The following is a 42,618-nucleotide window of genomic DNA, read 5'->3' as shown; positions in this document are numbered from 1 at the left end:
CCACCCCCCACCCCCTGACCTCCGGCCCCCGGCCCCGGCTGCGGTGATCAATAGGTTTTGGTGGTCCGAGAGGGCCGCGGGGGAGCTAAACAGATGTTTATAACCGGGGGGGGGGGGGGGGGGGTTCCCCCCCCCCCCCCCCCAGCGCCCCCCGCACCCCCCCCCCGCCCCCCGCGCCGCGGGGGGGCGCCGGCCCCGCTTTTCGGTGGACAGCGCCGGGCCGGCGCACGGACGGCGGCGACCCGGGGCAAGCTGGGTCGATGGAGCGTGCGTTGGTGACCGTCGGGCACGGGACCGCCGGCCGGGACCAGTTCGGGGCACTGCTGGCCGGCGCGGAGATCGCCCTGATCGTGGACGTGCGCCGCTACCCGGCCAGCCGGACCAACCCGGACGTCCGCCGGGAGGCCATGGAACGCTGGCTGCCCGAACAGGGCATCGGCTACCGCTGGGAGCCGCGCCTCGGCGGCCGCCGGCACGTCCGCGCCGGCGAGCCGGAACCGGACACCTGGTGGACTGTCGCGGCCTTTCGGGCGTACGCCGCGTACACGCGCACGCCCGACTTCGACGCGGCCCTGGACGAGGTGCTGGCCGACGCCGCACTGCGAACCACAGCGGTGATGTGCAGTGAGAGCGTCTGGTGGCGCTGCCACCGGCGGCTGATCGCCGACGTCGCAGTGCTCGGCCGCGGGGTGCCGGTGTCGCACCTCATGCCGGACGGCCGGCTCAGCCCGCACCGGCCGGCCGAGGGCGCCCGCCGCCTGTCCGACGGGCGTCTGCTCTGGGCGGGCTGACTCAGTCGGCCAGGTCCTCCGCGAGCAGGTCCATCAGCAGCGCATCATGCCAGCGCCCGTCCGCCCCGCGCTCGTAGCGGCGCATGATGCCCACCGGCCGGAAGCCCACCTTCGCGTACGCCCGGATGGCCGCGCTGTTCGCCGCCGCCGGGTCGATGGTGAACCGGTGGTGGCCGTACTCGTCGATCAGGTGCCGGGTCAGGGTGCGGATGGCGTCCCCGCCCAGGCCCTCGCCGCGCGTCGCCGGGTCGAGGAAGATGTCCAGGCTGGCGTGCCGATAGTCCGGATCGGACTCGGCGTACCACTGGATCGCGCCGATCACCCGGCCGTCGTGCTCGATGGCGTACAGGGCGAGGTCGTCGTCGTTCAGGTCGGCCTGGACGGACGCGGCCAGGTCGTCGCCGCCGCGCCACCACCGGCGGACCTCCGGGTCGGCCCGGATGGCCGCGAGGGCCGGCACGTCCGCGACCGTCGCCGGTCGGAGGGTCACCGCACGCCCGCGCAGCACCGGCTCAGCCTCGGCTCTCGCCGTGCTCGACGCAGACCGCCGACCAGCCGACCGGCAGCACCTGCACCTTCATGCGGCGTCGGCACTGCGGGCAGTAGCGCGGCGGCTCCAGCGCGCGGGCCGCCGCGCACGACTCGTGCCCGGCTGTCGACGCGTCCTCGCCGCAGCGGTCACACCAGCGCTGCGCTGCCACAAGCTCGGTCACGTCGTCCTCACCGGTCAGCTCAGAGGGTCGCGGACAGGGCCTTGACCGGCATCTTCAGCTCGTCGAGCAGGTCGAGGTCGGCGGTCGCCGGCCGGCCCAGGGTCGTCAGGTAGTTGCCGACGATCACCGCGTTGATGCCGCCGAGCAGACCGTCGCGGGTGCCCAGGTCACCGAGCGTGATTTCCCGGCCGCCCGCGTACCGCAGGATCGTGCGCGGCATGGCCAGCCGGAACGCGGCGATGGCCCGCAGCGCGTCCTTGCCCTCGACCACCGGGCGGTCGCCGAGCGGGGTGCCGGGGCGCGGGTTGAGGAAGTTCAGCGGCACCTCGTGCGGGTCGAGTTCGGCGAGCTGCGCGGCGAACTCCGCCCGCTGCTCGACGGTCTCGCCGAGGCCGAGGATGCCGCCGCAGCACACCTCCATGCCGGAGTCGCGGACCATGCGCAGCGTCTCCCACCGCTCCTCCCACGAGTGGGTGGTGACCACGTTCGGGAAGTACGACCGGCAGGTCTCCAGGTTGTGGTTGTAGCGGTGCACACCCATGTCGACCAGGTCGTCGACCTGCTCCTGCGAGAGCATCCCCAGCGACGCGGCGACCTGGATGTCGACCTCGGCCTTGATGGCGGCGACGCCCTCGCGCATCTGCTTCATGAGCCGGTCGTCCGGGCCGCGCACGGCCGCCACGATGCAGAACTCGGTCGCCCCGGTCTTCGCGGTCTGCTTCGCGGCCTCGACAAGCGACGGGATGTCCAGCCAGACCGAGCGCACCGGGGAGGTGAACAGGCCCGACTGCGAGCAGAAGTGGCAGTCCTCCGGGCAGCCGCCGGTCTTCAGCGAGACGATGCCCTCGACCTCGACCTCCGGGCCGCACCACCGCATCCGCACCTCGTGGGCGAGCTGGAGGGCGGCGGGCAGGTGCTCGTCGGGCAGGTTCAGCACGGCGAGGACGCCGGCCTGGTCGAGGCCGACGCCGTCACCCAGGACCTGGGTGCGGGCCTGGTCGAGGATCTCTGGCATGGCTCGTACCCTACAAGGCCCCCGGTCGGGCGGGTACGACCTGCCGTCCGGTCGATCTGTGCCGGCCGGGCCAGCGCCGCAGCGGTGGTCACCTTCGGTAACTGACAATTGACGGTGCGTGGTGACGGTCGTCCCGGACTCCGATCGGCATCGACGTCCCGCCTCCGGTCGGCCCCCGGGTGCCGAGTGGATTCGCCGGGTCGGTGGCGGCGGGTGGTAATTTCGCCCGGCGGGTGTCGGCGTGACCGGCGCGGACGGCGGTGAAGGGGTGACGGTGGCGGACTGGCTGGCGGCGCTCGATCGCCGCGCGCAGTTGCGGGCGAAGGCCGGCCTGACCCGTCGGCTGCACCCGCGTCCCGCCGACGACCGGATGACCGACCTGGCCGGCAACGACTACCTCGGCCTGGCCACCCACCCGGAGGTCACCGCCGCGGCCACGGCGGCACTGTCGGCGTACGGGCTGGGAGCGACCGGCTCGCGGCTGGTGCGCGGCTCGACCGACGCGCACGAGGCCCTGGAGGTCGAGCTGGCGCAGTGGCTGGGCACCGACCGGGCTCTCGTCTTCTCCTCCGGATACCTGGCCAACCTCGGCGCGCTGCGGGCCCTCGTCCAGCCCCGGACCCTGCTCGTCTCGGACGCGCACAACCACGCGTCGCTGATCGACGGCTGCCGGATCTCCGGCGCGGAGACGGTGGTCAGCGCCCACGCCGACGTGACGGCGGTGGCCGCCGCGCTGGCGGTCGCGCCGGGACGCCCGGCGGTGGTGGTCACCGAGTCGGTCTTCTCGGTCGACGGCGACCTCGCTCCGCTGGCCGAGTTGCACGCGGTGGCCCGCCGCTACGGCGCGCTGCTGCTGGTCGACGACGCCCACGCGCTCGGCGTGACCGGTCCGTCCGGTGCCGGCGCGGTGGCGGCCGCCGGGCTGGCCGGCGAGCCGGACGTGGTGGTCACGGCCACCCTCTCCAAGGCGCTCGGCGGCGCGGGTGGGGTGGTCGCCGGCCCGGCCGAGTTCGTCCGGCACCTGGTCGAGACCGGCCGTACGTTCATCTTCGACACCGCGTTGCCGCCGGCCGTCGCGGCCGGTGTGCACGCCGCGCTGCGGCTGGCCCGGGCCGGCGACGATCTGCGCGCCGAGCTGGCCGACCGGGTGGCGCTGGCGGTCGGTCGACTGGGCGCCGCCGGCCTGGCCGTTTCCGCGCCGGACGCCGCGGTGATCTCGGTGACGGCGCCCGGCCCGGAGGCGGCGACCGCCTGGGCCGCCGACTGCCGGGACCGGAGAGTCGCGGTGGGCTGCTTCCGGCCGCCCTCCACCCCGGACAGCCGCTCCCGGTTGCGCCTGACCGTCAGCGCCGGGGTGCCCCGGGCGGATTTCGAGCGGGCGCTTGACGTCATCGTGGAGTGTGCGCCGTGAGCGCGAGGAGTGAGCCGGGTTTGCGAGCCCCGCAGTCGCGAACCACATGCGGTCCGGTGAGCGCGAGGAGTGAGCCGGGTTTGCGAGCCCCGCAGTCGCGAACCGAGTGTGCGCCGTGAGCGCGTGGGAGGGGCCGGTGCTGGTCACCGGCACCGACACCGAGGTGGGCAAGACTGTGGTCACCGCGGCGATCGCGGCGGCCGCGCAGGGGGCCGGCCTGCGGGTGGCGGTGGTCAAGCCGGGTCAGACGGGTACGGCCGGTGGGGAGCCGGGCGACGTGGACGTGGTCAACCGGCTGGCGGCCCCGGTGACCGGCCGTACGCTGGCCAGCTTCCCGGATCCGCTCGCCCCGCTGGCCGCTGCCCGGGTCGCGGACCTGCCGCCGCTGGAGCTGTACGCGGCGGTGGACGCCGTCCGCGAGGAGGCGGACAAGCACGACCTGGTCCTGGTCGAGGGGGCGGGTGGTCTGCTGGTGCCGATGGGGCTGCGGCCGTCCGGTGAGCCGTGGACGATGGCCGACCTGGCGGTGTCGCTCGGCGCCCCGGCGGTGGTGGTCACCCGCGCCGGTCTGGGCACGCTCAACCACACCGCGCTGACCCTGGAGGCGCTGGACCGCCGTGCGGTGCCGGCCGGCGTGGTGATCGGCGCGTGGCCGGGGTCGCCGGAGCTGGTGCACTGGACGAACCTCACCGACCTGGTGCCGAACCTGCTGGGCGCGGTGCCGGCCGGCGCCGGTGCGATGGACCCGGGGGTGTTCCGGCGGTCGGCGCCGGGTTGGCTCACTCCGGCGTTGCACGGTGTGCTCGACGACTGGCGCGTCTGGGCCGAGGAGAGCAGCTGAACACCTGACTTTCGTCGGTGTTCGGGCAGGTCGGGCGTGGGTAGCCTGGCCGCCGTGAGGATCCTGGACCGGTCGGTGCCCGGGCGGTGGCGGCGTCCGCTGCGGGACGTGCTGCTCTGGGCCGTGGTGGCCGCCCCGATCGCGGCGGCCCGGTTGAGCCCGCCGTACCCGCGTTTCGACGTGGCGCTGCTGCTCGGTTCGCTGGCGCTGCTGGCGGTCGCGGTGGCGTCGGCGCGGCGCTGGCCGTTGGTGGGGTTGCTGCTGGTGGTGCTCGGTTCGCTGGCGGACGGCAACTTCGTCTTCGCCATCCCGGTGTTCAGCTATCTGAGCGGGCGGCGCAGTGCGGGCGCCGCGCCGGCGGCCGTGCTGTTCGGCGTGATCGCCGTCGGCGGCACGGTGCTGAACCTGGGGTTGCTCGGCACCGGGGCGGCGACCTGGTTCCTGCTCGCTTCGGTGCTGCTGTTCGCTGGGGTGTTCCCGTGGCTGGTGGGCCGCTACCGGCGGCAGCAGCAGGCTCTGACCGACGCCGGCCGCCGGCACGTCGAGGCGCTGACGCGCGAGCGGCGGGGCGCCGCGGAGCGGATCCGGCTGCGGGAGCGGGCCCGCATCGCCGAGGAGATGCACGACTCGCTCGGGCACGACCTCAGCCTGATCGCGTTGCGGGCCGCCGCGTTGGAACTTGCCGACGACCTCGCCCCGGAGCACCGGACGGCGGTGGGGGAGCTGCGGGCCAGTGTCGCGGTGGCGACCGAGCGGCTGCACGGCATCATCGGGGTGCTGCGGGAGGAGGGCGGTCCGGCCGGCGTCCGCCCGGTGGGGGAGACCGTCGTCGACCTGGTGGTCGGGGCCCGCGAGGCCGGGATGGCGGTCCGGCTGGACGGCCCGACCGACACCGTCGAGCTGCCCGGGTTGACCGGGTCCGCCGCCCATCAGGTGGTGCGGGAGGCCCTCACCAACGCGGCCCGGTACGCCCCGGGCGCGGCGGTGACCGTCACCCTCGCCCCGGACCCGAACGGGGTCGAGGTGCGGGTGCGTAACGCGCCGGCGCCGGCCGGCCCGCTGCCCCGACCGGCGTCCTCGGGGAGCGGTCTGCTCGCTCTCGCCGAGCGGGTACGGCTGGCCGGCGGCGTGCTGGACGCAGGCCCGTGCCCCGACGGTGGCTTCGCGGTGCGCGCCCGGCTGCCGCTGCCCTCCGAAGCGCACTCCGGCGTGGGATGGTCGGGTTTGCCCGTCGTGGTGGGCGCCGTGACCGATGGCACGTTCGACGGTGACGTCCCGGTCCTCGGTGGCCCGGAGCAGCCGGCCGACGCCGAGCGCCGCCTGCGCGAGGCTCGTCGCCGGGCGCGGCGCAGCCTGCTGACGGCGCTCGCCGCCCCGGCCGGTCTCGCGCTCGTCCTGTCCTTGGTCTACTACTCGGTCGTCACGACGGGCACGGTGCTGGACGAGTCGACGTACGACCGGATGCGGCCCGGCACCGCGCGCGCCGACCTGCCCGGCCTGCCCCGCCGGCAGCTCGCCCCGCCCGTCGGAGGGTCGGCGCGGGGGTGCGAGTACTACACCGACGGCAACTTCCCCCTGGCCGAGCCGACGTGGCGGCTCTGCTTCACCGACGGTCGACTGACCAGCAAGGAGCGGATCGAGTAGTGGACACCGACACGGCCGAGCCGACCCCGGTCCGGGTGGTCCTCGCCGACGACGAGGCGATGATCCGGGCCGGCGTCCGGGCCATCCTCGCCTCCGATCCGGGGATCGAGGTGGTCGCCGAGGCCGGTGACGGGCGGGCCGCGGTGGAGCTGGTTCGCGCGCACCGACCCCAGGTGGCGGTGCTGGACATCCGGATGCCCCGCTTGGACGGGCTGGCCGCGGCGGCCGAGATCCGCCGGGTAGCGCCGGCCACCGCGACGCTCATGTTGACCACCTTCGGCGAGGACGACCACGTGGCCCGGGCGCTCGGGCACGGTGCGAGCGGGTTCCTGCTCAAGGCCGGCGACCCGCGCGAGCTGATCGCCGGGGTGCACGCGGTCGCCGACGGCGGGGCGTACCTGTCGCCGCGGGTGGCCCGACGGGTGATCGAGCTGGGGGCCGGGCGGCTGGCCCGTCAGCCCGCCGCGCGGGACCGGACGGCCGGGCTGACCGAGCGGGAACGTGAGGTGCTGGCCCTGGTCGGGGCGGGGCTGTCCAACGCCGAGATCGCCCGCCGCCTGCACCTGGTGGAGGGCACCGTGAAGAGCTATCTGACCAGCATCTTCACCCGGCTGGACGTGCGCAACCGGGTGCAGGCGGCGATCCTCGCGTACGAGGCGGGGCTGGTCGAGCGCTGAGCGGGGGCCGCTGGCGGCCCCCGCTCACTGCCCCGCTGGCGTGCCTCAGGCGTCGCGACGGCGCAGCGCGGTCCGACCGAGCAGCAGGGCGGCGCCCGCCCAACCGGCGAGCACCAGCAGCCCGACCGCGCCCGGGTACGGCTCGGTGTCGCCCGCCATGAAGTGCCCACCGGCCACGCCGGGGAACGCGTCGGCGATCCGGTTCAGGACTGTGATGTCCGGCTCCTGCAGGGACAGCGGGACGATCATCAGGGTGGCGAAGAGCACGACGATCGTGAGCACCGCGCTGCGCAGTGCCGCGCCGAGGCCGAGCGCCAGGACGCTGACCAGGGCCAGATAGGTCGCCACCGCCACGATGTCGCCGATCGTGCCGGCGGTCGGCGCGCTGCCCCAGTCACCGAGCACCGGCCGGGCGACCAGGGCGCCGACACCGCCGAGCAGCAGTCCGAGGACGAAGGTGACGGCGCCGGCCACCACGGCCTTGGCCAGGAGCACCCGGCCGCGTGCCGGGGTGCACTGCAGGGTGGTCCGGATGGTGCCGCTGGTGAACTCCGTGGTGACGGCGAGCAGTCCCAGCGCCAGCACGGCGTACTGGGTCAATTCGACCGCGTCGATCAGCACGCTGCCGACGGCGACGATGCCGGGGTCGTCGGCCGGGTCGTCGTTGGTGTTGGCGTTGGCCGCGTAGATGGCGAGCTGGCCGGCGCTCGCGGCCATCAGGAGCAGCCCGGCCAGCATCGTCCACCAGGTGCTGCGTACCGAGACCAGCTTGGTCCACTCGGCGGCCACGGCGGCCCGGAAGGCGGCCGGCGCGCTGACTGCCGGGGCGGCGGTGGGGCTGCTGCCCACCATGGTCTGCGTGCTCATCGTGCGTCACCTCCGGTCGGGCCGCCGGCGTACTCGACGCTGTCGGCGGTCAGCTCCATGAACGCCTGCTCCAGCGACGCGCCGTGCGGGCTCAGCTCGTGCAACCGCACCCCCAGCTCGTACGCCAGATCGCCGATCCGGTCGACCGTGGTCCCGGTGACGGTCAGCTCGTCCGGGCCGGCCGGCTCGACTGTGGCGCCGTGGGCCGCCAGACGTGCGGCGAGGGTGGCGAGCCCGTCGGGGTGCGGGCTGCGGACCCGTACGGCGAGTCCACTGCCCGCGATGACGTCGCCGACCGGGGCGTCGGCGAGCAGTCGTCCCCGGCCGATCACCACGAGTTGGTCGGCGGTGAGCTGCATCTCGCTCATCAGGTGGCTGGAGACGAAGACCGTGCGGCCCTGCCCGGCCAGGGAGCGCAACAGCTGCCGGACCCAGCGCACCCCGTCCGGGTCGAGGCCGTTCACCGGCTCGTCGAACATCAGCACCGGCGGATCGCCGAGCAGCGCGCCCGCGATGCCGAGCCGCTGGCCCATGCCCAGGGAAAGGGTACGGCCCGGTTTCCCGGCCGCCCGCCCGTCCAGCCCGACGGTGTCGAGCACCTCGTCGACCCGCCGGGCGGGAATGCCGTTGCTGCGGGCCATGGCCAGCAGGTGCGCGCGCCCGGACCGGGTGGGGTGGATGGCCCGGGCGTCGAGCAGGGCGCCCACCTCGTGCAGCGGTCGCCGCAGCTCCCGGTACGACCGGCCGTGCACGAGCGCCGTTCCGGCGGTGGGCCGGTCCAGGCCGAGGATCATCCGCATGGTGGTGGACTTGCCGGCGCCGTTGGGGCCGAGGAAACCGGTGACCCGGCCGGGTGCGATGTCGACGGTCAACGCGTCGACGGCGACTGTCGCCCCGAACCGTTTCGTCAACCCACGTAATGTGATCATGCGCTGACGCTAGGCGTCCGCCACGTCGGTCCGCCGCGCCCGAACGGCACCACCCCACACTGACTTTCGTCAGGTCGCCCGGGTCAGCGGATGTAGTCCTCCAGCAGCGCCGGGGTGAGCCCGGCCCGGTGGATCGCCTTCAACGCCGCGAGGAGGTCGTCCATCAGCGCCGGCCGGAAGTGCATCAGCAGCACGTCGCCCGGTTGGACGACCTTCTCCGGGGTCTGGTAGCGCACCTTGCCCTCGTGGACGGTCTCGGACCAGTGCAGGACGGCCTTCGCGCCGCAGTCCCGCGCGGCGGTCAGCGTGGTGCTGTCGTACTCGCCGAACGGCGGGCGGAACAGGGTCGCCCGCTTGCCGAACAGCGCCTGCAGCTTGTCCGCCGCCCCGCAGATCTCCTGCTTCTGGTAGTCGTACGACCGGCCGGCCAGCGAGTTGTGCCGGATCGTGTGGTTCTCGACGACCCCGCCGGCCACCTGGATCTGCCGGAAGTAGACGTCGTGCTCCTCGGCCGCCGGCGAGTTCAGGAACATGGTGACCGGGATGTGCGCCCGCCAGATGAAGTCGGCCACCGCGGGCGGGCGAGCCAGCCCACCGTCGTCGATGGTGATGAAGGCGACCTTCTGGTCGGTCGGAACGCGGTGCCAGAACGGGATCGCGCCGGTCGCGGTCAGCGCCACCGGCTGCGGCGGCGGCGCCTCGGGAAAGGTCGGCGCCTGGGACACGTACCAGTCCAGGCTTCCCGGGGCGGGCGGGGCCGACGGGGACGGCGAGGCCGACAGCGACGGCGAGGCCGACAGGCTGGGTGCCGGGACCGACGGGCTCGGCGGGGCCGCAGTGATCTGCCGGGCGTGGAACACCGGCCGGGCTGTGCAGGCACTCAGCGTCAACAGGGCGGCAAGCGTTGCGGCGGCGAGAATCCGACGAGCGGGGGTGACGGACACGCCCGGAAACATACCGAGTCAAGGTCAGGTGTCGCGTGCCCGCTCCCGTGCTGCCTTGCCCGGGCTGCGTAGCCTCGGATCGAGTCGATTCGATCAGCGAGGGCAGCCGATGACACGGTGGATCCTGCAGGTACTCGCCACCCTTGGCTTCGGCCTGCTGCTGGTCTTCATCGGGCTGACGATGACCCTCGACCTGTTCGGGTTTGTCGACGCGGAAACCCGCCGGTTGTCGAGGAACCCGTGGAACCGCCTGTGGGGCGTTCCGGAGCGGGATCCGGCCGAGGTGCGCGGGGCCGTCGGCTTCCGCTTCGGGCGGTTCCTCGTCGGCGGCGTCACGCTCCTCCTCGGAGCCGTGGCCGTCATCGGGGGCATCGTGCTACTGGCCGGCGGACCGCTCGACTGACCGCACCACGAAGGCGTCCGGCATCCGGAAGGTGAGGTTGTCCGGGCACCACGGCGGCCGGACCACGCTCACCCCGTCGAGCAGGGGCGTCGCCTCGGCCACCACCACTGCCGCCTCCATCCGGGCCAGCACGTCGCCGACGCAGCGGTGCGCACCCGCCCCGAACGCCAGGTGCCGGCGCGACCCGCGCTGCCCCGGGCGGAACTCGTCGGGGGCCTCGACGATCGCCGGGTCCCGGCCGGCGCGCGCCAGCCACAGCACGATGCTGGTGCCCGCCGGCACGGCGGTCCCACCCAGCGTGCCGTCCACCGCCGCGACGCGTCGCCACGTGACGATGGGCGGTTCGAGGCGCAGGCCCTCCTCGACGACGTCGGCCACCGCGACGTCGCCGGTGCGCAGGCCGGCGCGTACCGCCGGTTCGACTGCCAGCCGGTGCAGCAGCAGGGTGAGGAACTGCGAGGTGGTCTCCTGGCCGGCGACCAGCAGGAAGAAGAGCGCGCCGACCACCACGTCCGGCGGGTGGCCGCCCGCGCGCAGCTCGGCGGCCAGGCCGCCGCCGGTGGCCGCGAACTCCCGCAGTACGCCGTGGAAACGGCCCACCTCGCTGGCGAGCGCCAGCTGCCGGTCGCCGTCCAGGGGCGCCCAGAACAGCTCCAGCGCCGCCCGGGCGAACTCCTTGACCGCGCCGACCGGCGCGTCCGGCAACTCGACAAGCCGGGCCAGCACCAGCAGGGGCAGGTCGGCGGCGAGGTCCGCGTACAGGTCGACCGGTGCACCGGCGTCGAGCGCGGCGCGCAGCCGGGCCACCCGCTCCCGGACCAGAGCGGTGAGCCAGGGGCGCTGCGCCGCGACCCGGGTGGGGTGCAGTGCGTCCGCGACGATCGCCCGGATCTGCGGATGGCTGGCGGCGGAGTTGTTGGCGAGGGTCGGCGGCAACCGGAACCGGTGCCCGGCGAGCACCCGCAGCGCGCTCACCGGCATCGGGGTCACCGCGTCCAGGGCGTTGTCCGGCCGGTAGCGGACCGGGTCGGCGAGGACCTGCCGGACCAGGGCGTGCCGGGTGACGACGAGGTGACGGACGCCTGCATGGTCGGTCACCTCGGCGACGTCCGGCCAGGGTGCCTCGACCTCGGACGCCCAGCCGGAGAACAGCACGTCGACACGCTAGCCGGCAGCCTTCGGCAGGCCGGCGCGCAACTGCCAGACGGTGGTGCGCTTCACCCGGACGCTCTCCAGGGCCTCCGGCACCGGCACGTCGTAGGTCGCCAGCTCGTCGAAGCGGTCCCGGGGCAAAAACGCCCGGCCGGGATCACCGACCAGCGCCGGCGCCCCGGCCCGGGTGGCGCGCAGCAGGAACCGCAGCACCCGGCGGGCCATCGCCTCGCTGTAGAACACGTCCCCGGCGAGCACCACCTCGGCGTCGCCCGCGTCGCCGTCGAGGATGTCGCCGAACTCGGCGTCGACGCGTACCCCGTTGGCCTCGGCGTTGAGCGCGACGGCCGCGACGGCCAGCTCGTCCACCTCGACGGCCCGCACGGACGCCGCGCCGGCCCGGGCGGCGGCGATGGCCACCAGGCCGGAGCCGGAGGCGAGGTCGAGCACCCGGCGGCCGGCGACCAGCTCCGGGTGGTCGGTGACGTAGCGGGCGAGCGCCTGCCCGCCGGCCCACGCGAAGGCCCAGAACGGCGGCGGCCGGTCGCTGGAGAACTCGCCCTCGGTCAGCTCCCAGAGCCCGATCGGCTCGTCCGCCTGGTGCAGGCGCACCTCGGGAACGAAGGAGACCGGGGCGAGCCGGGCGTGCAGCCGGACGAAGGTGCTGGAGAGCTCGGACACCCGGCAATTCTCGCGCACCGGTCAGCCCGCCGACGCACGGAGGCGGTCGGGGGAGTGGAGGTACGGGTGAAGGGTTCACCACTGTCGGTGAAATGGCCCCCCGTGCTTGGCGTCCGGTGCGAAGACACCCCTCTGTCCGGCCCGCCCGATTCCTCCTAGCGTTTCCCTCCAGGGACGAGAAGGAGCGAGGTGGTGGTGATCGTGTGGCGGTACGCGCTGCGGCTCGGAGCGTTGGTTGCCGGCGTTGCAGGGGCGGTGCTGACCCTGGCCGCGCCGGCCCAGGCGGCCTTCGCCACCGAGATGAGCGGCCTGCCGGCCCGGTTCACCGCGGGAGGCCAGGTGCGCACGATCTCCGCCGTGGTCTCGCAGACGGACCGGCGCGGCGGATGCGCGAAGGTGCGCTGGTCGATGGTGCTGCGCGTACAGGGCATCCGGCTCGACCAGGTGAAGATGGACCGGGTGGAGGAGAGCGGCGACTTCCCGCTGGAGATCCGCACCGACGGTGACGTGGCACGGCTGACCGATCGGCAACTCGACCCGGGCACGCTCTGCCCGGGCCGCACGGTCACCGCCCGCTACCGGGTGGCCTTCGCCGAGGACGTCACCCAGGGGCGGGTCACTCTCGCCGCCGAGGCGTACGACGCCAACCTGCGCCTGTTGGCCCGCCAGAGCGCAACCCGGTCGGTGGTGGGGGCGGGGGCCGGGCCGATCCGTACGCCGACGCCGACGCCGAGCGCGACGGCTGCCGAGCCCAGCGATCCGCCGAGCGAGCCGGCGCCGGAGAGCGCCCCGGCCGAGGAACCGGTCGCCGACCAGAGCGTCGACGCCGCGCCGCCGGCCGCTGGCCGACCGGTCTCGCAGGCCGGTGGGTTCGGCATCGTGCAGGCCGCGTTCCTGCTCGGCGGGCTGCTGCTCTCGCTCGGGGTGGGGTTGCTGCTGCGGCTGCGTCACCTGACCCGGGCCACCGCCGAGGCCGAGGACCCGCCGGTGGACCGGCTCTGGGAGCGGCAGGCGCCGGCGGACCGCTGGCGACCGGCCCGTCGCTGACCGGGGGTCGTCGGGGCCGGCGGAGGACCGCCGGCCCCGACGGTGTCACTTCGTGAACGCCTGGAACTCGGCGATCCTGACCTGGGCCCGGGCCGGGCTGGCGGTCGCGCAGTCAGTCGTCGTGGCCGGGTCGTCGTCCTGCTCACCGGCGTACTGCGGGCCGCCGGTGCACTGGCTGGCCAGCACCTCCAGGCGCAGGTGGGTGGCGGGGGTGGCGGGCACCGCGAACGTCCGCAGGTTGATGTCGCGGCTGTACGCCCGGTACGCCCCGCCGGGGAACGCGTCGCCCGCGCTGGTGTAGATCCGCTGCCAGTGCGCCGGATCCGCGCAGTCGGTGGTCGTCGCGTCGCACGCGGACACCGCGAACGAGCGCAACGCGCTGAGCGCGTTCTGACTGCCGGTGTCGGCGTCCCCGACGATGGCGGGTCGCAGCATCGCGCTGACGTTCACCCGCTTGACCGTCTGCGGGCCGTCGCCCGGGAGGTCCACGGTGAGCTGCCGGCCGGCCACCCCGTCCAGGGAGGCCCAGTTGGTCGCCTCGGTGTCGTCGGCGACCCGGTCCAGGTTGACCCCGTCGCCGCTGATCGTGGCACCGGAGGCCGTGGACGCGAGGTTGCGACTCAACCGCAGGTCCACGTAGCCGGTCCGGCCGGCGTCGGCGACCACGCTGAGCCGCTGGTGCCCGAAGCCGGGCGCGACGGCCAGCAGGTCGTACGTGCCGGCCACCATCTCCACGGTGTCCGGGATCGGCGTCGCCGGGTCGGTGTCCGCGATCGGCGTGGCCCGCGCCTCGTACGCCCCGACGTACACCCGGATCGGCGCGTCGGCGCTGTCCCCGCGGGGACGCAGGGTGAGCGTCGCGTTGCCGCCGCGCGGCGAGGCGAAGCTCGGCGTCGGGTCGGTGTCCGCGGCGCCGTTGGTGACGGCGTCCCGGCCCATCCCGGAGCGGGCGAACTCGGCCCAGATCAGGTCCTGGTTCGCGCCCCCGAAGCGCAGCAGGTCGGCGGTGAGCATGTTGTCCCGCATGTCGAGCATGCTGACCTGGCTGGCCGCCTGGAGCAGGAACGAGTCGAAGACCAGTTGCGACCAGCGCCGGTTGCCCGGGCACCTGTCGGCGGTGACCTTGCCCTGCGCGCACTCCAGCTGCCGCTGGGGGGTGCCCAGGCCGTACCGCTTCACCAGCGCCGAGCGGACCCGGTAGTTGGTGGCGCCCCAGATCTCCCCGTCGGCGTGCACGGCGGGGCCACCTGTGTTGTAGCCGATGTCGGAGTAGTTCAGCGGGCTGCGGCTCAGGTCGTAGTTGCGGATGCCGCTGACCAGGTTGCCGGTGACGTAGCCGCCGGTCACGAAGGGCGTCTCACCGGGAGCGCGCAGCCCGTTCTGGTACAGGTACTCGGCGGCGAGCAGGTCGCCCCACGACTCACCCATCGACCCGCCCTGGTGGCCGCTGATCCCGCTGTCCGGGCCGGCGATCATCCGGTTGGTGATGGCGTGCGTGTATTCGTGGCCGATCACCGTCATGTCGTAGTCGCCGTCCACGCACGGCGGGTACGGGCCACCGGCCTGCGGCTGCCACAGGTACATGTTTGTGGTCGGCGGCACGCCGTCGCGCCCGGTGCCCTGGTTGGCGTTGTTGCGGTTGCCGGTCAGCGCGCCCTGCTGGGCGCGACCCTGCTCGGCGTCACCGCCCAGCCCGGACGGGGTGAGGTTGACCGCCTGCAGGTTCCACGCCGACTCGGTGAAGCCCAACTGGTACGCCCAGTCGTGCATGCGGTTGTGCATGACGAAGAGGTTGGCGATCGCCGCGTCCGCGTCGTTGCGCTGGGCGGAGGTGAACACCCCCGGGTTGCACTTGGCCTGGTGCCACTGGTCGGTGAACGGGTACTCGTAGCGGCGCTCCGGGCTGGGGGTGGCCGGGACGACCGGGGTGTTGTTGCCCCAGGAGAGCACGGTGTTGGCCGAGTTGCCGCGCGAGGTGAAGGTCGGTGTGCCGGTGGCCGCGTCAACGTCCCACGGCTGGCCGGTTGCCGGGTCCCGTTGCGCGATCTGGCAGCCGGGGGCCGGGTCGCCGCACCAGCGCACCCGGGGGTCCTGCCCGGCGGCGAGGTCGCGGGGCGGGGTGGCCGGGAAGACCGCCCAACTCGGGTTGTCCGAGTCGTAGTCGACGAGGTCCTCGCGGACCAGCACCTGTCCGGTGCTGCCGTCCACGTAGCTGGTGAACGCCGCCGGGTGGTCGGCGTCCGCGCCGATCATGGTCACCTCGTAGGCGGCCCGGGGACCGTCCAGCGGGGTGGGCACGGCCACGGCGCGCACGGTGTGGCTGGCCACCGCCGTCGCGGTCAGCCGGGCGTCGGCGAGCGCGTCGGCGTACGCCTGTTCGGCGGTGCGGGTGGCCGGCGCGGGCGCGCGGGTGTCGCGGGCCAGCGAGGAGTTGACGGCGAGCACCGAGCCGCCCTGGACCGCGAGGGTGACCAGGCCGTCCGGCCCGGCCGGCAGGTCGCCGAAGCGCTGCCGCAGGGTCACCACGGCGCCGCTGCCGATCGGGCGGACCAGCACCCTGTCCAGGTCGGCGACCGTCGCGGCGTCCATGCCGTACAGGTCGCGGTTGGCCCTCAGGTAGGCGCGCGCGGCGGCCTCCGGGTCGGTGGGCAGCCCGGTGGCGAGCGGGGTGCGACCGGGGCCGAGTGCCTGCGGGGTGCCGAACCGGTTCCACCGCACGTCGGGGTCGGCGGCGCGGGCCAGGCCGCGCTGGCGGGCGTCGGGTGCGGCAGTACCGGAGCGGTTGTCGAGGTCGGCGGGCTCGTGGTTGCCCTCGGCGAACGGCCCGGACGAGCGGTGCGGGGACGGCGACCCGGCGGGGGCCGCGGTGCTCGTGCCGGTGGGTAGCAGCGCGGCGATGGTCGCGGTCGTCGCCAGGACGGCGATGAGCCGGCGTCGACGCCGGCTCATCGGGGGTGACCACTCCGGTTGTGGCACGGGACCTCCTCGTGGGAGCGGGATGGCCGGCGGCTGCCGACCGACGCAGCGCGGTGACGCATGCGCATCTGTGGATATCAGCCGGCCGGGGGCGCGGCAAGGTCCACGACCGCCGACGCGCCGACTGATCGAGATTAATCGACTTTACAAAACATACGCTCTTGTAAAACAACGTGACGGCTGTCACTGTCGATGCCAGAACGCGAGAGCGGAGGTTGGCCATGACCGTCGATGCCGATCCGACAGTCGAGCCCGCTGCCTGGCGGGACCGTCGCAAGCCGCTCTGGGCGCTGGCGCTGCTGGTGCCGGCGCTGCCCTTCGTCGGCTTCGCGCTGTGGCGGTCCGGCGGCGGCGCCTGGGCGTGGTGGGTCACCCCGGCCATCGTCTTCGTCCTGATCCCGGTGGTCGACCTGCTGCTCGGCGACGACCGGCAGAACCCTCCCGAGGAGGCGGTGCCCCGGCTGGCGGCCGACGGCTACTACCGCTGGCTCACCTACCTCTACCTACCGGCGCAGTACGCGGCGCTGGTGCTGTGCTGCGCCGTGTGGGCCCGGGACAGCCTCTCCGTCGCCGGTGCCGCCGGTCTGGTGGCCACCGTCGGGGTGGTCAACGGCATCGCCATCAACACGGCCCACGAGCTGGGGCACAAGCGCGAGCGGGTGGAGCGCTGGCTGTCCAAGGTGGCCCTGGCGCCGGCCGCCTACGGGCACTTCTACGTCGAGCACAACCGGGGCCACCACGTACGCGTCGCCACGCCGGAGGATCCGGCGAGCTCGCGACTGGGGGAGAGCTTCTGGGCGTTCTGGCCGCGTACCGTCCTCGGCAGCCTGCGCTCGGCATGGCGGTTGGAGACCAGCCGGTTCCGCCTCCGCGGCCGGTCCCCGTGGACCCACCGCAACGACGTGCTCAACGCGTGGGCCATGACCCTGGCGCTGTACGGCGCGCTGACAGTGGTCTTCGGCCCGGTGGTGCTGCCGTTCCTGGTCCTGCAGGCGGTGGTCGGCTTCTCGCTGCTGGAGGTGGTCAACTATCTGGAGCACTACGGGCTGGCCCGGCAGCGCACCGCCGCCGGACGCTACGAGAAGGTCGACGCGCGGCACAGCTGGAACAGCGACCGTACGGTCACCAACGTCTTCCTGTTCCAGCTCCAGCGGCACAGTGACCATCACGCGAACCCGCTGCGCCGCTACCAGACGCTGCGCAGCTTCGACACGTCACCGCAGCTGCCCGCCGGGTACGCGACGATGGTGGTCGTGGCGCTGGTCCCGCCGCTGTGGCGACGGGTGATGGACCACCGGGTGCTCGCGCACTACGGGGGCGATCGGGGGCTGGCCAACACGCGGCCCCGACGGTGACCGCTCAGTCGCCCGGTGCCCAGTCGGGGTCGCGGCCGAAGGCGGCCAGCAGACGATCCTGCTCGTCGGCGTCGGCGGGCATGCGCGCGCCGTCGCGTACCAGCTTGTCGCGCCGGTAGTCGTCGATCCGCCCGGCGAACCAGCGGGCGCACACGCGCACCGCATCCGGGTCGAACCGCGGGTCGGCGCCGATCGCCACCGCCAGATCCCAGCCGTGTACGAGGTGTTCGGCGAGGAGCTGCTGGACGTACTCGGCGGCCGGGGTCGGGCCGGCCGACAGGTGCACGGTGCGGTCGATGGTGCCGGGATGGATGACGGCGATCTCGGCCTGTGCGGCCGCCTCCCGTGCCGTCGTGGCCGGGTCCGCGCCGAGCTGGTCACCGTCGAAGCGGTGGCCGACCTCGTCGACGGTGCGGCCGGCGAGCAGGGGAACGCTCCACCGGTCCTCGCCGACGACGTGGTTGACCAGGGTGCGGACGTCCCAGTCCGGGCACGGTGTCTCCTCGGCCCACTGGCCGGGCCCGATCTGGTCCACCCGGTCGACGAACTCGGCCAGGCTCCGGCGGTACGCCTCCAGCAGGTCCATGCCGTCGATTGTTTCTCCTCGGCGTGCTGGCCCGAGCCGTTTTGCCCGGCCCGACGTGCGGCGTCGTCCCGCCGTCGCCGCTCAGTCCAGGTCGGCCGGGCCCAGGCCCAGCTCCCGGGAGGTGACCAGCCGCACCCACTCCCCGAACTGCCGGCGGGAGATCACCCGGTCGTGCACGGCGAGCTGCACGGCGAGGCCGTCCATCACGGCGCTGATCCGCCACGCCGCCCCCTCCGGGTCGGCGCACTGGAAGGTGCCGTCGGCGACCCCGGCGGCGATGACGGCGGCGAGATCCTGCCGCCAGCGCAGGTCGAGCCGCCGGGACACCTTCTCCAACTCGGGGGTGCGCAGCGACTCGGACCAGCCGTCGATCCACATCGACCAGGAGGTCGCCCGCCCGGCCGGGGTGTAGAGCTTGAGGATCCGGCGGAGCTTGGTCAACGGCGGAGCGGAGGAGCGGGTGACCGCGTCCAGGCGGGCCAGGTCCTGCTCGACGGCGTACGCGAACGCCTGCGCGAGCAACCGCTCCTTGGTGGCGAAGTGGTAGAACACCAGGGCCTGACTCACGCCGGCGGCCTGTGCCACGTCCGCCGTCCGGGTGTTGGCAAGACCGCGCTCCACGATCACGTCGCAGGCTGTGCGCAGCAGGGCATCCAGGCGGATTTCGGCCGCACGTCTCGTCACGACCGTTACCGTAGCCCATCCATCCGAACACGAACAGTTACCGCCGCCGTCCGTTTCGTGAGGTAAGAGTCGGAAGCCGGACACTTCCCTGGAATGCCGTGGTCCGGTCTCCCGACGGTGTTCGCCGCGGCCGGCCGCTCGCCGCAGCGGTGCGTCCTCGCTGGTCAAAGGGTCTCTGCTGCCGGCAGCGGCATCGACCGTCGCATGATGCCGGGGTTGTGCCCGTCGGGAGCTGATGGGGAAATCAGGTTAGCTCCCTAGGAAGCCTGCGCCATGTGGGTCCGGCCCACCCCCTGGGTCCGGCCTCCCGCCCCGCCCGCGCGGGAGGGGACGCGCCGACCCGGACCCCGAGTTGGCAGTCGTTCACCGGCTCGGCTAAAGTTCTCATCCGTCACCCGGGAACGCCGGGGGCGTGCGGACGTAGCGCAGCTGGTAGCGCATCACCTTGCCAAGGTGAGGGTCGCGGGTTCGAATCCCGTCGTCCGCTCGGAGCTGCCGCCACGCATGACGGGGGCAACCTCGGTGGGGTGGCCGAGAGGCGAGGCAACGGCCTGCAAAGCCGTGTACGCGGGTTCAAATCCCGTCCCCACCTCGGCATTATGCACGGGCGATTGGCGCAGTGGGAGCGCGCTTCCTTGACACGGAAGAGGTCACTGGTTCAAACCCAGTATCGCCCACCAGCTGTGGACGTACGACTGAGGCCCGCTACCGGACAACCGGTAGCGGGCCTCAGTCGTACTGGGCCGTCCTACTCGCCCGCGCGGAGCACCTCGCTCAGCCGGTCGCGTCGCCGCAGCGCCGACTCGACAGGTACGACCGTCGCGGCGGCCACGAGCAGCGCCACGCTCACCAGAGCGAGCAGCCACCACGGCAGGACCGCCCCCGGATCGGCGGCCTGGCCGGTGAGCAGCCGCAGGTCGAGCGGGCCGAGCGTCAGGCGTGCGAGCAGGGCCCCGAGCAGCGGGCCGCACACCGCGGCGACCACTACCGGCGGTAGCACCTCTCCGGCGGCGACCCAGCGGGCGTCGCGGTGCCGCAGGCCGAGGGTCCGCAGCCGGGTCAGGGTCTGCCACCGCTCCGCCGCGCCCGCGGCGGCGGCGAGCGTGAGGCCGAGCAGCCCCAGCGCCAGCAGCATCGCGGCGGCCGTCCACGCCAGCCGGAGGAGCCCTGCGGTCAGCGGCGCCACCCGCTGCGCCCGCAGGACGTCCGCGCGCAGTACGACGTCGGCGGCGACGCCGCTGTTCGACACGGCCCGCGCCGCGCCGGGGCCGGTCACCCAGACGGTGTTCGGGACGGCGGGCAGCCCGGCGCTCGCGAGGGCCGCGGCGTCCACGATGACGACGTCACCGGCGCCACCGACGGAGGGCGCGGTGCCGACGGCGGTGAGACGGATCGCCGGGGCATCGTCCCGGGGGAGCTGCAACCGCGTACCGGCCCGCAGCTCACCGTCGCTCGACCGGACCAGCGCCGGGACGTCCCCGGGGCCGGGTGTCCGGAGCCGGGCCAGGTCCGGCGCGTCGGGCAGCGGGGTGGTGGCCAGCAGGCGCTGGAACGCCGCGGTGTCCACGATGACCAGGCGTGGGGTGAACAGCGTCGACTCGCTGAAGACGCGCGCCGAGTCGGTCACCTGCGCGACGACCACCTGCCCGACGCCCGGTGCGGCGGCGATGCGCTCGGCGACCGCAGGCGTGGCGGCCCCGGCCCCGGCCTCGGCGCCGACGTCGAGGCGGGCGTCGGCGCCGACGCTGCTCCACGCGCCGTCGGCCAGGCCCCGGCTGACCGTGGTGCCGAGGATGAACGCGAACGACGCGAGCGCCGTGGCGCTCACCAGAACCAGCAGCGGTAGCGCGCGCCCGGCGGTCGCGGCGGCCCGGGCGGCACCGAACACGGCCAGCGGGCGGCGCGAGCGCAGGGCCTGTCGAAGCGCGAACCGTGCCCCGAGGGGCAGCAGCCGGATCAGGACCAGCGCACCGACCAGCACGCCCAGCGCGGGGGCGCTGATCGGCAGGATGGTGTCGCCGGTCAGCTCGCCGGTGTCGCCGTCGGAGGCGACGGGCAGGAGCCCGCCCTGGTGCAGGGTGACGAACGCGGCGACCGCGGCGATCAGGACGGCCGCCTCCACGGCGGCGCGGCGCAGCTGGCCGGTCGCCCGGATCCAGCGCCGAGCGGCCGCGTTGGCGGGTTGACGCCTGTCGCGGCTGGCGCGCGCGGCGGCGAGGATGCCGAACGCCGGCCCGGCGACGGCACCGGCCAGGACAGCGGGAACGGCCCAGGCCCAGGAGACGCCCGGAGCCGCCGCGCGGGCGAGCGCGAGCCCGACGGCGGCGGCCGCGAGGGACACCACAGTGGACTCGATCGTCAGTTCCGCACCGAGGTCGGGTAGCGCCGCCCCACGCTGCCGGGCGGCGCTCAGCGCCGGGGTGCGGCGGCGGACCAGCAGGTCGGCGGCGAGCAGCAGGACCAGTACCGTGGCGGTCAGCACCCCGATGAGCAGGACGGCCGCCTGCGCGGACACGGCGCTGATCCGTCCGCGGACCTCGCGCAGGGTGACGTCGAGCCGCGACTCCCATTTCAGGGACTCGTCACGGGCGGCCGACGAGCCGGACGCTGCCTTGAGCTTGACCACCTGGCTGGCGAGCGTCGCTGTGGTGTCCCAGGTGAGCGCATCGGGGACGGGTGCGAAGTGGACGGTGCGCCGCAGTTCGTTCTCGCCGACGGCGAGCCGGGCGTCCGGCAGCGACTCGCGTGACAGCAGGCCGGCGATCCGGGTGATCCCCACGCCGTCGGCGCCGGGCACCGGGTGCAGGAGCGCCGGGGCGAGTCGCCAGGCGGGGTCGGCGCTGTCCGCGGGTCGGTAGATTCCGCTGATCCGGACGTCCTTCTTGCGACCGTGGCCGTCCTTGACCGGAATCCGATCGCCGGGGCCGAGGTGGAGTTCTGTGGCGTCCGCCTCGGAGAGGCCGACCTGCACCGGCCAGGGCGGTCCCTGGTAGGGGGTCACGACGTATTCGTCGGTGACCGTGGGCCCGGGCGCGCTGCCGGCGATCCAGGTCACGTCCGGGCCGCCGCCATCGCCTGCCAGGTAGGTGAACTGGAAGGTACGTGGCGCGTTGCCCTCGGTGACGGTGAGGATCGGGCCGCTGGCGACGGCGATGGGCGAAAGCAGCACGGCGTCCAGGTCGGGCCCGAGCGCGGAGGTCGCCCGGTCCCGGAAATTGTCGATGTCATCGGCGAGGTGGGCGGTTCGGACCCGCCCGCCGGTCGGGCCGTCGTCGCGTTCCCAGTCGGCGCCTACGAGGACGTTCGAGTCCTGGCCGGAGCGGCGGACCGCGTCCTGGACGGCCTTGTCGGCGGCGGCGCGGAGCAGCCCCGGCACGGCCCCGGCGAGCAGCGCGACGGCAGCGATGACGGCGGCGGTGAGCAGCAGCGGTCCGGCGTCGGTCCGGCCACGGCCGCGGACGCTGGGCCAGTGCGGCGCCGGCCACCGGCGGGTCAGCCAGCGGTTCACGGCGCCACCCGCAGGTGCGCGGCGTCGGCCCGGCGGACCTGGACGGTGACCACGACGGCGACTGCCAGCAGGCATCCGGCGAGCAGTACGGCGAGCAGCGCGGTCTCGGCAGGCCACGGCCACTGCGGCTGGGCGGCCGGGATGGGCGCGGCGCCGGTGTCGGAGCGCACGAGCAGGGGGGCGACGACGCGGGTGGCGAGCGCGCCGACGGCCGCGCCCGCCGCGAGCAGGGGCAGCAGCACGCCGACGTGCTGGCCGAGCAGCACGGCCCGGATGCCGCGCCGGGACATCCCGAGGCCGCGCAGCCGCGCCACCTCGACGGCGCGGGCCTGCAGATCGCAGGTGACGTGCAGGACGACGCCGGCGAGCAGCAGCAGGGCCGCGGCCGGGACGATGAGCCGCAGCGCGGCGGGCAGCCCGGCGCGCAGCGGGCCGCCGGTGAGTCGGGCGGTCTCCGCCTCGCGGTTCGTGACGGTGCCCAGGTGCAGGGCTGTGGCCCGTTCGGCGGCGTCGGGACCGGCGGGGTGGCCCACCCACCAGGCGTCGACCGGGAACGTCAGGTCGCCGGTGACGGCGCGTGCGCGGGACAGCGTGTCCAGGTCGGCAAGGACGGCGACGGCACCGGGGGCGGAGGGCACGGTCGGCACGACCTCGGCCACGACGATGGGGACGGGCGTGGTGCCGACGGTGACGCTGAGGGTGCTGCCGCTGGCGACACCCACCTCGCTGGCGAAGCGGGCGGACACGGCGACGGGCACCGGCCCGGGGTCCGCGAAGGCGGTGGCGACGAGGGTCCGGGCGGCGTCGTCGGCGCTGTCGAGGTCTACTGTCGCGGCCATCCGCAGCGCGGTTCCGGTAGGCGCGGGAGACAGTTGGACGGTCAGGTCGCGCATCCTGCTCGGAACCGGCGGCGCGGAGGTGGCGGTCCAGTCCGACCCGTCGGTGGGCCGCTCCGGCGAGCCCGCGGGCGGCACGGTGAGCGCGACCGCTATGGCGACGGGTCCGGTGATGGCCACGGGTTCGTCGCCCACGTCGGTGGTGACCGGCAGGGCGACCGCGACGAGACGCAGCCCGTCAGCTGTCGCGCAGGCGGGGAGCCGAAACTCCCGGCCGTCGAGCGGTATGGCAGGACCGGTGCAGGACGTGCGCAGTCCGGTGGCGTCCTGCAGCAGCAGCCGCGGCGTCACGGCGAGCGAGGCGCCGCCGGCCGCCGTCCCGCTCAGGACGAGCGGGGCGCCGGCCGCGACGGCGAGGCCGGTGACCCGGGTACGTGGTGCCAGGGTGGCACCGACGTCCGCCCATCCGCGGTCGCTGTCCACCGGCCCGCGCAGCAGCGCGTCGGCGCGGGTGGTGTCGACGGCTACCAGGCGTGGCGCGTCGCCGGCGGTGCCGAGCCACTGGCCGACGGCGGTGCCACGGTTGAGGACCGGACTCACCGCCCCGGCGGTGGCCGCGCTGACGACCGCGCCGTCTCCGGGCACCGGCGTCGTACCGAGGGTGAGTGCCAGGTCGGTGCCGACGGAGAGCGCGGCCTGGTCGCGCTGCGACTGGTGCCAGGTGGCGTCGAAGGCGAGGCCGAACGTTCCGGCCGCGCAGGCCAGCCCGACGAGCAGCCCGGCGGCGACCGCCTGGGGCCGGCGGGCGCTCTCGGACACCGCCAGCGGGAGGGCCAACCCGCGGGCGCGGTACGCCAGCCGGTCGGCGCCGCGCAGGGCGGGCAGTACCACCCGCAGCGCCAGGGCGGCGCCGGCGGTGAGCAGCAGCGCCGGCGCGAGCATCCGGACCGCGTCGGCGCGTGGACTGGCGACGGTGGGCTGCGCGTGCAGCTGCCACCATCCGGCGACGGCGAACACCGCGAGCATCAGGTCGGCGCCGGATCGGGCCAGCAGTTCGCGGCGGGTACGCCGGTCGCCGGGTGCCGGCACGGGCCGGATCGCCAGGACGGTGAGCACGGCGGTGAGCACCAGCGCGCCGCCGGCCACCGCGAGGACCTGCGCGCCGGTGATGGCCGGCCGGACGGTCAGCCCGGCATCGTCCAGCGGCGAGAGGTGGGTCAGGCCGGCGTGCAGGGCCGACGAGGCAGGTATGGCGAGCGCCGTGGCGACGGCGGCGACGAGCCCTGCCTCCAGTGTCGCGGTGGCCGCGAGTTGGCCACGGCTGGCGCCCAGGGCTGACCGCAGGGCTGTCTCGTCCGCGCGGATGCCCGCGGTGAGCCGGCCGGCGAGGACGAGTGCCGTCGCGGCCAGGACCCCGCCGAGGACGGCGATGGCGAGCACGACGGCGGCTGTCGCGCGCCGTTGGTCGTCGGCGTTCCCCAGGGTCAGCGCCAGGTCGGAGGAGACACGGGCGAGCGTGACCCGGTCGCCGAGGGTGCCGGCCAGCCGGCGGTCGGCGCTGCGGACGGCCCCGGCCATGGTTTCGAGGTCGCGACGGTGGGGGTGGGACAGGTCCGGATGGGCGGTGATTTCCATCCGGTCGACGGTGGCCCCGGTGGTGAGCAGGTCGGCGAGGTCGACGAGGAACGGCCCGTAGGCGTTGACGGGTTGCAGGAAGCGGCCGTCCCGGTAGCCGGTGGCGGAGCCGGCCGCGGCGAGCGGGTCGCGGTCCCAGCCGCGACCGGGCAGCGGGCGTACGACACCGACGACTGTCACGTCGATGGCCGGGACGGGCGGGTGGGCCAGCTCGGCGCCGAGGCGCACCCGGCTGCCGGGGGTGAGGTGCAGGAGCCCGGCTGTGGATTCCAGCAGCACCGCGTCGCCGGGGTGCTGTGGCCAGTGCCCGGTGATCAGCTCGGCTCGGGCCGGCAGGTCGTCCAGCCCCGACAGGTACGCCTGGGGCGGGACCGTGGTGCCCGGGGCGAGCGCGGGCGGCAGCGCCCGCAGCACCGTCGACGCCCGCGCGGTGGTCGTCACCGGGAACGGTGCGAGCGCGGAGGTCACCACGGTACGGGTGTCGGCGGCGACGGACCGCGTGTCCCGACCCTCCACGGCTCCGGTGTAGACGGTCACGTCGACGGCGGAGGGGGCGGCGCGGGCCACGGCGACCTCCAGCGCCCGCTCGGCGGTGCGGGTGACCAGCAGGGTGCAGGTGCCCAGCAGTGTCGCGCCGATCGTGACGACCCCGAGGAGGGCCGCCAGCAACTGCCACTGCGCGCGGGCACGCCGGCTGACCAGCCTCAGCATCGTCGCGTTACCTGGCGTCCGGCACGGGCGCGTACGGCTGCCCGGTCGCCTGTTCGTCGAGGTGTCCGTCGTGGATGCGGATCACCCGGTCGGCCAACGCCATCATCACCGCGTCGTGCGTCGACACCAGCACTGTGACGCCTTCGGATTCCGCTATCCCGCGCAGCAGGGCCATCACCGACAGACCTGTCTCGGCATCCAGTTGCCCGGTGGGCTCGTCGGCGAGCAGCAGCCGGGGCGAGGCGGCCAACGCGCGGGCGATCGCCACCCGCTGCTGCTGGCCGCCGGACAGCTCGGTCGGCCGCTGCCGGGCGTGATCGGCCAGGCCGACCAGATCCAGCAGCAACTCCACCCGCCGCTCGCGCTCGGCCGGGGCGGCGCGGGCCAGCCGCAGGGGGGCGGCGACGTTCTCCGCGGCCGACAGCACCGGGATCAGTCCGAAGCTCTGAAAGACGTACGACACCTTCTCGCGCCGCAGCCGGGACAGGCCGTCCTCGTCGAGCGCGCTGATGTCGGCGCCGTCGACGTGCACGGAGCCGGCGTCCGGGCGGTCCAGGCCGCCGATGACGTTGAGCAGTGTGGTCTTGCCCGAGCCGGACCTGCCGACGAGCGCCACCATGGAACCGGCGGCCACGTCGAACGACACCCCGCGCAGGGCGTGGACGACCGTCGGGCCGGTGCGGAAGCGTCGGTGTACGTCGCGCACGCGCAGCAGCGGCTCGCCGCTCATTCGGCGCTTCCCGCGTCGGGACGGATCGTGATGTGGTCGGGTTCCAGGGCCAGCCGGACCCGTCGGGTCAGCGCCAGCGCCTGGCGGAACTCGCGGGGCACCTGGACCCGCCCGGCCCGGTCCATCACGGCGTACTCCTCGGCGATCACGTGGGTGTCGCCCTCCGCGTCGGTGGTGGTGCGACGCAGCACCTCGCTGCTGGTGCGCCCGTCCCGGATCGCGATGGTCCGTTCGACCTGGCCGCTGACCTCCGGGTCGTGGGTCACCACGACAACTGTGACGCCGTAGCGCCTGTTGACGTCCCGCAGCACGCCGAAGACCTCCGCTGACGTGGCGGCGTCCAACTCGCCGGTCGGTTCGTCGGCGAGCAGGACCCGCGGCTGGTTGGCCAGCGCCACAGCTATCGCCACCCGCATCTGCTGCCCTCCGGAGAGTTGCCCGGGGCGCCGGTCCGCGCAGTCGGCGACTCCGAGGCTGTCCAGCAGTTCGGCCGCGCGCTCCCGGCGCTCCTTCTTCGCGGTCCGGGCCGCCGTCATCGGCAGGTCCACCATCTCCCGTGCCGTCAGGTAGGGGATCAGGTTGCTCGCCGTCTGCTGCCGTACGAACCCGACGGTGTGCCGGCGGTAGTCCACCCGGTCCGCGCGGGACATCGCCAGCAGGTTCCACTTCTCGACCCGGACGCGCCCGGCGGTGGGGGCGTCGATGCCGGCCAGGATGGAGAGCAGCGTCGACTTGCCCGACCCGGAGGCGCCGACGACGGCGACCAGCTCACCACTCTGCACGGCCAAGTCCAGGCCCTGTAGCGCCTGCACCTCGATCGAACCGGTCTGGTAGATCCGCACCAGGTTCTCGCAGACGATGAGCGCGTCCCGGCCGAACTCGGGCGTCCGCGCGGATGGTTGCGGCAGGGACAGCGGTGTGCTGGACATTGCGAGCAGTTTCGCAATCCGCGGCTCCGTTGACCATGCCCCGGGGCGGCTTTTCTGCGTTCCGGGTGAGCATCTGCTCCGGGAACGTGTCAGCGAGCGGGCGGCCCGGTCAGAAGATCAGCAGCCGGACCTCGGCCACCGGCCGGAAACCGAGGCGGCGGTAGACCGCCTCGGCAATGGGTGACGAGGTGAGCGGGCGCCGATGTCGGCTATGCCGTTGCGGAGAGCAGTGCCTCGGCGAGGTCGGTGCGGGCGCTGAGCAGGCTCCGGCCCCGCCGGTGGGTCACCACCAGACCGGCCGCGCGCAACGCGGTGAGGTGCTGGGAGACGCCGCCGGGTGACATCCCGCTGCGACGGGCCAGCTCGGTGGTGCTCGCCGGCCCGATCAGTTCGGTGAGCAGCCGGGCCCGCCCGCGGCCGAGCACCGCGGCCAGCGCGTCCGGGACGCCGGTGGGCCGCTCCCAGAGGGTGCCCAGCCCACTGGCGGGGTAGGCGAGCTGCGGCGCGTCCCCGGCGGACACGCTCAGCACCGACGGCCAGACGAAGACCGACGGGACCAGCACCAGGCCCGGGCCGTCCGCGACGTCCGGGGCCAGGCAGTGCCGCTGCGCGACGACAAGCGTGTCGCCCTCCCACCGGACCTGCCGGTGCAGATCGTTGAGGAGCACCGCAGCGCCGTCCTCGGCGAGCAGCCGGGCGCGTGCGGTGACATCGGCGTCGAGCAGCAGCCGCAGTCGCGGCCAGTGCGGGGCCAGGGCGATCCGCCAGTACGCCTCGATCTCCTCGCTGAGGCGGCGCAGCCCGGCCGGCGGGTCGACGTACAGGGCGGCCAGCGCCGGCGTCCGGTCGCCCGGATACAGGTCCAGGTGGGCACGGACGACGCTGGCCGGGGTGGCCCGCAGGGCGGTCAGTTCGGCGGCCAGATCGGGGTTGAGGTTGGCCGGCGGAGGGGTGAGGAAGTCGGCCAGGTAGCCGGGCGGGGTCGGCACGAGCTGCCAGAGCAGCCCACCGTCCGCCTCGATCAGACCCGCCTCGACCAGCTGTCGACGTACCCGGCGTACCCAGGGCAGGTGGACCGCGTGGTCTCCGGGGTCGCGCAGCACGCGGACGCTCGCGACGACCTCCCACAGGCAGGAGACGGCGAACCGGATGCGAGCGACGGCGCCCGCCGACATGCTGATGGCGACCACGGCACCCCCCGGTGGTTTCAGCTGGCGCTAAAACATTACCGGCGGTCGCGGGGCCGGCCGAGACTTGCCGCGTGAGCGAACACCACACCCGAGCCGAACTGTTCCGATCCCTGCACACCCCCGGGTCACCGCTGGTCCTGGTCAACGCCTGGGATGCCGCGAGCGCCCGCGTCGTTGCCGCCGCCGGCGCCCGCGCGGTGGCCACCACCAGCGCCGGCGTCGCCTGGAGTCTCGGGGCGTCCGACGGAGACATCCTCGGCCGCGACGCGGCCGTCGACCTGGTCCGCCGGATCACCGCCTCGGTGTCGCTGCCGGTCACCGCGGACATCGAGTCCGGGTACGGGACGACACCGGCGGAGGTCGGCGTGACCACCCGGGCCGTGCTCGACGCCGGTGTCGTCGGCGTGAACATCGAGGACGCCCGACGCGAGGGCGGCCCACCACTGCGCGACGTGCCCGACCAGTGCGCCCGGATCGGCGCGGTGCGCGGCGCGGCCGACGCCGCGGGTCTGCCGCTGTTCGTCAACGCCCGGATCGACACGTTCCTCAGTGGCGCCGACGACGTCGCCGAGACCCTGGACCGGGCCACCGCCTATCTCGCCGCCGGCGCGGACGGCATCTTCGTGCCCGGGGTGGTCGACCCGGCGACCATCGGCGCGCTGGTGCGGGCGGTGCCGGCGCCGCTGAACGTGCTCGCCGGGCCGGGTGCGCCGCCGGTGGGGGACCTGGCCCGGCTCGGTGTGGCCCGGGTGAGCCTCGGCTCGTCGATCGCGCAGGCCGCGTACACGGTTGCCCGCCGGGCGGCGGACGAGGCCCTCGGCGCGGGCACGTACGACGCGCTGGCGGACGCCCTCGACTACGGCACGCTCAACGCCCTCATGCGGTGAGCGGGGCGGGCAGCGTCAGGTGTCTCCCGTGGCGCGGGGGGCACGGACAACGCCGGGCCGGCCGCCTCTGTCGAGGTGGCCGGCCCGGATGTTCCGCTAATTCCGTCAGTGGTCGCCGGTGTCGTGTCACAGCGGCGGGGCGATGTCCCGCCGCTCCTCGACCCGGCGGTACTCGACCGGCTCCTCGACCCGGCGGTACTCCACCGGCTGCTCGGTGGCGACGGGAACCGCCTGGCGACGGCGACCCCAGATCAGCGTGGTCATGATCAGGCCGAGCACGCCGGCGCCCATCAGGATCCAGCCGACCACGTCGAGGTCGATGCCGCCGACGCTCGCGTCGAGCGCGAAGGTGAGGATCGCGCCGAGCGCGATCAGGAAGATGCTGGTGCCGATTCCCACGACAGCCTCCTTAGGGGGTGTGGTGCGCTGTCGAGGTCCCTCAGTACCCCGGCGGCGACCAGCGCAATCGCCGTCGCCCAGGGTCGCGCGTCCGCCGATCTTGGCATCGGGTAGAGTTTGCCGCGTCGCCGGCGTTCGTCGGGGACGTGCGGACGTAGCGCAGCTGGTAGCGCATCACCTTGCCAAGGTGAGGGTCGCGGGTTCGAATCCCGTCGTCCGCTCGCGATTCGCCTCGACGGGCTTGCGCTCCCGGATCGGGCGGAAACCACGGGCGATTGGCGCAGTGGGAGCGCGCTTCCTTGACACGGAAGAGGTCACTGGTTCAAACCCAGTATCGCCCACCAGTAAACAACGGCTCGTCATCGCATCCTCGATGACGAGCCGTTCTTGCCGTGGTGACACCACCGGGACCCCGATGCCCGGCAGACCGCGACAATCCGGTTGTGACGCGGGTCGGTCGTTGCGAGACTCGGTCCCGTGCCTGACCCGGACCGTTTCCGCGCCGCCGTACGAGTCTGGGCGGCCGGCGGTCCGGACGCCGCGACCGCCGCCGACACGGCCCGGGAGTCGGCGGCCGGCCTGCGTACCGTCGTGCTCGTCGAGGGGGTCAGCGACCAGCGCGCGGTGGAGGCGCTGGCCGAACGACGGCACCGCGATCTGGCCGCCGAGGGGGTGTGCGTGGTGCCGCTCGGAGGCGCGATGAGCGTCGGTCGGTACCTGCGGCTCTTCGGCGCGCAGGGCCTCGCCGTGACCGTGCGGGGGCTGTGTGACGAGGCCGAGGAGCGCTTCTTCCGGCGTGGCCTGGAGCAGGCGGGTCTCGGTGCTGGCCTGAGCCGGTCGGCGATGGAGACGCTCGGCTTCGGTGTGTGCGTGACAGACCTGGAGGACGAGCTGATCCGCGCGCTCGGCAGCGACGGCGTCGAGCGGGTCATCGCCGAGCAGGGCGACCTGGCCCGGTTGCGGGTGTTCCAGAACCAGCCCGCCCAGCGTGGGCGCTCGATCGAGCGGCAGCTGAGGCGCTTCCTGGGGACGATGAGTGGCCGCAAGGCCCGCTACGCGGGGGCGCTCGTGCGCGCTCTCGACCCGGGCGCCGTGCCCCGCCCGCTGGACCTGCTGCTCGCCAATTGACCGGCCCGAGCCCGGTAGCCGGCCCGAGCTCGGGTGCCGGCCCGATCCGGCAGCGCCTGGACGTTGGGGCGGGGTTCTGCCGAGGGCAGATCCGCTCGCGGTGAACAGGAACGCCACGCGACGCAGCCACCCGGCAGGGTGGAGCACATGAGATTGCTGGTGTTGGGCGGTACGGGTTTCGTGGGCGGGGCGACTGTCGCCGAGGCTGTGCGCCGGGGCTGGTCGGTGACGGTGTTCAACCGGGGGATGCACGGGGCGGTCCCGCCGGGCGTACACCGATTGCGGGGTGACCGGAGCGCGCCGGACGGGCTGGCGGCGCTCGCGGACGGCGAGTGGGATCTGGTGGTCGACACCTGGGACGGCGCTCCGCGCGCCGCGCGCGACGCTGCCCGTGCCCTGGTCGACTCCGTCGGGCACTACACCTACGTGTCCAGCGGCTCGGTGTACGCCGACCCGGTGGTGCCCGGCTCGGACGAGACCGCGCCGGTGGCCGACGCCGACCCGGACGCTGTCGACGGCGACTACCAGCACCTCAAGGCGGGGGCGGAGCGGGCGGTGCGGGGGGTCTTCGGTGACCGCGCGCTGATCGCCCGGGCCGGGTTGATCCTCGGGCCGGGGGAGGACATCGGCCGGCTGCCCTGGTGGCTGAGCCGCATGGCGCGGGGCGGCGACGTGCTCGCCCCCGGCCCGGCCGAGCTGCCGATCCAGTGCATCGATGTGCGCGACCTGGCCGGCTGGATGCTGGACCAGGGCGCCCGACGGCGGGGCGGGACGTTCAACGCGGTCAGCCTTCCCGGGCACTCCACAATGGGTGAGCTGCTCGACGAGTGCGTGGCCGTCACCGGTTCCGGCGCCCGGCTGCGCTGGACCGACCCCGAGTCCATCCTCGCCGCCGGGGTGGAGCCGTGGAACGAGCTGCCGATCTGGTTGCCGCTCGGGCATCCGTACCGCTGGCTGCTGGAGCGGGATACCAGCCGGGCCCACGCGGCGGGGTTGACCTGCCGGCCGGTGGCCGAGACGGTGGCGGACACGTGGCGGTGGCTGCGGGAGGTGGGCACGGTCCCGCCGCGCGCCGGCAGGCCCGGCCGCGGTTCGGTCGGCCTGGACCCGGCCCGGGAGGCCGCGCTGCTCGCCGCCACCGAGCCGGCGGCGAGCTGACCGGCGGTCGCCGGCTCATTTATGTGAAGCGATCGACGGCCATTGTCCGGTGACGGCGGGTGCGGCCGCAGTGATCATTGCGGGCTAGTACCCCATTTGTTATCACGGGCGGTAGCGGACATAGACAAACCTCTTAGCCAGTCCTACAGTTCGGCCGACTAGTTCTCATCAGCACGGGGGAAACGTGATGACCACTGGCCGCTGGCTGCTGCCTGCCCACCTCAAGAGACGCTCCCTACTCGTCGTCGCAAGCGCGGTCGCGCTTGTCGGCACATCCGTCGCGGTGCCCGCGCAGGCCGCACCGGCCGCGGCGCCGAAGCCGTCGACAGGCATCTCCGAGGCGGCCGACTCCGCCTCGGCCTCCGCCGCCGCCCGCCGCTCCGGTGAGCGGGTGGAGGTCGCGTCGGCGCGCACCGAACTGACGCAGGTGTTCGCCAACCCGTCCGGGGGCTTCACGGCAGAACTGGCGGTCGTGCCGCAGCAGGTCAAGCGCCCCGACGGCTCGTGGGCGGTCGTCGACCTCGCGCTCCGTCGGGGTGCGGACGGCTGGCGGCCGACGGCGTCGGTAGCGGACGTGCGGTTCTCCGACGGTGGTGATGCCGCCGCGGTGGTCCTGTCCCGCAACGGCCGGTCGTTCTCCCTGTCCTGGCCGGGTGGTCTACCCCGTCCCTCGGTGTCCGGTGACTCGGCCACCTACGCGGACGTGCTGCCCGGCACGGACCTGGTGCTGCGGGCCACCCGGACCGGGTTCACCCACGTCCTCGTGGTCAAGACTCCGGAGGCGGCGGCGAACCCGCGTCTGCGGGAACTCCGCTTCGACCTGGGCGGCGACGCCCGGGTGGTGCGGGGTCGGGACGGTCGTCTGTCGGCCCTCGCCGGCGATGAGGTTCTCGCCGCCGCCGACAGCGCCGTCATGTGGGACTCCCGCGCCGGTGTCGCGCCGTCGGGCCAGCGATCGGCGACGGCCTCGGCCGGGGACGCCACGTCCGCGGGTGGGTCGTCGTCCGACCTCTCGTCGTCGGCGGCGCCGGGTGACGGAGCGCGCGTCGCGGCCGTCAACGTCGGCGTCGACGGCGGTGACCTGGTCCTGCGCCCGGACGCCGCGCTGCTGGCGCCGGCCGGCGCCACCTTCCCGGTCTACATCGACCCGGCCTGGTCCACCGGCAAGTCGCGGTGGGCGTACTCGACGAACAACAACAGCAACAACACGGACACCTCGGTGGCCCGGGTCGGTCGTGACCCGGAGTCCGGCAAGCTGTACCGGTCCTACTTCGACTTCCCGTTGACCAGCGTGCGGGGCAAGCACATCGAGTCCGCGTACGTGCAGATGAAGCTGGACCACTCCTGGTCGTGCGGCAACACGCCGACCTACATGTACCACTCGGGCGGCATCGCCTCGACCCCGCGTACCAACTGGGCGCCGAAGCTGATCGGCCTGAAGTCCTCGGTCAGCTCACACGCCAACGAGGGCTCGGGATGCTCCGACTCGCCGCAGCCGGACATGACCGTCAACTTCCAGGGGTCCGCGGTGACCAGCGTGATCCAGTCCTCCGCGACGAGCAACGCCACCAACATCACCTTCGGCTTCTGCGCGTGCAGCGCCACTGACGGGTCGGGCGAGTCCACCACCGACCGGTGGAAGAAGTTCTTCCCCGGCAACGCCAAGCTGGTGGTCGACTTCGACGCCATCCCGGGCAAGCCGACCAATCTGCAGGCCGCCGGTGTCGCCTGCCCGGTCAACACGACGCTCGTCATCGGCACCCTGAAGCCGACGTTCTCCGCGATCTTCCCGGACGCCGACAGCACCCAGGCGCTGTCGACCGGGTACGAGTGGGTCCAGGTGCCCAGCAACGGCGTGATCGATGCGTCGACCCCGCGCCGGTCGGCTCCCGCCGGGGCATCCGTCCCCGCCGGAGGCCGATCGACGACTGCCGCCGTGACCGCCAGCGAAGGTGTGACGTACGCGTTCCGCGCCAAGGCCACCGACCCTGCCCCGTACAGCCGGACCAGCGTCTGGTCGGACTGGTGCAAGTTCATGGCGGACACCAAGGTCCCGCCGGTGACCGCGACGCTGACCTCCGGGACAGCGATGCCGGGCAGCACGGCGACCTTCGTGATCAGGTCCACCGACACCACTGTGACGAAATTCCGGTACGGCTGGGTCGACCCGCCCGTCACCGAGATCGCGGCGAGCAGCGGCACGTGGACGGATCCGCCGAACCCCACTGTCAACGTGAAGCAGGCGACGGTGTCGCTCGTGGTGCCCAAGTACGGATTGAACACTCTCTTCGTGTCGGCGACCGACGGCGCCGGCAATGTCGGCCACGGTTCGCGGGAGTTCACCGCGCTTCGGCCGGCGCCCGCGGCGGCCCGCTGGGGTCTGGAGACCTACCCCGGTGTCACGGCGTCGGAGGCGCTCGATGACCGGCAGCAGTCGCCGCCCTCCGGCAGGACCCCGCTGTCCTCGGGCAGCGTCTCCTGGACCGGTGACCTGCGGCTGATCCGTGGCGAGACCGCCTCGTTCAACGGCACCTCGTCCAACCTGGCCACCTCCGGACCGGTGGTGGACACCACGAAGTCGTTCAGCGTCGCGGGTTGGGTGCGCCTCGGGGCGCTTCCCACCACGGCGGACATGGCGGTCGCCGCCCAGGCCGGCACCAGCACCGTCGGGCTCCAGCTGGGCACCCGGCTGGCGGGCTCCCCGGCGACGCCGCGCTGGTCGTTCATGATGAAGGACAGCGACCTGCAGACCAGTTCCACCCGCGCAGCGGTCAGCTCCGCCCTGACAACTGCTGACGTCGGACGCTGGACGCACCTCGCCGGTGTCTACGACAAGACCGCCGGGAAGATCCGGCTCTACGTCAACGGCACACTCACCGCCGAGACGGATCGGACCGCGACCGCGTGGAGCGCCGGCGGCCCGTTCAGCCTCGGGCGGGGCTGGGCCTCGGGTGCCCCGGTGAACTGGCTGAAGGGCAACCTGGCCGACGTGCAGGTGTACGACCGTGTCCTGGTCGACCACGACTTCACCGGTCAGCTCGCCGAAGATCCGGATTCCGGGGGCTTCGACGAGCCGGGAATGCTGTCGGCGATCAGAGTGGGTGAATGGGGCTTCGGCAACGGCATGGCGTGTTACGTGGAGTCGACGGACCCCACCCTGTGCAGCGCGCCGGAGGACGGCCAGTTCGGCCGCAGGCTGGCCCTGACTGCCGGCGCCGACTTCGGCTCCCTCTCCGATGACAAGTTCCTCTCGCTGGACCGGCAGGGCATCGACGACCCAGCCCAGGAGACCGTGGAGTACGGGCGCTCGCAGGACAATCTCGCCGAGCCGCAGAACCCAATCTGGCAGGACGGCCGGGTGCTGCGTACGGACCAGTCCTTCTCGGTGTCCGTCTGGGTGCGACCCGACGCGCAGGCACTGGGCACCATGACCGCCGTCAGTCAGGCCGGCACCAAGCAGTCGGCGTTCTACCTCGGCCAGCGCGCCATCGCGGTCGGCACCACCACCGAGTACCGGTGGTGTGTCAGCGTCTTCGGCGTCGACTCCGATGTCACCACGGGTCAGACCGCGGCGGTTCCGATGGCGTCAAGGGCCCTGACGGAGGACGACTGGGCTCGGTGGACGCATCTGGTCGCTGTCTATGACGCGTCCCGACGCGAGATCCGGCTGTATGTCAACGGGAAGCAGGAGGGCATCAAGAGTTTCAGCACCGGCACCTTCACCGGTGCTTTCGACGCGACCGGTCCGCTCGTTGTCGGTGCCGCCCGTTTCACTCCGTCGGGAAGTACGCCGCGGTGGTCCGACCTCTGGCGGGGCGACATCGACAAGCTCGGCCTCTACCAGGGCGCGCTTACCGACGTGGCGGTCAAGACGCTCTTCGACGCGGAGTCGCCGGCGTCGGTGGAAGCACCCGAGGACTGACCGCACTCCGGCCCCTGACCCAACCCCGCACGTCGACCTCGTCCGTGGAGGCATGGTGACCCCCTACCCAAAAACTCGTCGTCAAACTCTGCATATGCCGCATAACGTCGGCAAGGCCCTCCTGGCCGGACTGCTCAGCACCGCCTTGGTGATCATGGGAGCGTCGGTTCCGGCGCAGGCCGCGCCGGGCGGCCCCAAGCCCGGGACCGGCCAACGAGAGAAGCTCGACAAGGACGGCGGCCCGGCGGTCGGTCGTGCCCGGACGACGAAGGCCGTACCGAACGCCAAGCCTGCCGCGCCCGTGTGGCCCGGCCCGGGCGGTGCGACGGTGACCCTGCCGACGGACGGCGCGGCAGGCGCGGCAGGTCAGCGCCGCTCCTCGTCCTCGGCGGTGCCCGCTGGTGCCCTGCCGGTGTCGGTCCAGCGGGCGACCGGCCCCGCAGGCGCCCGGACCTCGGCGGTCTCCGTTCAACTGCTGGACCGCGCGGCCGTGCCGGCCCGGTGGCGCGACGGACTGATGTTGCGGATCGGCGACGCCGGTCAGGCCGCCGCCCGGTCAACGACACCCGCTCAGCCCGGCGCGGCCACCGTCTCGGTGGACTACCGCGGTTTTCGGGACGCCTTCGGTGGCGACTGGGCATCCCGGCTGCGGCTGTGGCAGGTCCCGGAGTGCGCACTGCGCGACCCGCAGCGGGCCGAGTGCGCGGCCAAGCCCCTGATCTCCACGAACGACGGCGCCTCGGTGACCGCCGACGTGCCGGTGGCCGCCGACAGCGCGGCGGCGCGGACCGCCGGGCAGGCCGGGACGCTCGTCGCGCTCGCCGCGGGCAGCTCGGGTCCGGAGGGTGACTTCTCCGCGACCCCGATGGCGGCCAGCGCCACCTGGTCGGCGGGCACGTCGACCGGCGGCTTCTCCTGGTCGTACCCCATGCGGATGCCGCCGGGCATCGGCGGCCCGGCACCGAGCCTCGGCCTCTCCTACAGCTCGGACGCGGTCGACGGCCAGTCCGACGCGTCGAACAGCCAGCCGTCGTGGGTCGGTGAGGGCTTCAGCCTCTGGTCCGGCTACATCGAGCGCAGCTACGTGCCGTGCGCCGACGACATGAGCGGCGGCAACAACAGCTCCAACCGCACCGGGGACCAGTGTTGGCGCTCCGACAACGCGACGATGTCGTTGAACGGTCGGGGTGGCGAACTGATCTTCGAGGCCGGCAAGGGCTGGCACAGCCGCAACGAGGACGGCACGAAGATCGAGAAGTTGACCGGCACCGCCAACGGTGACGACGACGGTGAGTACTGGAAGGCGACCACGCCCGACGGCACGCAGTACTTCTTCGGCCGCAACACGCTGCCCGGCCAGAGCGCCACCACCGAGTCCGCCTGGACCGTCCCGGTCGCCGGCAACCACGCGAACGAACCGTGCAACGGCTCCTCGTTCGCCTCGTCGTTCTGCAATCAGACCTGGCGGTGGAACCTCGACTACGTCGTCGACCCGCGCGGCAACACCCTGTCGTACTGGTACGAGAAGGAATCCAACTACTACGCCAAGCTCGCCACCTCCACCAACAAGGCGTCCTACGTCCGCGGCGGATCGCTGCGGCGGATCGACTACGGCACCTGGGACCGCAGTTCCACCGACCGCTCGGTCAAGCCCCTGGCCCAGATCGTCCTCGACGTCGCGGACCGCTGCGTGACCGACTGCTCGAACCGGGGCAACTGGAAGGACGTCCCCTGGGACCAGGAGTGCACGTCGGCCGCGGCGGACTGCAAGGAGAACTACGGTCCGACGTTCTGGACGACCAAGCGGCTCTCGACGGTCACCACGCGCGTCTGGGACACCACGAAGACCACGCCGGACTGGCAGCCGGTGGACTCGTGGACGCTTACGCACTCCTACCCGCCGGTCGGTGACGGCAGCGATCACGCGGGCATGTGGCTGACCTCGCTGGTGCACAGGGGCCTGGTCGGGGGCACCGTCGTCATACCACCGGTGACCTTTGAGCCGGTGTCGATGCCGAACCGGGTGTTGACCAAGAACAACACCAGCAACAACCGGATGCGCATCGGCAACATCTTCACCGAGACCGGAGGGCAGATCCAGGTCACGTACAGCCAGGCCGACTGCAAGAGCAACAGCCTTCCGTCGTCCCCGTCGTCCAACACGCGCCTCTGCTACCCGGTGGTCGGCCCCGACCCGTACCTGCCCGGCACGGAGCTCACCGAGTACTGGCACAAGTACGTTGTCACGCAGGTGTCCGAGTCCGACATCAAGGTGATGGCCGGCGGCACCGACCACGGCCAGCCGGTGCAGAACACCTACTACACCTATCTGGGCGCTCCCGCCTGGCACTACGCCGATGACAACGGGCTGGTGCAGCCGAAGCGCAAGACCTGGAACCAGTTCCGCGGCTTCGGTCAGGTGGAGGTCCGAAAGGGTGACGCGCCGGCCCAGACGCTGACGCGTACGACGTTCCTGCGCGGCATGCACGGTGACCGGGCGGCGCCGTCCGGCGGCACCCGTAGCGTCACCGTCGGCGCCTCGCTCGGCAGCGAGACCGTGTACGACGAGGACCAGTTCGCCGGGATGGTCCGTGAGCAGGTCGTCTACAACGGCGTCGAGAACAAGCCGGTCAGCAAGACGGTCAACGTGCCCTGGCGATCGAAGGCGCTCGCGACCCGCACCATCAACAAGGACGTGGTCTCCGCCCACTACACGAACACCCGGGTCACCTACGAGGCGGTGGCGTTGGGAGTCAACGGGGCATCCGGCTGGCGGACCGGACGTACGGTGACGGACTTCGACGACGACTACGGCAGCACGAAGTCGGTCCAGTCCGATGGCGACGTCGGCAAGACCGGTGACGAGACGTGCACGACCTACCTCTACAACCGCAACACCGGCGCGAACCTGCTCGAGACGGTCAAGCAGATCACCGTCAAGGCCCTGCCGTGTGCCACCGCCCCGACCAGCCAGGACGACATCGTCGCGGACGAGCGGAAGTTCTACGACGGCGCGACGAGCGTCGACGCCGCGCCGACCCGGGGTGAGGTCACCCGGATCGACCGGCTGGGGGACTGGTCCGCCGCCGGCGGCACCGTCTGGCAGACCATCAGCCAGGCCACCTTCGACGCCTACGGGCGTCCGGCGACCGCCACCGATGCCCGTGGCCGCACGGTGAAGACGGTGTACACCCCCGCGACCGGTGGACCCGTCACGAGCGTGACCACCCGGACGCCGGACCCGAACGGCGGCACCGTCGACTGGGAGAACACCATCGAGGTACGCCCCTACTGGGGTCAGCCCATCCGCACCAGGGACTACAACGGCAAGCAGGCCGACCTGGTGTACGACCCGATGGGTCGGCTCGCCAAGGGCTGGAAGGTCGGCTGGCCGCAGGCGGATCACCCGAACAGCCCGTCGGTCGAGTACACGTACTACTACGCGCCCAACCGGGACGCCTACCCGTACACGAAGAGCCGGGCTCTCAACGCCGGCGGCGGGTACCTGACGTCGTACGAGATCAAGGACGCCTTCCTGCGGCCCCGCCAGACGCAGGCCGCCGGGGTGGGCGGCGGCCGGGTCGTCACCGACACCCTCTACGACGCGACCGGCCGGGCCGTGACCTCCTACCAGGCCCACGCCGAGCCGGGCACGCCCGACGGCGCGCTCTGGTGGGAGCCGGAGTGGTCGGTGCCGGCGTTGTCCAAGGCGCTCTACGACAACGCCTCTCGCCCCACCGACCAGGTGTTCTTCGGCACCGACGGTGTCACCAACCTGGTCGAGAAGTGGCGGACCAGGACCGAGTACCTCGGCGACGCCACGAAGGTGACCCCGCCGACGGGTGGCACCGTCACCACCACCACTACCGATGTGCAGGGCCGCACGGTGGAGCTGCGGCAGCAGACCGACCGGACGCAGGTCACGCCGGACCACGTCACGACCTACGCCTACAACCGCAAGGGTCAGCTCACCCTCGTCAAGGACACCGCCGGGAACGAGTGGGTCAACACGTACGACGTCAAGGGTCGCCAGACGAGCGCGAAGGACCCGGACAAGGGCGTCACCACGACCACCTTCACCCAGTACGACCAGGTGGAGACGGTCACCGACGCCAACGGTGTGCTCGTCAACGAGTACGACTCGTCGGGGCGGCGCAAGGGTCTCTACGCCGGCAGCGTGAGCGCCGCCAACAAGCTGGCCGAGTGGAAGTACGACAAGCTCTACACCGGTCAGGTGGTTCGCGGGCAGCTCACCGAGAGCATCCGCTACGAGTCGGCCGGGTCCTCGAACGCCTACAAGTGGCAGGTGCGCGGCTTCAGTGACCGCTACCAGCCCACCGGCACCAACTACGTCATCCCGACCAACGAGGTGGCGAGTCTCGCCGGCACCTGGACCTACGGCTACGAGTACTCGCCCTACGACGGCAGTCCGACGGCTGTCACCTATCCGGCCGGCGGTGGTCTGACCACCGAGAAGGTGCAGACCACGTACGACTCGACGACCGGCCTGCCCACCGAGCTGACCACGAACCTGATCAACGTGGGTCGGTACGTGATCGGCCAGCAGTACACCCAGTACGGCGAGCCGACGCTCACCACCCGCAAGACCGACGGCGGCGTGTACGTCGAGGACAACACCTACTACGACCTCACGACCCGGCGCGTCGACCGGGTGACGGTCACGCCGGAGACCGCCGCCGGCACGGTGGTCGACACCGACTACGAACACGATGCCGCCGGCAACATTCTCTGGATCAAGGACACCCCGCAGGTCGGCGCCGCGGACACCCAGTGCTTCCGCTACGACGACCTGCGCCGGATGACCAACGCGTGGACGCCCAAGGCGGGTGTCGACTGCAAGACGGCTCCGAGCACGGCCAACCTGGGTGGGCCGGCGCCCTACTGGCACGAGTGGACCGTCGACGCGGTCGGCAACCGCAGCACGGAGAAGGTACACACGGCGGCGGGGGACACCACCCGTACCTACACGTCGCCGGCGAGCGGCAAGAACGCCGTACGGCCGCACTCGGTCACCTCGGTTCTCACCGAGGCGCCCGGTCAGGCCGCAGTCACCACCCAGTACGCCTACGACAACGTCGGCAACATGACCTGCCGGCCGGCGGCCGCCACGGCGAACAACTGCGCCAACGGGACCAACTCGCAGACGCTGAAGTGGAACACCGAGGGCAAGCTCGCCTCGGTGAGCGCCGGCGGGCAGACCGTCGAGACCAACATCTACGACGCCGAGGGCGCGCGTCTGATCCGTCGCGACGCCACCGGAAGCACGCTCTACCTGCCGGGCCAGGAGATCCGGCGCGACAACAACTCCGTCGTCACCGGCACCCGCTACTACAGCTTCGCCGGCAGGACGGTCGCCAACCGTACGCCGAGCGCCCTGACCTGGCTCTACTCGGACCACCAGGGCACCCAGCAGACCGGCGTCAACGCGGCGTCCCAGGCGGTCACCGTCCGCCGGCAGACACCGTACGGTGACCCGCGCGGCACCCAGCCGCAGTGGACGAACAGCAAGGGCTTCGTCGGAGGCGACAAGGATCCGACGGGTCTGACCAACGTCGGAGCCCGCCAGTACGACGCCGGTATCGGACGGTTCATCTCCGTCGACCCGGTGCAGGACCTCGCCGACCCGCAGCAGTGGAACGCGTACGCCTACAGCAACAACAACCCGATCACGTTCTCCGACCCGAGCGGCCTGCGGGCCTGCTCCGACGACGCCTGCGGTCCGGGCGCCGACTACGAGGACATGTACGGCAACTACGTCGAGGTCAAGGGCGACAACGACGGTTGCGGTGGTAGCTGCGGCGACGACGACTGGGCCGAAGCCCGCGCCGCGCACGAGGCCGGTGGCGGCAACGGCGGCGGCAGCAAGGGCGGCAAGGGCGGCGGCAAGAACGGTGGCCCCACTGACGAGGAGATCAAGCGGGCCAAGGAGGTCAAGAAGCAGAACGCCATCTCGATCATCATCCAGGCCGGCGGTGAGCTGCTGCTCGACTTCTTCGGCATCAACGACATCCTGGACTGCATCCACGGCGATCTGATGGCCTGTGCCTTCACCCTCGCCGGCATGCTGCCCGTGGGTAAGGCCCTCCAGTTCCTGCGCAAGGCCAAACCGATGGCCAAGACGATCACCAAGGCCGGCAGGGCGCTGTTGAAGTGGACCCAGGAGACGAAGTGGGCCGACGACGTCCTCAAGGCGGCCGAGAGCTGCCTGACGAAACGGCACAGTTTCGCGCCGGGGACGAAGGTGGTGCTGGCCAACGGCGGCTACAAGGCCATCGAGGAGTTGCGCGAGGGTGACCTGGTCCTCGCCACCGACCCGGAGACCGGGAGGACCGAGGCTCGCGAGGTCACCAGGACACACCGCAACGAGGACGCGGACCTGACGGATCTGACGGTCAAGGCCGACGGCGCCGAGGCGACGGTCATCAAGACCACCCAGCACCACCCGTTCTGGAGCGAGGACCGCAAGGACTGGATCGACGCGGCCGACGTCCAGGTCGGTGAGGCGCTGCGCGCGCTCGGCGGCACGGCGATCACGGTCCAGGCCGTGCGCTCGTACGCCGGACTGGAGGCGATGCACGACCTCACGGTCGCCGACATCCACACGTACTACGTGGTGGCCGGTGCCACGCCAGTCCTCGTGCACAACTGCGGCGTGGGACGGGATCTCCTGGGCAATGATGCCGACCACATCCTTGAGGGGCATGCGTGGCCGGGGTTGCCGGGGAAGTCTGCCTTCCCCAAGGAGTGGAGCGACGATGAGGTCCTGGACGCCGTCGCAGATGTGCTCACCGACCCGCAGAGTACGCGCAGCTGGAAGACCGGGTCCGCCCATTACGCTGAGAAGACCC

General features: G+C 73.1%; 30 protein-coding genes and 5 tRNA genes (1 of these 35 running past the window's edge). 18 read left to right on the top strand and 17 right to left on the bottom strand.

The genetic code is table 11. The features are described 5' to 3' along the window. Positions 1–260 precede the first annotated feature (260 nt). Positions 261–791 (top strand): DUF488 domain-containing protein, encoded by a 531-nt coding sequence (locus AB0B97_RS21080; protein ID WP_357495682.1) that lies wholly within the window; start codon positions 261–263, stop codon positions 789–791. Between the two features lies 1 nt (position 792). On the opposite strand, the gene AB0B97_RS21075 is transcribed toward AB0B97_RS21080, so the two are convergent. The 3 genes from AB0B97_RS21075 to bioB are packed head-to-tail and all read right to left on the bottom strand — an operon-like array spanning position 793 to position 2,519. After that, positions 793–1,299 carry a GNAT family protein gene (locus AB0B97_RS21075; RefSeq protein WP_357495680.1) on the bottom strand — a complete coding sequence of 169 codons (507 nt, stop codon included), beginning with the start codon at positions 1,297–1,299 and terminating at the stop codon, positions 793–795. Positions 1,300–1,303: 4 nt separating this feature from the next. Beyond that, positions 1,304–1,522 (bottom strand): hypothetical protein, encoded by a 219-nt coding sequence (locus tag AB0B97_RS21070; protein WP_308195329.1) that lies wholly within the window; start codon positions 1,520–1,522, stop codon positions 1,304–1,306. Between the two features lies 1 nt (position 1,523). Continuing rightward, positions 1,524–2,519 carry a biotin synthase BioB gene (gene bioB / locus AB0B97_RS21065; RefSeq protein ID WP_234581587.1) on the bottom strand — a complete coding sequence of 332 codons (996 nt, stop codon included), beginning with the start codon at positions 2,517–2,519 and terminating at the stop codon, positions 1,524–1,526. Between the two features lie 274 nt (positions 2,520–2,793). On the opposite strand from bioB, the gene AB0B97_RS21060 reads away from it, so the two are divergent. The 4 genes from AB0B97_RS21060 (at position 2,794) to AB0B97_RS21045 (ending at position 7,092) form a co-directional block, all read left to right on the top strand. Further along, on the top strand, positions 2,794–3,930 hold the full coding sequence (locus AB0B97_RS21060; RefSeq protein ID WP_357495718.1) for an 8-amino-7-oxononanoate synthase: 1,137 nt from the start codon (positions 2,794–2,796) through the stop codon (positions 3,928–3,930). 136 nt (positions 3,931–4,066) lie between these two features. After that, a complete protein-coding gene (gene bioD, locus AB0B97_RS21055) occupies positions 4,067–4,771 on the top strand; it encodes a dethiobiotin synthase (RefSeq protein WP_234581707.1) in 705 nt (234 codons plus the stop codon). A 54-nt stretch (positions 4,772–4,825) separates the two neighbouring features. Beyond that, positions 4,826–6,415: a histidine kinase gene (locus AB0B97_RS21050; RefSeq protein WP_357495678.1), complete on the top strand. Its 1,590-nt coding sequence runs from the start codon at positions 4,826–4,828 to the stop codon at positions 6,413–6,415. Further along, positions 6,415–7,092 carry a response regulator transcription factor gene (locus AB0B97_RS21045; RefSeq protein WP_357495676.1) on the top strand — a complete coding sequence of 226 codons (678 nt, stop codon included), beginning with the start codon at positions 6,415–6,417 and terminating at the stop codon, positions 7,090–7,092. The genes AB0B97_RS21050 and AB0B97_RS21045 overlap by 1 nt, the downstream gene beginning before the upstream one ends. A 45-nt stretch (positions 7,093–7,137) precedes the next feature. On the opposite strand, the gene AB0B97_RS21040 is transcribed toward AB0B97_RS21045, so the two are convergent. The 3 genes from AB0B97_RS21040 to AB0B97_RS21030 all read right to left on the bottom strand — a co-directional run bounded on the left by AB0B97_RS21040 (position 7,138) and on the right by AB0B97_RS21030 (position 9,832). Continuing rightward, positions 7,138–7,959 carry an ABC transporter permease gene (locus AB0B97_RS21040; protein ID WP_357495674.1) on the bottom strand — a complete coding sequence of 274 codons (822 nt, stop codon included), beginning with the start codon at positions 7,957–7,959 and terminating at the stop codon, positions 7,138–7,140. Further along, positions 7,956–8,888, bottom strand: coding sequence for an ATP-binding cassette domain-containing protein (locus AB0B97_RS21035; protein ID WP_357495672.1), 933 nt, complete (start codon positions 8,886–8,888; stop codon positions 7,956–7,958). The genes AB0B97_RS21040 and AB0B97_RS21035 overlap by 4 nt, the downstream gene beginning before the upstream one ends. An 83-nt stretch (positions 8,889–8,971) precedes the next feature. Beyond that, positions 8,972–9,832, bottom strand: coding sequence for a polysaccharide deacetylase family protein (locus AB0B97_RS21030; RefSeq protein WP_357495670.1), 861 nt, complete (start codon positions 9,830–9,832; stop codon positions 8,972–8,974). 109 nt (positions 9,833–9,941) lie between these two features. Between AB0B97_RS21030 and AB0B97_RS21025 the strand changes: the two genes are divergently transcribed. Further along, on the top strand, positions 9,942–10,235 hold the full coding sequence (locus tag AB0B97_RS21025; RefSeq protein WP_357495668.1) for a hypothetical protein: 294 nt from the start codon (positions 9,942–9,944) through the stop codon (positions 10,233–10,235). Here the strand turns inward: AB0B97_RS21025 and AB0B97_RS21020 are convergent. Continuing rightward, positions 10,209–11,333: a cytochrome P450 gene (locus AB0B97_RS21020; protein WP_357495716.1), complete on the bottom strand. Its 1,125-nt coding sequence runs from the start codon at positions 11,331–11,333 to the stop codon at positions 10,209–10,211. The two genes, AB0B97_RS21025 and AB0B97_RS21020, sit on opposite strands and share 27 nt — an antisense overlap. A gap of 66 nt (positions 11,334–11,399) precedes the next feature. Next, a complete protein-coding gene (locus AB0B97_RS21015) occupies positions 11,400–12,068 on the bottom strand; it encodes a 50S ribosomal protein L11 methyltransferase (protein WP_234581593.1) in 669 nt (222 codons plus the stop codon). A 192-nt stretch (positions 12,069–12,260) separates the two neighbouring features. Here AB0B97_RS21015 and AB0B97_RS21010 point away from each other — a divergent pair, with 192 nt between their 5' ends. Then, positions 12,261–13,115, top strand: coding sequence for a hypothetical protein (locus AB0B97_RS21010; protein ID WP_357495666.1), 855 nt, complete (start codon positions 12,261–12,263; stop codon positions 13,113–13,115). A gap of 45 nt (positions 13,116–13,160) precedes the next feature. On the opposite strand, the gene AB0B97_RS21005 is transcribed toward AB0B97_RS21010, so the two are convergent. Then, a complete protein-coding gene (locus tag AB0B97_RS21005) occupies positions 13,161–16,091 on the bottom strand; it encodes a M36 family metallopeptidase (protein ID WP_357495664.1) in 2,931 nt (976 codons plus the stop codon). A gap of 221 nt (positions 16,092–16,312) precedes the next feature. On the opposite strand from AB0B97_RS21005, the gene AB0B97_RS21000 reads away from it, so the two are divergent. Continuing rightward, entirely contained in the window at positions 16,313–17,446 is a 1,134-nt protein-coding gene (locus AB0B97_RS21000) for an alkane 1-monooxygenase (protein WP_357495662.1), read from the top strand. A 4-nt stretch (positions 17,447–17,450) separates the two neighbouring features. Here AB0B97_RS21000 and AB0B97_RS20995 read toward each other — a convergent pair whose 3' ends face one another. Both AB0B97_RS20995 and AB0B97_RS20990 read right to left on the bottom strand, forming a co-directional pair. Beyond that, a complete protein-coding gene (locus tag AB0B97_RS20995; RefSeq protein ID WP_357495660.1) occupies positions 17,451–18,032 on the bottom strand; it encodes a TIGR03086 family metal-binding protein in 582 nt (193 codons plus the stop codon). Positions 18,033–18,113: 81 nt separating this feature from the next. Then, positions 18,114–18,716, bottom strand: a complete 603-nt coding sequence (locus AB0B97_RS20990; RefSeq protein ID WP_234581598.1) for a TetR/AcrR family transcriptional regulator — start codon at positions 18,714–18,716, stop codon at positions 18,114–18,116. A gap of 414 nt (positions 18,717–19,130) precedes the next feature. On the opposite strand from AB0B97_RS20990, the gene AB0B97_RS20985 reads away from it, so the two are divergent. The 3 genes from AB0B97_RS20985 (at position 19,131) to AB0B97_RS20975 (ending at position 19,396) form a co-directional block, all read left to right on the top strand. Beyond that, a tRNA-Gly gene (locus tag AB0B97_RS20985) sits at positions 19,131–19,203 on the top strand. A 34-nt stretch (positions 19,204–19,237) separates the two neighbouring features. Next, a tRNA-Cys gene (locus AB0B97_RS20980) sits at positions 19,238–19,308 on the top strand. A gap of 13 nt (positions 19,309–19,321) precedes the next feature. Further along, positions 19,322–19,396: transfer RNA gene (locus AB0B97_RS20975), tRNA-Val, on the top strand. A 68-nt stretch (positions 19,397–19,464) separates the two neighbouring features. Here AB0B97_RS20975 and AB0B97_RS20970 read toward each other — a convergent pair. The 5 genes from AB0B97_RS20970 to AB0B97_RS20950 all read right to left on the bottom strand — a co-directional run bounded on the left by AB0B97_RS20970 (position 19,465) and on the right by AB0B97_RS20950 (position 28,255). After that, positions 19,465–22,224 carry an FtsX-like permease family protein gene (locus AB0B97_RS20970; protein ID WP_357495658.1) on the bottom strand — a complete coding sequence of 920 codons (2,760 nt, stop codon included), beginning with the start codon at positions 22,222–22,224 and terminating at the stop codon, positions 19,465–19,467. Continuing rightward, a complete protein-coding gene (locus AB0B97_RS20965) occupies positions 22,221–25,406 on the bottom strand; it encodes an FtsX-like permease family protein (protein WP_357495656.1) in 3,186 nt (1,061 codons plus the stop codon). The genes AB0B97_RS20970 and AB0B97_RS20965 overlap by 4 nt, the downstream gene beginning before the upstream one ends. 7 nt (positions 25,407–25,413) lie before the next feature. Next, positions 25,414–26,136 carry an ABC transporter ATP-binding protein gene (locus AB0B97_RS20960; RefSeq protein WP_357495654.1) on the bottom strand — a complete coding sequence of 241 codons (723 nt, stop codon included), beginning with the start codon at positions 26,134–26,136 and terminating at the stop codon, positions 25,414–25,416. Further along, a complete protein-coding gene (locus AB0B97_RS20955) occupies positions 26,133–27,065 on the bottom strand; it encodes an ABC transporter ATP-binding protein (RefSeq protein ID WP_357495652.1) in 933 nt (310 codons plus the stop codon). The genes AB0B97_RS20960 and AB0B97_RS20955 overlap by 4 nt, the downstream gene beginning before the upstream one ends. A gap of 209 nt (positions 27,066–27,274) precedes the next feature. Further along, positions 27,275–28,255 carry a DUF5937 family protein gene (locus AB0B97_RS20950; protein ID WP_357495650.1) on the bottom strand — a complete coding sequence of 327 codons (981 nt, stop codon included), beginning with the start codon at positions 28,253–28,255 and terminating at the stop codon, positions 27,275–27,277. Between the two features lie 71 nt (positions 28,256–28,326). On the opposite strand from AB0B97_RS20950, the gene AB0B97_RS20945 reads away from it, so the two are divergent. Continuing rightward, on the top strand, positions 28,327–29,142 hold the full coding sequence (locus AB0B97_RS20945; protein WP_357495648.1) for an isocitrate lyase/phosphoenolpyruvate mutase family protein: 816 nt from the start codon (positions 28,327–28,329) through the stop codon (positions 29,140–29,142). A gap of 126 nt (positions 29,143–29,268) precedes the next feature. On the opposite strand, the gene AB0B97_RS20940 is transcribed toward AB0B97_RS20945, so the two are convergent. Next, on the bottom strand, positions 29,269–29,541 hold the full coding sequence (locus AB0B97_RS20940) for a DUF6458 family protein (RefSeq protein WP_234581604.1): 273 nt from the start codon (positions 29,539–29,541) through the stop codon (positions 29,269–29,271). A gap of 148 nt (positions 29,542–29,689) precedes the next feature. Between AB0B97_RS20940 and AB0B97_RS20935 the strand changes: the two genes are divergently transcribed. The 6 genes from AB0B97_RS20935 to AB0B97_RS20910 form a co-directional block, all read left to right on the top strand. Next, a tRNA-Gly gene (locus AB0B97_RS20935) sits at positions 29,690–29,762 on the top strand. A 48-nt stretch (positions 29,763–29,810) separates the two neighbouring features. Continuing rightward, positions 29,811–29,885 (top strand) — tRNA-Val (locus AB0B97_RS20930). Positions 29,886–30,018: 133 nt separating this feature from the next. Continuing rightward, positions 30,019–30,669, top strand: a complete 651-nt coding sequence (locus tag AB0B97_RS20925; RefSeq protein ID WP_357495646.1) for a TOPRIM nucleotidyl transferase/hydrolase domain-containing protein — start codon at positions 30,019–30,021, stop codon at positions 30,667–30,669. A gap of 147 nt (positions 30,670–30,816) precedes the next feature. After that, the gene (locus tag AB0B97_RS20920; protein ID WP_357495644.1) at positions 30,817–31,827 is read left to right on the top strand and encodes an NAD-dependent epimerase/dehydratase family protein; all 1,011 of its coding nucleotides are present in this window, start codon (positions 30,817–30,819) and stop codon (positions 31,825–31,827) included. Positions 31,828–32,014: 187 nt separating this feature from the next. Further along, the gene (locus AB0B97_RS20915) at positions 32,015–35,749 is read left to right on the top strand and encodes a LamG domain-containing protein (RefSeq protein ID WP_357495642.1); all 3,735 of its coding nucleotides are present in this window, start codon (positions 32,015–32,017) and stop codon (positions 35,747–35,749) included. A gap of 94 nt (positions 35,750–35,843) precedes the next feature. Then, positions 35,844–42,618, top strand: the 5' portion of a protein-coding gene (locus AB0B97_RS20910) for a polymorphic toxin-type HINT domain-containing protein (protein WP_357495640.1). Its footprint extends 119 nt past the window's final position; only the first 6,775 of its 6,894 coding nucleotides appear in the window; it begins with the start codon at positions 35,844–35,846; the stop codon falls past the right edge of the window.

Source organism: Micromonospora sp. NPDC049004 (genome assembly GCF_040649315.1).
Taxonomy (GTDB): Bacteria; Actinomycetota; Actinomycetes; order Mycobacteriales; family Micromonosporaceae; genus Micromonospora.
The sequence above is the reverse complement of the archived record's forward strand: the minus strand, read 5'-3'. Positions and strand labels throughout refer to the sequence as shown.

Coding starts and splice junctions, on each gene's coding strand:
- AB0B97_RS21080 (WP_357495682.1), top strand. CDS start 261: ATGGAGCGTGCGTTGGTGACCGTCGGGCACGGGACCGCCGGCCGGGAC.
- bioB (WP_234581587.1), bottom strand. CDS start 2,519: ATGCCAGAGATCCTCGACCAGGCCCGCACCCAGGTCCTGGGTGACGGC.
- AB0B97_RS21040 (WP_357495674.1), bottom strand. CDS start 7,959: ATGAGCACGCAGACCATGGTGGGCAGCAGCCCCACCGCCGCCCCGGCA.
- AB0B97_RS21035 (WP_357495672.1), bottom strand. CDS start 8,888: ATGATCACATTACGTGGGTTGACGAAACGGTTCGGGGCGACAGTCGCC.
- AB0B97_RS21025 (WP_357495668.1), top strand. CDS start 9,942: ATGACACGGTGGATCCTGCAGGTACTCGCCACCCTTGGCTTCGGCCTG.
- AB0B97_RS21000 (WP_357495662.1), top strand. CDS start 16,313: ATGACCGTCGATGCCGATCCGACAGTCGAGCCCGCTGCCTGGCGGGAC.
- AB0B97_RS20995 (WP_357495660.1), bottom strand. CDS start 18,032: ATGGACCTGCTGGAGGCGTACCGCCGGAGCCTGGCCGAGTTCGTCGAC.
- AB0B97_RS20965 (WP_357495656.1), bottom strand. CDS start 25,406: ATGCTGAGGCTGGTCAGCCGGCGTGCCCGCGCGCAGTGGCAGTTGCTG.
- AB0B97_RS20960 (WP_357495654.1), bottom strand. CDS start 26,136: ATGAGCGGCGAGCCGCTGCTGCGCGTGCGCGACGTACACCGACGCTTC.
- AB0B97_RS20955 (WP_357495652.1), bottom strand. CDS start 27,065: ATGTCCAGCACACCGCTGTCCCTGCCGCAACCATCCGCGCGGACGCCC.
- AB0B97_RS20920 (WP_357495644.1), top strand. CDS start 30,817: ATGAGATTGCTGGTGTTGGGCGGTACGGGTTTCGTGGGCGGGGCGACT.
- AB0B97_RS20915 (WP_357495642.1), top strand. CDS start 32,015: ATGACCACTGGCCGCTGGCTGCTGCCTGCCCACCTCAAGAGACGCTCC.